The organism is Mucilaginibacter sp. OK283, from assembly GCF_900110415.1.
Lineage (GTDB): Bacteria > Bacteroidota > Bacteroidia > Sphingobacteriales > Sphingobacteriaceae > Mucilaginibacter.
In genome coordinates, this window is record NZ_FODR01000006.1 from 115,344 (window position 1) to 173,014 (window position 57,671).

Below are 57,671 nucleotides of genomic sequence, written 5' to 3' on the forward strand. Positions count from 1 at the left end.
CATACTGGAAGAGTGCATCCAGATTCGTAACCGACAGGGCGGCTGCAAAACCGGCGAGGCGGTAATTACTACAGGTGGTAATCTTCCCGCTAAATACGTGATCCACACGGTTGGACCGGTTTATAATAATGGAGGCAAGGGCGAGGATGGATTACTGGCTTCCGCCTATTTAAACAGCCTTAAACTGGCTGCTGAAAACCATGTGGAAACCATTGCTTTCCCTAATATCAGTACGGGTATTTACCATTTCCCTAAAAAGAAAGCGGCAACCATCGCCATAAAAACAGTACAGGATTTTCTGGCAGAGAACGACGGTATTAAAGAGGTAGTTTTTGTTTGCTTTGATGACGAAAACTGTGGTATTTACAAAGGTTTGTTGTAGCAATGTGGAATATTGTTTTAAGGTGATAAGGGATTACGCTTAAATATTTATTATGTTAGCTACATGCACCCGGTTTTAAAACAATACTTTTCTGGTAAGATTGATCTTTCTGCCGGGCACGAGGCATTGATTGACCGTTGCTTTAAGCTGAAACATGCTAAGCGGAACGAAATATTGGTACCAAAAGGCAGTGTAGCTAAAAATATTTACTTTGTGATCAAAGGCTGTCTCCGGGTTTTCCTGGTTGACGACAGCGGGAATGAGTCTACCAGGTTTTTGATATTTGAAAACAATATGGGCACCGCTTTCCCAAGTTTTATCAACGGCACGCCGTCCCTGGCTGCAATTCAAAGCCTGGAGGCATCAGAATTGCTGGTGCTAAGCCGCCACGACAGGGATCTCCTGCTAAAGGTGGTTCCCGGTTGGGAAACCATGTACCGCATAGGGCTTGAGCAGGATTATATCGCATCCATCCAACGGATAGAAAGCCTGATTACCATGGATTCAAAAACCCGTTACCAGGTGCTGATGGACACCCGGCCAGACATTATCAGGCGATTGCCTAACAAAATAGTGGCCGATTACCTGGGCATCTCGCAGGAAACGCTTAGCCGGCTGAAGGCCCACCGGCCCACTAAAGCCTAAGCTCCCGCGAGCTTCCAGCTCGTGGGTCGCATAGTTTCAGCTTTCAGCTGAACTTAAGCCAAAGGCTTAAACCAGATTACCCCACGAGTTACACTAACGCTACCCTCACATGAGTTTGGCACACTTAACCAAACCAATGACTAATGACCACTGACCAATTTGATTTATTGACAATTGTCAATCTTTTTGACAACGATAAGCACTTGATTTGTACTATTAAACCATCCATATTATGTACAAGCAAATTATAACCGCCTTTATATTTTTACTATCGGGAAATATCGTTTTAGCACAAACTAATATTGGCCAGCGTACTTTTCAGTTTAAAGACGATAAGCGTAACCGCCCGGTAACAACTGAGGTTTGGTATCCCACTACAGATTCGGTAAAACAGGCCGATAAATACTTTTCGCCGTTTACCCGTGTGCAAACCGTGCGTAACGGAAAACTGCCTGCGGGCAAGTTGCCGGTTATTATGCTATCGCACGGTACAGGGGGCGGCCGGTTAACGCTGGAATGGCTGGCAGCAGCATTGGCACAAAACGGCTTTATTGTGGTCGCGGTTGACCATTGGGGCAATACTTATGATAACAAGATAAAGCTGGAGTTTTTAAAGGCCTGGGAGCGTCCGCAGGACATTAGTTTTGCATTAACCTCGCTATTGAACGACCGGGATTTTAAAGAGGTTATAGATGCTGACAAGATAGGAGCGGCCGGCTTTTCACTTGGCGGATTTACGGTAATAGCGCTTGCCGGCGGCGAAGTTGATTTTGAAGTACTACGCAATTATTATAAAACCGCTGGCCGTAAAGAAATCGAGATCCCCGAATATCCCGGCCTTTTAAAATCGCTGGATGACAGTGCCCTGTTGGCCGCATCAAAACATTATCCTCCGTTGAAAGATAAACGGATAAAAGCATTCCTCTCTATCTCGCCGGCCATGGGCCCGGGTTTTGTAAATAAGCAACAGGTAAAAAATATCAGCAGTCCCGTTTATATCGTGGGTTCGCAAAGCGACAGTATAGCGCCGGTAAAAACCAATGCCATTCATTACCACCAATTGATAAATGGATCGCAGCTGTACATTAACCCCGGCAAAACCGGGCATTATGTAATGCTGTCGGAGGCTATCGACCCTGTAAAAAAAGAAGCCCCCATGTTATTTACCGATGACCCATCGGTTAACAGGCATGCTGTACACCTGAAGGTGGATAGTTTGGCTGTAGCGTTTTTTAGGAAGGCACTGTAGTAGCCTTAAAGGGCGGATGCGTAATAGTTAAATAATAGAGAAATTATTTAAGCTGAATTTCTGGCGTTGGGTAAACAGCAAGATTATGTACCTGTTCATCTTTGTATTTTTTTAATGATCTTAAGAAAGGTGTAATATTGTCGCCATATGCCCTATGACTAATACCAACGAGCAGTATACCTTTGTGACCCGCTTTATCGGTATAGGGTTTATAATCGTAGGCACTCCATTCAACAAGACTTAATGTATCATTGTTGCCTTCGCTCATAATAAAATTAAGAATGTATTCATTACCATCCTGGCTTTTAACAACCTCGAAATTACAAACTGCATCTGTCTTTTTTCGCTCGTAGATGGTGTTTATCTGTGCGCGCGCCGCATCCTTGGCGGGTAAATCGGTTACAATGAAATCTATCAGCAACATATCGTTAAATCTATCAGCAACATCACCTTTGGGTAAATATTCCTGCTTGTAATAAGTGTCATTGGGATGCGAACTCCATGATAATGTGAAGTCTGTTTTGTAGAAAGAGATGGCTGTGGGAATGCCATAATAATTTACAACGTCGTCGTGAACTACACTTTTAAAGCCTGTAAGTATAACGAATAGCGTTATTAAAGGAACTGCAAACTTGGGAGACATATGAGTGGTTTAGCAATGCTAATTTACAAATTTTAATGGTAAATACAACACGCGGTCTTATCCATGTTTCGGCTTTTTTTGCCACTTGAGACCATTGTTCTCAGCTAATTGTAACAGCTTGGTGATATATTCCCGGCATTACTATATTCTCCTATATTTGAAGTACAAACCGCAATTCATCTACATGAGAAAAAAGTATTACCTGCCGCGCATTTGCGTGGTAACGGCAATGGCTGCCGGGCTTACCTTATCAGCATCAGCACAACAAAAAAATATTTATCATAAAGGCTGGATAGACTTTAACAAAAATGGTAAAATGGATGTGTTTGAAGACCCATCTCAAACCATTGATAAGCGCGTTGCCGATTTACTAAGCCAGATGACCGTTGACGAAAAAACATGCCAGATGGCTACCTTATACGGTTATAAACGGGTACTCAAAGACGAAATGCCTGTCGCCAACTGGAAAAACGAGATCTGGAAGGATGGCATAGCCAATATAGATGAAGAACTAAATAACCTTACATCGCATACGGATGATGCGCCTACGCAATATTCGTTTCCCTTTAGCAAACATGCTTCGGCAATTAATACCGTGCAAAAATGGTTTGTGGAAGAAACCCGAATGGGTATCCCGGTTGATTTTACCAACGAAGGGATCCATGGCCTGAATCATGACCGCGCCACACCTTTACCGGCGCCTATCAGCATTGGCAGTACTTTCGACAAACAACTGGTACGCCAGGCAGGCCAAACCGTAGGCCGCGAAGCCAAAGCTTTGGGCTATACCAACGTATATGCCCCCATACTTGACCCCGCCCGCGACCAGCGCTGGGGCCGCGTGGTTGAGTGTTATGGTGAAGACCCCTTTCATATTGCCGAAATGGGCAAACAAATGGTTTTGGGTATACAGGAGGAAGGTGTTGCCTCAACCCTTAAACACTTCGCGGTATACAGTGTACCCAAAGGTGGCCGCGATGGTGCAGCGCGTACCGATCCGCATGTGGCACCAAGGGAAATGCACCAGGTTTATTTATACCCTTTTCGCCGGGTTATCCAGGAAGCGCACCCTATGGGGGTAATGAGTAGTTACAATGATTGGGATGGCGTGCCTGTAACCGGTAGTTACTACTTTTTAACACAATTACTGCGCCAGCAATTTGGCTTTAATGGTTATGTAGTGAGTGATAGCGAAGCTGTTGAATACCTTTATTCCAAGCACCATGTAGCAGCCGATTATAAAGAAGCCGTAAGGCAGGCGGTTGAGGCAGGCCTTAACGTGCGCACCAATTTTACCATGCCGCAAACCTTTATTTTGCCGCTGCGCGAGCTGATTAAAGAAAACAAGATTTCGATGAAGGTGATAGATTCGCGGGTGGGGGATGTATTGCGGGTAAAATTCCGCCTGGGTTTGTTTGATAGCCCTTACGTTAAAGATCCAAAAGCTGCCGATAAAATTGTACATACGGCCGATGATGCCGCCATGTCGCTCAAAATGAACCGCGAATCGATGGTGTTGTTAAAAAATGAAGGCGGCTTGCTGCCTTTGGATAAAAAGAGATATCCCCGGATATTAGTTACCGGCCCATTGGCTAAAGAAACCAATTATGCCATCAGCCGTTACGGCCCCTCGCATAACCCGGTTACCAGTGTGTACGACGGCTTGGTCAATTATATGGGCAACGATGGTGTAATTGTATATGCCAAAGGATGCGATATGATAGATGCCACCTGGCCCGAGAGCGAGATTATTGAAACGCCGCTTACTCACCAGGAGCAAATAGAAATCGATAACGCTGTAAACCAGGCCAAAAACGTGGATGTGGTTATAGCCGTTGTGGGCGAAGATGTAGATAGGGTAGGCGAAAGCTTATCGCGCACAGGCTTAAACCTTCCTGGCAGGCAATTAAAGCTGATACAGGCTTTACAGGCTACCGGTAAGCCCGTGGTTATGGTGATGATAAACGGGCAACCGCTTACCATCAACTGGGAAAATAAATATGTGCCGGCTATTTTAGAGGCCTGGTTCCCGAGTGTGCAAAGCGGGCAGGTAATAACCGAAACGTTGTTTGGCGATAATAATCCGGGTGGTAAGCTGCCTATCACTTTCCCCAAAACAACAGGGCAAATTGAGTTTAACTTTCCCTTTAAGCCTAATTCGCAGGCAAGCCAAAAAGGACAAAACAGTTGGGGCAAAACCAGTGTAAACGGCGCCTTGTATCCATTTGGTTATGGCTTAAGCTATACCAAATTTGAATATAGCAACCTGGTGGTATCGCCTGAGCAGGAGAATTCAGAGGGCGACGTGCAGGTAAGCGTTGATGTAGCCAATACAGGCGCCCGCGCAGGCGATGATGTGGTACAACTATACCTGAAAGATGAAGTCAGCAGTGTAACCACTTACGAGTATGATCTGCGCGGTTTTGAACGTGTAAATCTTAAACCCGGCGAAAAAAAGACGGTCCGGTTTACTCTGCACCCCGATGACCTGGCCCTGCTGGATAAAAATATGAACTGGACGGTTGAACCCGGTAAATTTATGGTGATGATAGGTAGCTCATCGGAAGATATTAAGCTGAAAAAGGAGTTTGACGTAAAATGATATAGATACTAAAATAAACCGGCTTAAAAATAAAATGAAAGGTTTGCGAAGTTTAATAATCGCAAACCTTTTTTGTAATATTGATATATGATTGAAGATTTGTATTTAGGCGACTCATGGATCTCGCTCGAGTTTTCGACAGATGAAGGATTGCCGGTTTTTGTGAAATTCAGGCCTTATCTGCAAAATTTCATCGATACCGGTTTTTACAACCAGCGGATGGATGTGATATGGTCATATAATTCGCCCAACGAAACTTTGCTGCCGCATGAAACAGACCTTGACCTTATGGAACAGGTTGAGGAAGCGCTTGCGGATATTTTGGAAGAGGATAACCAAACCGTCCTGGCGTTTTCATTTACCGGCGGAAATGAGCGATGGTGGGCATGGTATACTACTGATGTTGATATAGCAGGCGAACGCCTGAACGCGGCATTGGCAGGCTTTGATGAACTACCCATCAGTATTACCGCCAATACCGACCCGGACTGGGACGAGTATAACGGTGTTCTGGAAGATTTTGCCGAATAGTTTTTAAATAACGTTTCACATGAAGATACCTACCATTACCGGCATTATAGACAGGCGTATATTGGTTAACTTTGCCGTTGATCCTGACGTTGCTAAACTAATAGTTCCGGCACCGTTTAGTCCCAAAATTGTTAATGGCAAAGCCATCGTGGGTATTTGTCTTATCCGGCTAAAAGATGTAAGGCCTAAAGGAATGCCTGCTTTTATTGGGATGGGTTCTGAAAACGGCGCGCACCGCATTGCTGTTGAATGGCAGGAAGATGGTGAAATTAAAGAAGGTGTTTACATTCCCCGAAGAGATACTTCATCCCGTTTCAACACCATTGTTGGCGGCAGGATATTTCCTGGCAGGCATTACCATGCCAGGTTTGATGTTAATGAGCATAATAGCAATTATCACGTAGCTTTTGAAAGCTCTGATGGTACTACCATTAGCATAGATGCTAAAATTACCGATACTTTTAACGTGGATTCTGTTTTTAAGGATTTAGATATTGCATCTGATTTTTTTAAGGCGGGCGCTACAGGTTATTCGCCCAATGGCAACAAATATGAAGGTTTGTTATTGCATACAGAAAACTGGAAGGTAGAAGCCCTGGAAGTAAGCAAAGTATCATCAAGCTTTTTTGAAGACGAAGCTATTTTCCCAAAAGGAACTATTATGTTTGATAATGCGTTGTTGATGACTAATATACAGCACGATTGGTATTCAAAGCCCGATAAGGCGGTTGTAAATAACTGACCATGCCTGTAAGCATTTTCCGTAAGATAAAATTTGATGCACTGGTTATTATTACATCTCTGCAGATAGCGGCATGTATATTTTAGATCGGGTAGTGCTGTTTTTTTAAGGGTCTATTTACGGAGCCATTATGATTCGCACTTTATGGTCAAAAATAATTCGCCCGATGAAACTTTGCTGCCGCACAAAATAGATCTTGACCTTATGGAACAGGTTGAGGAAGCACTTGCAGATATTTTGGAAGACGATAGCCAAACCATCCTGGCGTTTTCATTTACCGGCGAAAATGAGCGATGGTGGGCATGGTATACTACTGATGTTGATATAGCAGGCGAACGCCTGAACGCGGCATTGGCAGGCTTTGATGAATTACCCATCAGTATTACCGCCAATACCGACCCGGATTGGGACGAGTATAACGGTGTTCTGGAAGATTTTGCCGAAGGCACGTAAAACCATATGCGACTATGGTAGACCATCGCCGCTTTATATTTAAATGGCCACTAAAGCTTTAATAAATGTAGATTTCAAAATTATAAATAAAAACGGTGCTAAAAAGTTTGTGTTAAACCTATTGGATTATAAGGTTCATAGCCAATTACAAATCCCCCGGTAGTTGGGTCGGTTATAAATAGGTTTCCTGTTAATATCGTTAATGTATTACGTTGTAATTGTATGCCATGTATCGTTTTTTTTGCCACCACGGCCGCGGCTTTAGTAGCCGTAATTGTTACGTCAGTAGTGTGGTTTGTTGCAAGAATGTTTCTTAGCGGCCCGATTGTGAAATTGGTGGTGCCTATTTTGTTAGCTGGAACTGTGGCTAGCCATGTATAGCGTTCAGGATTTGACGACGTGTCGGCAAAATAATTATATTGAGTATCTACAGATCCGATAACCACCGAAATCTGCGTCACTCCGGCAGGAATAGCGTCTTTAATAACCACTTTCAATTGTGAATCTAAACGTTGTAAAACAACATCTTGTTGTAGGTATGAAGCCCCGACTGTAAAGCTTATTTTTTTGTAAAATGTTTCTGAAAGTGGGGTCGAAAATGTGGTTGCAGTTTCATGAAATTCAATTGTATCCGTCAATCCTACAAATACCGCTGTATAACTACCGGTAGCAAGGCTATCTTTAATTGTCCCAAAATTAGGCTGCCCTTTTTTTATTACCACCGTTTTTTTTAACGTATTGGCGGCGTTATATATTTTATATATTATTTCCAAAATATTAGAGGCTTCAGGAGTTACCGCATTTGTTTTAAGTTTAAGGTTTTGATCAATAGGAGTATTCTCCTGCGTAAAATTGGTTACATTAAAGGCAATTGGGTATAATTTCCCCTGTGGGCCAGTTTTGCTATGATCGTCTTTTTTGCATGATAACCATACTGTGCTTAGCAGTACGAAGCAAAAAACTAAATTTTTTTTCATGTTGATTGTGTTGAGATATTAAAAACCTACATTTACAGTATTCCAATCCTGATTAACTGTTATATCAAACTCGTTGTTGCCAGGCGTAAATAAATTACCGCTTAGCGTTGTTTTCGTATTTGTTTTACACAGTACATTCTTTACTATTTTTGTACCTAAAGGGCCGGCCGGATTGGCGCCGTAATAGCTAATAGTTACATCAAACAACTGAGTATCATTAACCGTATTCGCTGTAATGGTATAGTTTGTTGTGCCAATATCTGCCGCGTTAATGGTTTTAGTAGTGACGTTGGTAGTTACGAAGGCTGCGTTTCCATATTGCGATAAAGCTTCAATTTGCGAAGTATCCCTAAAACTTACGGTTATTTTTGTGGTACCGGCAGGGATGGCGTCTTTTAATATCACGTCCAACCGGGCAGTACGTCTTTTCATAGTTACTGGCTGGTTAATACCGCTTGCTGTAACAGTTATAGGAACTTTTGTTAAGAAAGTATCATCCCAGTAAGTTGTAAAGAAACCCGAGCCGGACGCATATCCAAAATAATTATAGGCATAGATATTTAAGGCCGCAGAACCGCCTATAAATACAGCGGTGTAATCGCCCGGGGCGACATTATCTGTAAAGGTACCGAATCCAGCAGCCCCCTTTTCAATACGTTGTTGACTGATTAAGGTTAAAGCAGGTTGAATTTTAAATAACATATAAACCAAAGACTGAACCGGCACTGTATCCGCAGCCTGCGTAGTTAAAGAGGTAGTTTTTGCCTTGCCTATGGGCACTTGAGTTTGCGTAAACCCGGATAGGTTAAAGCTTATTGGATACAATTTAGTAGTTGGTGTAACTTTTTTGTCTTTTTTACATGAAAAAAACAAGAAAGCGCAAATACAGCAGAGTAGGATTTTGGGCTTCATCGGCTTAAGTTTTGTTGTGTAAATATAGTGTATATATATTTGAACTACAAAACTTTATTAATTAATAATTTATTTTTGATATGGAAACTGGTATTGGATGAAATAGATATTTAGCAGCCGGCTGACGAAACCTTTCAATTTCTTTTAATGTTATCCGGAGCCTCTGCATGTTGTTATTATATTTAGGTTTTTATCAAGCTGCATAACCGTGAATAAAATAAGTTTTAAAGCTTCGGTCATTATCGTATCGCTATTGATAAGCGGCACTTATGTTTTGGATAGGGTAGTTCAGCTTATTTTAAGGTCGTATTTACTAAACCATTATGATTCGCACTTCATGACCAAAAATAAATCGCAGGTTGATGCTGCCGGAATTGCTTATTGGGCATTATTTTTAGAAAGCTACTACCTTATTGTGTTCCATTTATTGGTACTAACAGCTGTATTGCTGGTTTTTTTTCAGAAACAGTTAAAATTGTATAAACGCGAACTGCTGTGGGCTTATATTATAATTGTAGTTTGCTATATTGGGTATTTTGCCATTGCAAGATTATTTGTTAAACATTAAACAGCGCTTTATGAGTACATCAAACCAACAAATTATACCTATGCTGGCCTACGAGGATGGCATAGCCGCAATGGAATGGCTTTGCAAGGTTTTTGGTTTTACCGAGATAACCCGCATGACTGATGAGCAAGGCCGCCTGGGCCATGGCGAAATAGCCATGGGCGAAAGCCTGGTTATGTTGGCCGAGCCCACGCCAGATTACCAAAGCCCAAAGCATCATGCGCAAAATTGTACTATAGTTGCTAAAGCTTACGAGGTGCCCTACGTTATTAACGGGGTTTTGGTTTATGTGGATGACGTAACCCGGCATTATGAACACGCTAAAAGCAACGGCGCTACCATATTATCTGTGCCGGAAGAAGGCCACCCAGGCACCCGTTACCGCGCTGCCGATTTGGAAGGGCAGCGTTGGATGTTTATGCAGAAGGAAATTTGAAAATGAAAGAAATTTATGACCTGGAATATTGGCAATTAAACAAAACCGTTGCAAACACAAAACGTTTTGCAACAGTTAAAATCAATTTCGTTTATCCTTAAAGTAAATTAGCAACCCCACAATGTAGATATGCTGGATGTGGAAGCTGAATACCAAAAATAATTTGCTATATAAATAGAGTATATCGGTCAAATAGTCCAATTAAGCTCTATTATGTAATTTACTTTGTAATTAAAAGTACTTTTAATATTATTGCATAAATATTCAATTGTTATGGCAGCAGCAGGTCACTTTATTTTCGAGTTATTTAAAATAGCTATCCTGAGTTTTATTTACAGCGTTTTGCTGGGGATATTGCACTTGATTTTTTTGACTGCAAAAGGAATTAACCCCGTGTTTGGTAAACAAACATTTAACCGGCTGTTTAAGATTGTTTATGCATCGCTGTTTGTGTTTTCATTTACCTATTATGGCAATCACGGCCTTGGCGATGCGGATAATATTCCGCTTGGATATGGCGAAACTATGGAGGCGGGCGATTTGCTGCCCTATTTTTGCCCGAAGGGAAAAAATCAGGTGGCTGTGAAAAATTATCTGGTGAGGGGTGACAAATTGTGCGCCACCACCTATTATGGCGTAATGGTGTACAACCTTAACACCAAACAGCTAAAAGATTTTAACAGCGATGAGCAATACAATGCATATGCAGAAAACCATGATTTACCGCCAACTGGCCAAATGCTCGGATTCGAGCAACAATACAACGAGTACTGGAGCGGATGGCGTTTTTGGGTATTGCCTTAAGCCTGTGATTCCCACAAATCATAAGAATTAATTTATTTATTATCAATTCATTACTTTTACCCAATTAAGCAGGCTGCTAAAAACCGTAATAAATACAGTTGCTATATTGTACTTTATTTATAATTTTATAAACTTTAATTACTTAGGCATAGCCTTTTAAAAACTTTAACTCTTATATTGTTGAATGGAACTCGAAAATAAAGGTGTGAAGGGCAGTCAGCTCAAAAATATGATCATCAAAAGGCTTTATTTTAATAAAGCGATGTCATGTGCCGGACTGAGCGACTTGTTTGATAAAAGCATTCCGTCAATAGCCAAGGCCATCAATGAACTGATGCATGAAGGCTTCGTGGTTGAGCATGGGTACGCCCCTTCAAGCGGTGGCCGCCGCCCGCTCATGTATTCTGTTAAGGCCAATGCCATGTATATACTGGCCGTGGCCCTCGATCAGCTTACTGCACGTATCCAGTTGTTCGATTTGCAAAACAGCCCTGTGGCCGATATGCTTACGTTTGAGCTTAAATTACTCAATAACCCCAACGCGCTAACTATACTTACCAACCAGATTAATAGCTACATCAAAACATCGGGTGTAGCCAAAGGCAAAATTGCGGGCATCGGTATAGGTATGCCCGGCTTTATCAATGTAACCCAGGGCATTAATTATACTTACCTTGACGCCAATGGCAGCCTTACCGCTTACCTTACCGAGCATACCGGTATTACCACCTATATTGATAACGATTCGAGCCTGATAGCGCTTGCCGAGCAAAAGTTTGGTATCGCAAAGGCGCAAACCGAAGTAATGGTAATTAACCTGGGCTGGGGTATTGGTTTAGGGATGATTGTGAACGGGAAATTGTTCCGCGGCCATACTGGTTTTGCAGGGGAGTTAAGCCATATCCCGCTATCGGAAGATGGCTCATTATGCGAGTGCGGTAAACGCGGTTGCCTGGAGGCCGAAGCATCAATGCTGGTAGTAGCTCGTAAAGCCATCGAAGGTATTCAGCAAGGCCGTATAACCAGTTTAAAACACAATACCAACGATCACTCCAAACTTATGGGCGATGCCCTGCTGGATGCCGCCAATAACGGCGACCAGTTTGCTATAGAATTGCTATCAGATGCCGGTTACAAAATAGGGAAGGCCCTGGCTATCCTTATCCATATCATGAATCCGGCTATTATCGTATTGAGTGGCCGTGGAGCAAAAGTTGCCAAAATATTGATGGCACCCATACAACAGGCCTTGCACAAATACTGTATCCCCCGTTTATCTGCCGGTACCGAATTACTGGTATCCGAACTCGGCTTTGATGCCGAACTGATTGGCGCCGCAGTATTGGTGATGGAAAACTTTGATAAAACCGTGAAGGCAAAAGTGGCGAAGGCTGTTGCCTGATGTGCAGATTTCAGATTTCAAATGTGCAGATGTTAGATTTGTATATCGGAAAATACTAAATGTTCTTGCGATTCGGAAATTAAGCGTTAGGGGTAGCAGCGGATACAGGCCTGCGCCTAAGGCCATGTGCACGTATGAGCGGATGACCCGGGCCGCAGGCAACGCCCAACATCTAAAATCATCGCTTTTTCATCTGCACACCTGCACATCTGAAATCTGCACATCTACAAGAACACCCTCCCCGAATATTCCATTGCTTCCCGGAATTTGCCCATATTAAGCCCCGTGGGCTCTTTTTCGCTTTCAAGGTATCCAATTAGGTTTTCGGTAGCAATGTTGCCTGTAAGGTCATCTGCAGCCATGGGGCAGCCGCCGTAGCCTTTAATGGCAGTATCAAACCTTTTGCAGCCACTTTGGTACGCGGCTTCTATTTTGGGTTGCCAGGTATCGGGCGTACTGTGCAGGTGAATACCGAATTCGGTATTTGGAAATGCCAGGCAGAGTTCGGGATAAATGCTGCTGATCTGGTCAGCTTCCGAAATGCCGATAGTATCGGCCAGGGCTATGTTATTAATTCCTTCTTTTACCAGTTTGTCTGTCCATTCATGAATAATGCCGGCGTTCCATTCGTCGCCATACGGATTACCAAAACCCATAGATAAGTAAACGAGTAGTTTTTTGTTACTTGTCGCGGATAATTCCTGCATCCGTTTTACATTGTCGAAAGCCTGGGATAGGGTAGTATTGGTATTGCGTAGCTGAAATGTTTCTGAAATTGAAAACGGATACCCCAGGTAAGTTATTTCCGGGTGCTTTGTAGCTTCCTCGGCACCACGGTAATTGGCAATAATGGCCAGTAGTTTTGACTGTGTATTGCTTAAATTTAATTTACTCAACACCTCGGCAGTGTCCTGTAATTGCGGAATGGCTTTTGCCGACACAAAACTTCCGAAATCAATAGTATCAAAGCCCACCTGCAAAAGCAGGTTGATATAAGCTGCCTTTACATCGGTAGGGATAAAATGCACTATCCCCTGCATAGCATCGCGGGGGCACTCAGTTATTTTTATAGTCATTGATTGGTGAGTTGTGAATGGTGAGCAGTGAGTAGTTAATTGATTGTTAAATTTGCCCTTTTATATGCAAGCTTAAAACTTTTATTAATAATTATCAACTCGCCCATTCACCACTCACAATTCACCACTCACTAATCTACCGTCTCCGGTAAATGCTCGTCCTCGGTTAGTCCTTCACGTTCAAACTTGCGGATAATGAGCCTGGTACCGCCGTTGTAGTTAATATAGCTGGATACCCAGTTGATGAAAACAATTACCTTGTTACGGCCGCCCAAAAGCGATATCAGGTGCACAAACATCCAAACCAGCCAGGCAAAAAATCCCTGGAACCTGATCTTGCCTAAATCAGCAACGGCTTTGTTGCGGCCAATAGTGGCTAACGATCCTTTGTCGAAATATTTAAACGGAGTGGTGGGCTCATGGTTAATGAGTTGCATAATGGTTTTACCCACGTGCGCACCCATTTGTATAGCTACCTGTGCTACGCCGGGGTGTCCTTTAGGGGTTTCGTCGGTTATCATCGCTGCCACATCGCCAATGGCGAAGATGTTATCGCTACCCGCCATGCGACAAATGCTGTCAACCTTTATCCTGTTACCACGTTCAATATTGCCTTTTTCGATGCCTTCGGGTACCACGCCCATAACCCCGGCGCTCCAGATCACGTTTTTGGTGCGGATGGTTTTGCCACCCTCAAACTTTATCTCCTTACCGTCGTAGCTTTCTACCTTTACACCTAATAATACTTCTACGCCCATTTTGGTAAGGAAATCTTTAGCGGCGTTTGATGCCTGGTCGGAGAACGGCCCCAGTACCTTTGGCAAAAAATCTACCAGGTAAACCTTCATATCCTCTTTTTTAAGTTCGGGATAATCTTTGGTCAGTACGTGGTTACGCAGTTCGGCTAATGAGCCCGAAAGCTCAACGCCGGTAGGGCCCGCACCTACCAACACAAAGGTAAGCAGCGCTTCGCGCTCATCTTTGGACGTTTTAAGCAGGGCTTCTTCAATATTCTGAAGTACCGAGTACCGTAAGTTTAATGCCTCCGGGATTGATTTCATCGGCATCGAAAACTTTTCGATATCATGATTGCCAAAAAAGTTGGTGGTTGATCCGGTGGCAATCACCAGGTAATCATAGGCTATCGGGCCAATGGTGGTGTCAATGGTATTGTTTTCGGCATTTACCTTTAACACCTCGGCTATTCTGAAACGGAAATTTTTTTGACCCGAAAAGTTTTTACGCAGGGAGAAGGCGATCGATTCGGATTCCAGGCCTCCCATGGCTACCTGGTATAACAATGGTTGAAAAGTGTGGTAATTATGCTTATCAAGCATCAGCACGTCAACAGGCTTATCTGCCAGTTTTTTGGCTACCTGCAAGCCGCCAAAGCCACCACCAACTATTACTACTAAAGGGAATTTTGAACTATCTGATGTGTTCATGTGAGGGGTTATTTGTGTTCCTGTTTTAAAGTGCAAGTTTTACACTTCTGTCTGTTTTGGCAGACGCGAAGGGGCGTCTGTCTATTTTATAGCCAACAGCACAATACCCATGCCGATGGCAATGTTTGTTATTGTTTTATGATGCAATTATACTTCATTGTAACCAATCTGCAACCCCGTCCATCGGCCTTTTTTGGTTGGGGTAGGGCTAAAAAAAAGGCCCCAAATGTTCTTTGGAGCCTTTTAAATAATGTCAGATTATTTTATTATTTCAGGTCTTTTTTTCCAAAGTCAACTATCACAGGTGTTGCCACGCAGATAGACGAGTATGTACCGAAAATAACCCCGATTAATAATGCGAACGAGAAGCCTTTGATAACATCACCACCAAATATGAACAACACAATCAGTACGAAGATTACCGTTAATGCGGTAATAATGGTACGGCTTAATGTACTGTTGATAGCGCGGTTAATAACATCTTCCGTTTGTTCATCTTTCGATTTATGGTCAAGGAACTCGCGGATCCTGTCGAACACCACTACGGTATCGTTAATAGAGTAACCGATTACCGTTAAGATAGCGGCGATGAACGCCTGGTCGATATCCAGCGAGAATGGTAATATGCCATTGAATAACGAGAAGAAGGATAATACCAGCAAGGCATCATGCGCGGTTGCAACCATCGCACCCAAGCTAAACTGCCATTTACGGAAACGAATAAAGATGTATGCCGAGATCACGAGGATGGCTATCAATACCGTGTAAACAGCCGATGTTTTTAATTCCTCGGCAATGGTAGCACTCACTTTTGATTGCCCCTGGATATCGCTATCGCTTATTTTAGTTTCTGGTTTGGTTGCCAGTGCTTCAATCAACGTTTTTCTTACCTGTACATCAACCGCAGGTGTATTTTGCTGGATAAGATAATTTGTAGTGATGCTGATTTTATCGGCATTTACAGTTTTAACCTCGGTACCGCGACCTAATAAAGATGGATCAACAACGCTGTGAATTTGTTCGGTTGTTATGTTTTTATTAGGGAAAGTAATTATAAAGTTACGGCCGCCCTCAAAATCAACACCATAGCTAAAGCCACGTACGAATATTGAAATAATACCGGCGATAATAAATGTACCTGAGAAAATGTAGAATTTGAAACGGTTTTTAACAAACGCGTAATTAGCATTTTTAAAGGTATGTGAACTCCATGGGTTGCTGAATTTAATATCCCAACCTTTTTCAAGCATCCACTCAAATATAACCCTTGAGATTAACAGCGAACAAAACAGTGAAGTGACAATACCAATCATCAAGGTAGTTGCAAAACCCTGGATAGGGCCCGAGCCGAAGATGAACAGGATTAAACCGGTAAGGAACGTACTGATCTGTGAATCAAGAATAGACGGCAGCGCGTGTTTGAAACCATCGGCTATAGCTATTTTTAATGATTTACCCAAAGCAAGCTCTTCACGTACACGCTCGTACACCAACACGTTGGCATCTACCGCTATACCTAAGGTAAGTACGATACCCGCTACACCAGGTACGGTTAACACCGCACCCAAGCTGGTTAAAACACCCATCAGGAAAAATATGTTGATGATAACCGCAACCACCGCAACAGTACCTGCACGGTTATAGTAAGCAATCATGAAAACAAGTACTACTACCAAACCCAGTACGCATGATAGCAAACTGGCGGCGATAGCTTGTTTACCTAACGATGGACCTACAACATCTTCGGATACGATGTGTGCAGGAGCAGGTAAACGACCGGCCTTTAACACGTTGGCCAAATCCCTCGTATCTTCCTGTGTAAAGCTACCTTCAATGGACGATACACCACCCGAAATTTCGTTTTGAACGTTAGGGGCCGAGTATACGTTATCATCCAGTACAATGGCAATAGCGCGCTTGTTAGTTGCAGCTGCCGCCTCGGCAGTAACGGCACGCCATTTTTGGGCACCTTCCGAGTTCATGATCATTACAACCTCAGGGCTGCCTTTTTGGTTAACATCGGCCCTTGCATCGGTAATTACAGCACCAGAAAGTACCGGACCGTTTTCAGCACCGCTTAATTTAATGGCGTATAATGCAAAAGCTTTTTGTTTAGCATCCTTCATCGGCTTTACATCCCAAAGGAATTTCATATTGCGTGGGATAGCTGATTGGGCAAGTTTGCTATGCAGATAGCTATTAACCTTGGCGGTATCTTTTAACAAAGCATAACCAACAACAGGACCGATACCTAATTGCTGCTGACCGTTTTGACCTGGATATAGGTTTAACGACATTACAGACAATAACGGATGTTGCGCAGCTAATTGCGATTTGCCGGCCAAAGCATTTGCCGAAGTATCTTTTTCAGCACTTTTTTGAACCTTGCTTAACAACGATCCTGCTTTTTTAGCAGTATCGGTTTTAGCGGCGGCGGTTGCTGTAGCTGGTGTTTTTGTAGAATCGGCTTTAGCGGCAGTTTTGTTTTTGGCACCAAGCAGGTTATCAACGGCTATAATGGTTTGGTAAGCTTCACTATTATCAAATGTTTGATAAAATTCCAGCTTTGCAGTTCCTGATAACAGTTTACGAACGCGATCTGGTTCTTTAACACCAGGCAGCTCAATCAGGATGCGGTTTGAACTTGCCTCTAACTGAATGTTAGGCTGGGTTACGCCAAACTGGTTGATACGGGTATTTAAAACCGTGAACGATTGTTTTACGGCGGTGCTGGCCAAATCTCTCAGATAAGCTTCAACTTCGCTGTTGGTGGCGTTGAACTTTAAGTGGTCCTGGTTATCTTTTGTTGAAAAGATAGCGGCCAGTTTACCATCCGGATTCAGTTTCTCATACTCGCTTACAAACAGCGCGATATAATCTTTCTGGCTGGTTTTAGCGTCAGCCTGCAGTTTATCGGCGTTTGCCAAAGCCTGGTTGAATGTTGCATCGGGGTTGTCGTTCGCAATCTTGCGTACCAGCTCATCAAGCTGTATCTGCATCGTAACGTTCATACCACCTTTAAGGTCCAAACCTAATGCAAGTTCCCTTTGCAATACAAAAGCGTAAGTGTGTTTGAATATCGGATATACCGGTTGTGTAGACATTGAGTCCAGGTAAGCCTTCTCTTTTTCAGCATTCCCCTTTGCGTATGCCTTGGCATCACTCTCAACTTTTTGGGCCACCCATGTAAAAGACAGCTGGTAGATACACACAACTGCCAGCAGAATGGCGAAAAATTTAATAACCCCTTTACCTTGCATCGAATTTGTAATATGTAATTAATTAGTTTATAAGCTATTTTTAATAAGACGGCAAATCTAATAAAATTTCGCAAGCAGAAAATTTTAAATTAAAACAAATTGATGACAAAAAATGTTAGCGACGTTGCAGTGTGATAAACGAATAGCTATACTTGTTTTTGTCATCAGGCTCAAAATTTTCCCTTTGCGTTTCCTGCCAGTCCTCTGTGTTTAACTCAGGGAAAAAGGTGTCTCCTTCAAATTCCTGGTCAATTATGGTGAGATATATGCGGCCTGTCAGCGGGATGGCCTGCCTGTAAACTTCGGCACCACCTACAATAAATACTTCATCCTCCCCGGCACAAAGCGCTAATGCCGCTTCAATTGATTTTACAACTTCGCACCCTTCAATGCTGATATCCTGGCGGGTAATTACAATGTTGCGCCGTTTTGGTAGCGGTTTACCCACCGAATCGAATGTTTTGCGGCCCATGATAACGGTATGCCCGGTGGTAACCTCTTTAAAATGCTTCAGGTCGTTTGGTAAATACCAAAGTAATTTATTGTCTTTGCCTATTGCACGGTTTTTGGCGATAGCCACTATGATAGATGTAATCATTAGTTCATTTGTTCACCGGTTCATCAGATGAACCAGATAATTATAAAATCGTCATTGCGAGGTACGAAGCAATCCTCGATACGTTAAGTCCCACATAGTTCGGGGTTGCTTCGTACCTCGCAATGACGGTAGTTTAGGAAATTTATTTATATTTCGTTGCACGCGTCATACAGGTCAGCAAATTCTGAGAATTATTTAAATTTTGAAAATCCTGATTCAGACATTATCATTTGGCTAAGCGCTCCAATAAACCTTTATCCTCGCTCATGATCTTTTTTAAATTATTATCGAGGGTTGATTGATCAAACGGATGTGTTTGAAATTGCTTCAAAAAATTTAAAACATCGGCTAATGCCGTTTCTGGCATATCATTCAATGCTTTTTGTATTTCTTCTTTTATCTGAACCGCAGTCATAGTCAAATCTACAAATTTTTAATTTCCTAATCCATCCCAAACAATTCCACGTCTCAAAAATTCTCACCAATGACCAATGACCAATGACCAATGACTATACCGCCACCACACCCTTAATATGCGGATGCGGGTCATAATTTTCCAACGTGAAGTCTTCAAATTTAAAGCCGAAAATATCCTTCACATCCGGGTTAATCTTCATAGTTGGCAGCGGGCGGGGCTCGCGGCTCAATTGCAGGTTAACCTGCTCCAGGTGATTGTTGTACAGGTGGGCATCGCCAAGGGTATGGATAAAATCGCCATAATCCAGGTCGCATACCTGGGCCACCATCATCGTGAGCAGGGCGTATGATGCGATGTTGAAAGGCACACCTAAAAATATATCGGCACTGCGTTGATACAACTGGCACGACAGCTTGCCTTTTAATTCCCCCTTCAGGGGGTTAGGGGGCTCCACATAAAACTGGAACAGGCTATGGCAAGGTGGCAAAGCCATCTGGTTTACTTCTGCTACGTTCCAGGCAGAAACAATCATGCGGCGCGAATCCGGGTTGTTTTTAATTTGGTTAACTACCCGGGCTATTTGGTCAATATGGCCGCCATCAGGTGTTGGCCAGCTTCGCCATTGCACACCGTATACAGGGCCAAGGTTGCCGTCGGCATCCGCCCATTCGTCCCAAATGCGTACGCCGTTTTCTTTCAGGTAACGAATATTGCTGTCGCCGCTTAAAAACCATATCAACTCATGGATGATTGATTTAAGGTGCAGCTTTTTAGTGGTCACCATCGGGAAACCATCTTTAAGGTTGAAACGCATCTGGTAGCCAAACACACTTACTGTACCGGTACCCGTCCTGTCGTGCTTTTGCGCGCCGGTTTCCAATACATGCTTCATCAAATCGAGATACTGTTTCATTTTTTAGTTCATTAGTTCAGTGGTTCATTAGTTCATTGGTCTTGTCTGGTGGTTTGCTGTGGCGTTCGTTTGGTATAATCGGGTTAAAAAAATGGCTATTTAAAAATCAACCATGCAAATTAAACGCTGTGCTACCAATGAACTAATGAACCAGTAAACCAATGAACCAACCACAAAGAAAAATAATCTGTGTTAACTATCCTAAATATGTGTAAAAATACACGTTTGTTAATCATTCCGAATCAATAGGAAGATGATAACTTTGCTGCGGTTGGTTGATTAGGTGAGTGGTTGATTAAGTTAGATGAGGGGTAAAAAAATCTTTGAAAACTACAAAACAAGATCGGGGTTAATTGTCTTAATCAACTTAATCAACCATTCATCTAAATTATGCTATCAGTTTAGTGTTAATCATGGTAAAATATAAAATATTGATTATTAGATACTTATAGATATTTTATCTGAAATGTGTTAAGTTATGTTAACCCAATTAGATCCGTTTGCCTTACTTAATCAACCACTCACCTAAAAAATAACCACTCACCAAAACGCATGATCCTTTTTCCCAACGCAAAAATTAACATAGGCCTTAATATTACCGAACGCCGCCCGGATGGTTATCATAACCTGGAAACTATTTTTTATCCTATTGCCATAAAAGATGCGCTGGAAGTGGTTGTAAGTGATGAGCTTACTTTTTCCTCATCGGGGCTTGATATTCCGGGGAGGGTGGAGGATAATCTTTGCTTAAAAGGCTATCACATGCTTAAAAAAGACTTTGATTTACCGCCGGTTAGCATTCATCTGCATAAAAACATTCCGATAGGGGCCGGGTTGGGCGGAGGATCGGCTGACGCGGCTTTTTTTATCAGGCTGATGAATGAGCAGTTTAACCTTTGCCTTTCGGTAGATGAAATGACTGGCTATGCCCGGCGCCTGGGGGCCGATTGCGCCTTTTTTATCGAAAATAAACCCGTGTTTGCGTTTGAGCGGGGAGACGAATTTGAAACAATAAAACTCGACTTATCGGCTTACAAAATTGTACTGGTAATGCCCGATATTCATATTTCTACTTCAGAGGCCTTCAGCGGTATTAAACCAACGCCTGTTAAAGATTCCCTGCTGGAACTGATTAGCGAACCCATAACCGAATGGAAAAAACATATCAAAAACGATTTTGAAACCTCCATTTTTAAAAATCATATCGAGATTCGCGGCGTTAAAGCGGCCCTTTATGAGGCTGGTGCAATTTATGCCAGCATGAGTGGGAGCGGGGCCTCTGTATTCGGAATATTTGACCACACACCCGATCTGGGGTTTTTAGAGGCGGATAATGAAGTGTTTTATTTATGATTTAAATAGATAGGAATCAAGAGTTTTTTCTGACTCTTGATTCCTATCTATACCTTTTAAAGTACTATCCGCCTGCCTTCTTTTATCGATCTTTTGGCTGCATCCAATATCTGCATCACTATCATATTATATCTTAATGACGACCGGTCGTTATGCGATTTAATGGGGTTTTTAAGGGCGGCCGTAAAATAGGGCACAGGCGCATCGGCGGGTGCGGGCAAAGCCGGCGCCTTAAAGCTGCGCACACTGTTGTTAACTCTTACTTCAACGCTATCTTTATCAAAGGTGTGGATATAGCCTTTGGCGCCAAATATCTCCATGTCTTTGATGCCGTATGGCCAGTTCCATGATGCTTCTATCATGCCGGTGGCGTTAGGGTATTCAACAATAATGGTGGCATCGTCTTCAACCTTAGGGTATACCGATGGTTTGTAATGCCTGGCCACCGCAGTAACTGCTATTGGCCTTTGCCCCTGCATCAGCCAGGTCATCATATTGGCGCCATAGCAGCCAAAATCGTTTAGCGCACCGGCGCCGTTAAGTATGGGATCTGTTAGCCAGGCCAAAAAATCTTCGCTGCAACCAATCTCGCGCGGACCCTGGTGGCCATCATGAAACACCATTTTACGGATCATTCCCACACTATCTGCCCGTACAGTATTATAAGCATCTTGTACCGATGGGTACCAGGTAGTTTCATAATTGGTAAGCAGGTTGATGTAATATTTAAGCGCCAGGAACTCCATACGCCGGGCTTGTTCAAGCGTGGCGGCCAAAGGCTTCTCAACCATTACCGAAATGTGCAACGGTGCGCAGGTTTCTACCACATCTATATGTTTGCCAACCGCATTGTAACCTAAAACTATTACTGGTTTGCGGGCCAGGCACATGGTTTTTAAATCTTCAAAAAACAACGAATCGGGTACGCCATACATTTTGCCATATTTGGCCCACAGTTTTTTATCGGGTTCGGCAATGCCAACAATATTAACGTTGCCGTTGCGGTATTCGTTTAGGATCAGGTGTATATGGTCGTGGTTTAGGCCGGCTATGCCCACTTTTGGCCCGGTGGCTATTTTTTTCACCGGCACGGTGTCCTTTTTTATTAATGTGGTATCCTTTCCAAGCTTTTTTGCTGTATCTGGAGGCAAGGCTTCGGGCTTATTGGGCACCATAGGTGTAGTAGGAGTGGGAATGGTTGTTTGCGCCAGGGTAATACCTGCGCAACTAACAAAAAGCAGGGTTAAAAATAATTTAGCCCCGTGTTTAAAATATGTTTTCATAGTAGTAGATAGAAAATTGTTCACAAACTTATTAAAGCCCCCTCTAAATCTCCCCCGGAAGGGGAGACTTTAGCTTCACCTCCAATCAAACTCCGAAGGTGAAGATCTGAAATTAAAATAACGATGGGTTGCCCCCAAGTTTTATTTTGCCCAAGTGTTTATAAGCGCTCTCGGTGCACTCGCGGCCGCGGGCTGTGCGCATTAAAAAGCCTTCCTGTATTAAAAATGGTTCGTAAACTTCTTCAATGGTACCCTCATCTTCACCAACGGCAGTCGCTATGGTTTTTAACCCAACGGGGCCGCCTTTAAATTTATCAATAATGGTGCTTAATATTTTATTGTCCATTTCATCCAGGCCATGCTCATCAACATTAAGGGCATTAAGGGCATATTTGGCTATGGAGGTATCAATATTACCGTCGCCCTTTATCTGAGCAAAATCGCGCGTGCGGCGCAATAACGCATTGGCTATACGGGGCGTACCACGGCTGCGGCGGGCAATTTCATAAGCGCCTTCATCGGTAATAGGTGTTTTAAGTATGGATGACGACCGAAGTACAATGGTAGTAAGCAGTTTGGCGTCATAATACTCCAGCCGGGCATTAATACCAAACCGGGCCCTTAAAGGCGCGGTAAGCAGGCCCGAACGGGTGGTGGCCCCTACCAGGGTGAATGGGTTAAGTGATATTTGTACCGAGCGGGCGTTAGGGCCGCTTTCCAGCATAATATCTATCTTAAAGTCTTCCATTGCCGAGTATAAATACTCTTCAACCAGGGGGCTTAAACGGTGTATCTCGTCAATAAAAAGAATATCGCCTGTTTCCAGGTTGGTAAGCAGGCCCGCAAGATCGCCGGGTTTATCCAACACGGGGCCCGATGTTATCTTGATGCCTACGCTCATTTCGTTGGCGATGATGTGCGATAGCGTGGTTTTGCCCAGTCCCGGAGGGCCGTGCAGCAACACGTGATCAAGCGCCTCGCCACGCTGGCGGGCTGCCTGTACAAATATTTTTAAGTTAGCTAATATTTTATGCTGACCGGTAAAATCCTCAAACTGTTGCGGGCGTAAAACTTTTTCGATATCACGCTCGGTATTGCTGAGGCGTTCCGGTGCCGGATCAAGGTGCTCGTTCATTACCAACGAAATTAGTTTTTTTATTTCGGATTTCGGAATTGGGATTTCGGATTTGTCATTCGGGGAATTTAAAATTGGGGAGTTGAAATCCAAAAATCTTCAAATAAATAAATCCGAAATCGAACATCCCCAAGAAATATCGGATTTCGGAATTGGGATTTCGGATTTGGAACGGCAGGTGGAATAGAAATCTAAAATTAAAATAAATCCGAAATCGAACATCCCAAATCCGAAATCAAGATCATCCTTCCGGGTATTTCCTGAAAATGCTGTTGAGTTTCATTTTTATTACGCCAAAAATAGCTTCGCCAAATATGCCCGACGACATTTTGGATGTGCCAAGGGTGCGGTTGATGAATATAATGGGTACTTCTACCAGTTTAAAGCCGTGTTTAACTGTGGTGTATTTCATCTCGATCTGGAAGGCGTAGCCCACAAATTTTATCTTATCAAGCTCGATGGTCTCCAGTACTTTGCGTTTGTAACACATGAATCCGGCTGTCGAATCGGCAACGTCTATCCCGGTAATAAAACGAACGTATACCGATGCAAAATAACTCATCAGTACGCGGCTCATAGGCCAGTTTACCACGTTTACCCCTGTGCTGTAGCGCGAGCCGATAGCCGCATCGGCACCATCAATACAGGCTTGCCGCAGTTTCAGCAAATCGTCGGGATTGTGCGAAAAATCCGCATCCATTTCAAAAATATAGTCGTAATGGCGCTCAATAGCCCATTTAAAACCGTGGATATAGGCGGTGCCTAAGCCCTGTTTTCCCGCCCGCTCTACTATAAAAAGCTGCTCGGGATATACGTTCATTAAATTTTTTACAATGGTGGAAGTGCCATCCGGCGATCCGTCATCGATGATAAGCAAATGAAAATCATGCGGAAGGGAAAATATTTTGCGGATCATCCGCTCGATATTCTCCTTCTCGTTATAAGTAGGTATAATTATAATACTATCTGGCACGCGCTATTTCTGATGTTTGATGAAATAAAACACAAAACAACGGATTTTATTATACAATTGGGTTATCAGGATGAATTGGAGTTACTTTATCGTCATGAATATCCAATCCTTTAGCCAGCACTTCATCTACCAGGTAAGCTTTTTCCTTTAATCGTGGGCTTACAAAAAGAAATATCACAAAAAAGGCAAGGCAGATGCCCGTGAAAAGCCAAAAGAAAGAGGCGCCGGTAAAACGGGCGAAATAACCATGGTTTGCGATGCTGTTATTAACAATGGTATTGAAGAATGAACCTACCGAATAAGTAAAATACCAGATAGCGGTCATGGTGCTCTTCATAGATACAGGCGATTGGGTGTACGCGTACTCCAGCCCAACTAATGAAACCAATACTTCGCCTGCTGATAATATCGCGTAAGCGAAAATCTGCCACCAAACGGAAGGATGTAAGCCTTTATCAACCTTTTCCTGTAGTAAGGCGATGATTAAAAAGCTACCTGCGGTAACCAACAAACCAAAGCCTATTTTACGAAGCGGAGTTAGCTTTAAGCCCAGTTTTGTGGCCAGCGGATACAAAAAGAAATTAAAAAGGGGAATCATCGCCAACAGGAAAACTGCGTTTACTGTTTGTATTTGAGATGGAAGAATTTTCCATCCGAAAACACCTAAATTTAAATCGAGGTGAACAGATTGTAACACCCATTCGGCACTGTTCATATCCCATAACGACCAAAAAACCGGTATAAAAGCAAATACAGCCATGATACGCCAAACGGCTTTAATGCCATCAACTTTATCATATCCGTATTTGGCTTCTGCTTGTTCCCAGGCAGTTCCGGGTGCTTTTGGGCTCAATTTACACAAAAGTGTATAAAAGCTTACCGATACAAAATTATCTTTATTAATGCCTTTTGCGGGTAGCTTTACATAACTTTTACTACCCGAGAAGAATATCAGGGTAGCCAGAGCCATTAATATCCCCGGTACGCCAAACGCCCAGGCAGCGCCAAATTTATCATAAATTAAAGGGATCAGGAACAAACTAACCATAGATCCTGCATTGATACTGAAGTAAAACCAGCTGTAAATGGTACTCATGAGGTGCTGGTTGCTATGGTCAAACTGGTCGCCAACATTGGCAGATACGCACGATTTAATGGCACCTGCCGAAAATGCTATAATAATTAAGCCGGTTTGGAAGCCGGCCAGGTTGGTATCAAACATCGATAAAAGGAAGTGCCCGATGGTATAAATAAGCGACCCAATGAGGATAACGCGGTACTTACCAAAAAACCAGTCGGCAAGGATAGCACCAAGCAGAGGGGTAGCATAAACCAGGGTAGAAAACATGTGGTTGATACTGTTGGAGTGGGCATTGGCTTCAACCGGGTTTTCATGACTGAAAAACTGGTGAACTAAAAAAACAGCCAGGATACTCCGCATTCCGTAAAAACTGAAACGCTCTGCAAATTCATTGCCTATAATAAATGGTACTGCCCTTGGAATTTTACCTATCGATCGTGATTGTGCTGCTGTTTTTTCCTGCATTTATTTGTCAACTTAAAGTTTTGCTAAAGTAGTATAAATCTTTTAAATCAAAATTTTATACCGAAAGTGTTACAAGCTATCTGTGGATTGTTTTGATTATTAGCCGGTAAGGTGGCTATAATTCTAAAATTAATGTGATGTTGGAACAAGTTTTTTATCGCGTAGCGCTTGTTTTTTGGGGTCGATATACTGAGGATCGACGGTATTGCTGGTATTATCAGGCACGTTGCGCATATCCAGCTGTTCAACATACACCCAACGGCCATTCTTTAATTTATAGCCATCGTAAGTTAGGTCGGGTCCAAAGGTTTCGGGTTTGTTTTTTTCTTTGGCATCAGGCGGGGCGAGGTGGTCAAACACAATAAGGTTTTGTTCGGGTACATACCTTAGCAGCATAGAGGCCTGGCGGGCATACTCAAATACTACACGTTTGCGGGTTTTGCCGTTGCCATCAAATACCGGCATGCCAAATACCGGCCCGGCATCATTAAATGAAAGCACGTCAATTACTTTCTTGGTCGATTTTACCGTGTTGCCCTTCCAGCCTAACAAAATGTAGTAGGTTTTGGCGGCGTAAACAGGTACAATTTTATAATACTGCGCGCCCAGCCATTTGCGGTTATTTACCACGGAATCCTCGGGGTTTTTTAAAAAGGGAGAGTAATCTTCTAAAGGGTACATTTTTAAAAAACCGCCGGTATTCATTTGTATGGTGCCGTAAAAACGGTAGCTGCCATCCTCGTTCATAATAGGCCATGTAAAAATACGGAACCGGTTATCGGGCGAGTTGATGATGCTGATGGTTTTAACAGAATCAAAATGATACAGGAACGAGTTGGGTGTTTTTAAGGCGCTCACCATCGTTTTAATAAATTTATAGTTGGCGTTTTTGCGTGCCAGGTCGTTTTCGTCGTTAATGAAGGTTTTACCTAAGTTTTTTAGGGTGTCTTCGTAAAGTTTTAACTGTTTAATATGCGCGTTCTCGTCAGAGTGCTGGGCATAGGTATGAATACAAAGCAGGATGGATGCGAGGGATGTAAGAAGCTTTTTAATCACGGTATTAATATGATTTTGTTCTAAATATAACTATATATTTCTAAAATTGGTTATCGCGGGTATAAGATGTTCATAATGCGGGGGGCTGTTGATTCTGAGCTTGCCGCACGATGTGCGTATGCAAATTGCCTGTCATCCTGAGACACGAAGGATCTATCAGCTATGCATGACCGATAGAAAAGTTCGCGAATCCGCCGTGCCTACCTGTGACATCCAATTTCCTGTCATCCTGAGGTACGAAGGATCTATCAGCTATGCATGACCGCTAAAAAGTTGGCGAATAGCTTCGTTCCTCAGCATGACAGTCTTTTATTTTTGAATGTCATCTTCCCTTCAATATTTCGCAAAATTTCATCACCTGCTATACACTGGTATTTAAACCTACTAACGTAAATTTTCGATAACCATTGCGCTGCCGCCGCCGCCGCCGTTACAAATTCCGGCGGCCCCCAATTTGCCCTGGTTTTGTTGTAATACGTTAATTAAGGTAACAATGATTCGCGCACCCGATGCACCCAGCGGGTGGCCTAATGAAACCGCACCGCCATTTACGTTAACTTTTGCGGGGTCGAGCTTCAACAATTGATTGTTAGCGATGGCTACAACAGAGAAGGCCTCGTTTATCTCGAAAAAATCGATTTGATCTGATGACAAACCAGCTTTGTGTAATGCTAATGGGATGGCCTTTGATGGGGCGGTGGTAAACCATTCCGGCGCCTGCTGTGCATCGGCATATGCTAAAATACGGGCCAGCGGTTTAATGCCCAGTTCATCAGCCTTTTCACGGCTCATTAATACTAAAGCCGCCGCGCCATCATTTAGTGTTGATGCATTGGCAGCCGTTACAGTGCCATCTTTTTTAAATACGGGCTTTAATGAAGGGATTTTGTCAAACTTAACGGCTTTAGGTTCCTCGTCATCTGTAAACATCGTGACATCGCCTTTTTTATCTTTTAGTTCAACAGGGCTTATTTCATCCTTGAACTTGCCAGCTGCCTGGGATTTTTGTGCGCGATTGTATGATTCAATGGCAAATGCATCCTGGTCTTCGCGGCTGATGTTGCAATCAACGGCGCAAAGTTCGGCTGCCGAGCCCATGTGGTAATCATTATATACATCCCAAAGGCCATCTTTTACCAGGCCATCAATAATTTGCCCGTTGCCTAAGCGATAGCCGTTGCGGGCTTTATCTAAGTAATAAGGTACGTTGCTCATGCTTTCCATTCCCCCGGCAACCACAATGTCGTTTTGGCCAAGGGCGATGCTTTGCGCAGCAAGCATAATAGCTTTCATGCCCGAAGCGCAAACTTTATTAACCGTAGTGGCAGGTAAATAGGGTAGGCCGGCAAATATAGCTGCCTGGGTAGCCGGCGCCTGGCCTAAATTGGCCGACATTACATTACCCATATAAACTTCTTGTATCTGATCTGGTTTTAACCCGGCCTTTTCAACTGCCGATTTGATAACCTGCGCCCCAAGTTGCGTGGCGCCTACAGTGGCTAAGCTGCCACCGAAACTGCCAATAGGCGTACGGGTGGCGGCTACTATAACTACTTCTTTCATGTGTCCCTCATTAAAATTGGTAGCGCAAATTTAGTTATTTTGAGGAGAGTTAAAAGCTATGCATGCATAATAATTGGTTCATGGCGTATTGTTCATGGTTCATGGATAATAGTTCATTGCCGGGTTACTTATATTTATTAAAATGCCGGCCGTGCGCCATTAATTTACCCCTTTCGGCCATGAACCATGAACTAAATCAATCGCCCTTTTTCTTCTTCGCCCCTTTTTTACGTGTAAGCAGTGCCTGTTGCATCAGGTATTCTATTTGCCCGTTGGTGCTTCTGAATTCTTCGGCAGCCCAGGCTTCCAGTTCCTTTAATACATCGGGATTAATGCGTAATACAAATGCCTTTTTCTCAGCCATATCAACTCCCCGCCGCGGCAGCGGCCTGCGCTTGTTTTATCAAAATTAAATTTACCCCCAAAAGTACAAGCAACGGCATATCAGGAATGCTTTTCAGCTTATCCAGGTCTATCGATACTTCAAATGGCTTTTTAAAGCCCCACACAGCGGTTTTTACACTTAAAATGTCGCCATATTGATCGTTTGTTAAGCTAAACGTGCGGGTAAAAAGCTTCTTGTAGGCATACACAGCTTCAAAGCCATTGTTCATGCTCAGTTTTACCTTACGGGATAATATCTCGGGGGTTATAGCACCCAATTCTATTTCGTTAGCATCTTTTATCAATAAAGTGCGGCTAAAAATGGCCTTGCGTTTTATAATCCATGTTTTTTGTGCCGACTCCAATATCATCGTGGTTTTCCAGATGTTGCCATAGCTTAGTTTGCCATAGCTAAACTGCCCGTCACTAAGTTCAAACGATGGCCTGAAAAAGCCATTTCTGATGATGACAAGCTGGTTGGTGCGCAGCTGGTCAAAACTTCTGAATAGGTCCATGTTATTAATGATATAAAGTGCCTGTGTTTACAACGGGGTTAACGCTTCTGTCGCCGCATAATACAACCAGCAGGTTGCTTACCATGGCCGCCTTTTTTTCTTCGTCAAGCTCTACAATGTTTTTTTCTGACAGCTTGTTCAGCGCCATCTCCACCATGCCTACAGCGCCTTCAACAATAAGCCTGCGGGCGGCAATAATAGCCGATGCCTGTTGTACCTGTAACATAGAGTGCGCAATCTCGGGTGCGTAGGCCAGGTGCGAGATCCTTGCTTCCAATACTTCAATGCCGGCGCGATCGAGCCTTTCATTTAATTCTTTTTCCAGCAAAAGGCTTACCTGCTCGGCACCTCCGCGTAACGTAATGGTGGCGGTTTCGTCCTCCAGGTTATCATAAGGGAACGAATTGGCCAGGTGCCTTACGGCAGCTTCGCTTTGTATGTTTACATACTGGATATAATTTTCGACCGCGAATACGGCGCTGGCAGTGTCCTTTATCTGCCACACAATAACAGCAGCAATTTCAATAGGGTTGCCAATGCTGTCGTTTACTTTTAATTGCTGCCCGTTAAGGTTAAATGCCCTTAACGAAACTTTTCTTTTTACGGTAAAAGGGTTTACCCAAAAAAAGCCGTCTTTTTTTACGGTACCCACATATTTACCAAAAAGGGTAAGCACTTTTGATTCGTTGGGGTTTACTATAACCAGCCCGGGCAGTATGAAAATAAAACCCAGTATACCTAATATGGAACCTATTGGCTCTTCGCCAATAAATAAGCAAACGGCAGCTACGGCCAATACAACAAGCAGTAAGGCAAAAGCCGCAAAGCCAGATGGTGGATTGATGGTTTTTTCGGAGTCCATGGTGATTTATTTTGATTTTAAAATGATATCACAAAGATATCATAATTAAAATCAAAAAATCAAAAAAAACAGGCAAATAATTAACAGTCCGAGGATTAACGACGGAATATCAATTTAACAAAGCTGTATCGAGCTCGGTTAACGATGAAAATTAATGTAACAACAAATAAGTGAAGTATCTTGATTATAGCTTCCTGGCTCTTTTTTTAATTGCCTGTTTTAAACAATCGTCCCCAAAGCCTGCCAAAGAAACCTTTTTCGCCCATAGGGATGTAGCTTGAATTCATGGGGTGCTCAATTACGGCACCAAATTTCAACGAAAAACCCAGAAATATATCCATACCCGAGTAGGTGCCAATATGATCTATTTGTGTTTGGTTGCCCAGCGCGGCAAAAGCAAGCCTGCCCGTGTTAATAAGCCTCTCGGAGCCTCCGTAAACTTCAAAATTGGGGGTTTTATACATCAGTTGGGCGCCTAAGTTAAATAACTTCATATCATCGTAACTGGCAGTAATTGTGGCGGTATAATTTTGATACTGCACATGGTTAACCAATGCAGCAGTAAACCCGGTAAACCAAAACTCTTTGGAGCCAATTAGGGTTGGCGTGTATTTAAAATTATTGTCGTAGTCTATCCAATATGTTTTTGATGCGCTCAATTCGCCCCTGGCATTTGTTTTTGTGGTAAATGAGCCAATTTTTGACATCGCTTCGGTGCTTCGGAACAGCTTAATTACTGCGTTGTAAATGCTGTCTTCCCGCCGGCCTGACCCTAATCCGGTGATGGTTGTAGTGTTATCAAAATCAGCGGCAAGCGAACGGCTGCTCCAATGGATAAAACCTAAATCTTTAATATTGGCCTGTATGGTTATTTTATCGTCGGTTATATACGATGTTCCAATGGTTATAGAGGCACCCGGGTTTCGAAAGGTAGGCAGGTAATCATGTGCAGATGGCTGGCCTGGTATGTAGCTTGAATAATAGCGGCCGCGCATGCTTAGGGTTGCTGCGTTGTTAACCGAATCAAACACTGCGTGCGAACCTGTAATATCAAATTTTGAGTATTTTATACCTAACAGCGCACTCAGTTTAAAACCAAAGGCAAACTGCTTATTAATCCGTTCGCGGTACGAATAGCTGATCTGGTTATAAGTTTGCATTTGAAAATGATCGTTAAAAATATCGTCGTAAGGATTGTCTTTAAAATTACGTACATCGTCAAACAAAGCAATCGTTTCATCAGATACAAGGCCGCGGCTTTCTGCTTTTAATTGGTATGAGAAGCCCATTTCCACATCGCCGTTAAGGCTGGTGAATGATTTAAGCATAATGCCATAAGCATTTACATTAGCATTAAAGTGGTTGTACTTGCTTTTACCGATTTGAAGTGCGTTTGCTTTGTACTTGGGATCGGAAGCAAATAAACGGTTTTTAAGTGCCTGCTGTACATCTCCCGTTACGTAAGCATTGGCATTAAAGTTGGGTATGAAAAAATTAAATGCATATTGCCTGCTTGAGTCGGGTATAAATGATCTTACCGATGGGTTTTCGAACGAATCATAAAGCGTGCCAGTGTTATACTGAGAAAATTGCTGGGCCGAGGCCGAGAAAGAAATGAGCAAAAAGAAAAAAACGATGTAAATTTTATTCATATTATATCTCGCGAGCCTTAGTCCGTTTTGATTTTTTAAAGATAAAATTCAAAACTGGTTATCTGTAAAAAAGGGTAAAATAATCAAGCTTTTTAACGCATTTTGGCATAAATTGGTTGTGAACCCGCCAAATTAATTTTTTTTAGTAAACGCCGCGGTGTCAATATTGTTTATTTTCATGCAAAAATTAGTGTAAAAGTTCTTGTCAGACGCTGTAAATTGATAAGCCGCCCCGTAAAAATCTTTCCAGCCGGGGTGGTTGTTTTCAAAGGCGTCATAAAATGGGTTTTTAAGGTCGCGCTTTAATATCGGCTGTGCGTTTTTAAAGTTGATAAAAAAAGCAACATTGCTTCGCTCGGCCAGCAAATTGTCAAACTCGTTATACTGCCCGGTTTTGCTGATGAATTTACGGTTGATATAGGTATCGGTATAGCTGCTTAGTTCTGATGGCGACGCAGCCAGCACCAGGTAGTTATCTATGACCATGAAATAAGGTTTTCTGAAAATGCTAAAAGCATCGCCCAGTAAAAAAAAAGGTATTTTTTCGTAATTAAACTGCCCTATACCATCGCTTACCATGGTGCTGATATTAGTCATCAAAGGCAATAGCTTTGATCCATCTTTAACCGAAATAATGGCAAACTTTTCCTGGTACCGGGTTGTCACCACCGCAAATTCATTACTTAATAAGGGCTCAAATTCGTTTTTTAACAACAGGCCGGTTTCCTGTTTAATTTTACCGAAAAGCTTATCCTTTTCGGCGTTTACGCCTGCCTTAAAGTGCCATTGGGACAAATCGGCTTCAAATTTTTGCGGGTCGGATACGGCAAAGCAAATGCTATAGGCCGTAGTTGCGGGGAACATATCTTTCAAGCGATTGTCAACAGGCTGCTGCTTGGTAAACAGGTTTAAATAGCTATAGTTGTGATTGTTTAAACTGGTTATCCCGTTAAACATTAAAGCGTCGTTTTTATAATTTATGCTCAGGGCGGCAACGGCCGGCAATAAACGGAAGCTTTTGAAAATATCGGTATTATTGTTTTTAAAAACCTCATCAAACAGGGGCGACAACTGGCCGTAATTGATGTATAAGTTGGCCAGCGAGTTGGCGTTTTGCTGATCGGGCAGAGGGACAAATATGGTTTTGCTTTTGTCGCTTTTGTATAATGCGCTTAAATCTATCAACGCTTTTGAAAAACTGCCTACAAAAATATTATCTTCTTTTTTAATGATATAAAAATGCTTGTTGATACCTTTTATCAAAATATCGTATTCGGGCCCGATAGCATTGTGGTTAATAGTAATTGAAAGCGCACCTTTTGATTGCCCCGTTATCTGGTTAAATGAGTTTGGATCAAAACCAACAGATGCCGTTGTGGTTATCAATAATCCTATATCGCCGGTATCTGACGGATGAACGGAGATAAATACATTTTGGCCCGAAAAAAACTGATCAGACAGCGGGGACAACATAAGCAACCTGCGTATGGTATCCAAATCGCTTAATTTTTGTTTGCCAACAGTTGCGGCTAACAGCTGGTTGCCATTAAAAATATCATAAAAGCCTTTTTCGTTGTTAAATTCAAACACTGCAACCGCGTTATCTGGAATGCTTTGCATTACCTGGTTATTGCGTACCCCTGGCGGGTTTAAATTTTTAAAATATACAACCGTTATAAATACAGTGGCAGCCAGTAAAATTATGGTGGTTACTATCAGTCGTCTCATAGCAGTTTGCTTTACAAAGATAGAATTTTACCCTGCGGCATTAAAGTAATACTTTCAATTGGTTAACTTAGCTTTTTATATCTGCATGAACAAAAAAATAATCGTCACCGCTTCGCTTTTAGGAATGCTCGCTGTAATAACCGGTGCTTTTGGGGCGCATGGGCTTAAAGCAGTTTTGCAACCCAGCCAGTTAGAGGTTTGGCACACTGCCGTACAATATAATTTTTACCACGTATTTGCCCTGCTTTTTCTATCTACCTTTAAAGAGTCAAAGGGGAAGCTGATTAAAGCCGCTTATTACCTGTTTACCTTCGGGATAATATTTTTTTCGGGGTCATTATACCTGTTAAGCTGCCGCAGTATCATAGGCTGGAGCTGGTTGATATACATGGGCCCGGTAACACCATTGGGCGGCTTGCTGTTTATTTTAGGCTGGCTGATGATGGCGATAGCTGCCTTGGGCGATAGGGAAATTAAATAAGAATCAAGAGTTAAGAATCAAGAGTCAAGACGGAAAATTGGTAACCATTTTTGAATTCTAACTCTCGATCAATTTTAACATGCAAAATTTAAAAGTTCACCATCAGGGATTTAGACGGGAAATAGACCAGCGTTGTCTTAATTCTTGACTCTTAATTCTTGACTCTGCTAAAAACAAATGTTAGAGTTTACCGAATTTGAGCACACTGATCGTAAAACGCTTTTTGTAGAGGTGATTTTGCCGCTGTCTATCTCAAAAAATTACACTTACCGCGTACCTTTTGAACTGAACGATGCTATTGCCATTGGCAAAAGGGTAGTGGTGCAGTTTGGTAAAAGCAAGCTTTATACTGCAGTTGTTAAACACATCAGCGAACTGGCGCCTGAAAAATACGAGGCCAAGTATATTATTGACATATTGGATAACCTGCCGGTGGTTACGCCCCACCAATTGCATTTTTGGCAATGGGTGGCCGATTATTATATGTGCAACGTAGGCGAGGTAATGAATGCTGCACTGCCCGCGGCCTTGAAACTGGCCAGCGAAACCAAAATAGAACTTAATAAGGAATTTGATATAGACCGGAGCGCGCTGCACGACAAGGAGTTTTTGATTGTGGAGGCGCTGGATATTCAGCCTGAATTAACCATCAGCGACATTGCTAAACTGTTAGGTCAAAAAACGGTTATGCCTATTTTGAAGCTGATGTTTGAGAAAAACCTCATCCACATCAGCGAAGAAGTAAGTGAGCGTTACAAGCCCCGTAAACGTACTTTTATTACCCTAAATCCGGTTTATAACAATCCCGATAACCTTCGCGAACTATTTCCGATACTGGAAAAACGCGCGCCTAAACAAGCTGATGCCTTGCTGGCATACATCAAACTATCGCGTACCCAAAAGGCTGTCACCAAAAATGAACTGATTGAGGAGAGCGGGGCTGGAGAATCGAGCATAAAATCGCTTATAGAAAAAGAAATTTTATTCGCGGTTGAAAAAAATGTAAGCCGGCTTCATTTTGAGGAAGATTTGGATGCCATTACCAACTTTGACTTAAGCGGGCAACAAACGGAAGTGCTGGAAAGCATAGGGCGGCAATTCCTCGAAAAAGATGTTACGCTGCTTCACGGAGTAACTTCGTCTGGTAAAACGCAGCTTTATATCAGGCTGATAGAGGAGATGATGCGCAACGACAGGCAGGTGCTTTACCTGTTGCCCGAGATTGCGCTTACCACCCACATCATAGAACGGCTGCGCATCTATTTTGGCGCCGACATTGGTGTGTACCACTCCCGTTTTAATGATAATGAGCGGGTAGAGGTTTGGCAAAAAGTACTCAACAACGATTATAAGGTGATATTGGGTGCCCGGTCATCCCTGTTTTTGCCCTTTAATAATCTTGGGTTGATTATTGTTGACGAAGAGCACGAAACATCGTACAAACAGTTTGATCCTGCTCCCCGTTACAACGCCCGTGATGCTGCCATATTTTTAGCCAACATGCATCATGGCAAAGTTTTGTTAGGTTCGGCTACGCCATCATTTGAAAGTTATCATAATGCGAAAACCGGAAAATATGGTTTTGCAGAACTTACCGAGCGTTTTGGAGGGGTAGAGTTGCCTGATGTGGAAGTTGTGAGCATCGCTACGGAAACGAAGCAAAAGACAATTCAATCGCATTTTACCAGCGTGTTGATGGCCGGTATAACCGAAGCATTGGCTAATAAAGAGCAGGTTATCCTGTTTCAGAACCGGCGTGGCTATGCCCCGGTGCTCATGTGCAAAATTTGCGCCTTTACGCCCAAATGTATCAATTGCGATGTAAGCCTTACTTATCATAAAAGCAGCGGCAAGCTGCATTGCCATTACTGCGGTTATAAGGAAGATTCGCCATCTATTTGCCCGGCCTGCGGATCAACACACCTGGAATACAAGGGTTTTGGTACCGAAAAAATTGAGGATGAATTAAGCCTGCTGTTGCCCGATGCCCGTATTGCCCGTATGGACCTGGATACCACGCGTGCACGCAATTCGCTGCAAACCATATTGAATGACCTGGAGGAAAAAAAGATAGATATACTGGTAGGTACCCAAATGGTAGCCAAGGGGCTCGATTTTAGCGACGTTACCTTAATCGGGATCATCAATGCCGATAGCCTGCTCAAGTTTCCGGATTACCGCGCCAATGAGCGCAGTTTCCAGATGCTTGCCCAGGTAAGCGGCAGGGCAGGCCGCAGGGGCAAGCAGGGAAAGGTGGTGATACAAACTTATGATCCGTTCCATCGCGTTATTAAACAGGTAATTGCTAATGATTACAGCGATTTGTACTACACAGAAATGGCCGAGCGTAAAAGCTTCAAATACCCGCCGTTCTACCGTATTATTAATTTAGATATCAAGCATAAAAACCCCGAAATACTGTATAACCAGTCGGTTTACCTGGCTAATGAGCTACGTAAACATTTCGGCGAAAGAGTAATTGGTCCCGAGTCGCCGTTGATTAGCCGCATTCGTAATTTTTATATCAAATCCATCATGTTAAAGTTTGAGAAGGATGGGATTTCGATTGTAAAGGCAAAGGCGATACTAAAGGATGTGATTGTGCAGTTTCAAACCACTAAGCTGAGTAAAGGGAGTATTGTACAGCCGGATGTTGATCCCTACTAAATAATGTTTCCATTTTGTCATTCTGAGCGGTAAAATCCACGGATTCTGAAGGGAAGATAACACTAAAAAATAAAAGACTGTCATCCTGAGGTACGAAGGATCTATTCACGAACTTTTCTATCAGTCATGCACGACTGATAGATCCTTCGTACCTCAGGATGACAAACGGGAAATTTACTGGTTAACACATAAGTGTTTACGATTTGCTGTTCAATCCCTCTCCCAAAATCACCAAAATCCTGCTAACTTTACTGTGTAATGGCTCAAAAGTACATCGATAATTATCGCGAAAAAGGTGCCCGTAAGCGGCTGGTTGATTTGTTGGAGAAAAAGGGCATCCAGGACAAGGAAGTGTTAAAAGCAATTGGTACCGTACCCCGCCACTATTTTTTTGCCGAAACTTTCTGGAACCAGGCCTACAAAGATATCGCATTCCCGATAGGCGAGGGGCAAACCATTTCACAACCTTATACCGTAGCCTATCAAACAGAGTTATTGCACATCCGCAAGGGCGATAAGGTGCTGGAAATTGGAACAGGATCGGGTTATCAAACCTGTGTTTTGTTAGAGATGGGCGCTACCGTTTACACCATCGAACGGCAGGAAAAACTCTACGAAAAAACAAAATATGTATTACCCGAAAAGATGGGTTATAAAGCCAACTTTTTTTGCGGCGATGGCTCTATCGGCATAGCGAAATATGCCCCTTACGATAAAATTATTGTAACCGCCGGCGCACCCACAGTACCCGATGTGTTATTAAAACAATTGAAAATTGGTGGTATTTTGGTAATCCCCGTAGGCGACGAAGACACCCAAAAAATGGTAACCATCCTAAAAGTGGCTGAGCATGACTATGAAAAAATTGTGCTGGATACCTTCAGGTTTGTGCCGCTGGTAGGGGATAAGGCCTGGTAATAAAAATTTCGGAATTGGGATGTTCGATTTCGGATTTTTAAATTGAGATTTGATTTAAATTTAGAATAATACATTTTCTAAATCCGAAATCGAACATCTGAAATCCCAAATCCCAAATCAAGTTACCTTTTCATCGCCCTGTCCATTTCAATTTTGGTATCACGCTCTTTCATAGTATCCCGCTTATCAAAGGTTTTTTTACCTTGTGCTAAACCGATTTCCAGCTTGGCAAAACCGCGTTCGCTGATGAATAACGCAAGGGGGATAATGGTTAATCCTTTTTCTTCACCGCGAGTGAGCAGTTTTTTGAGCTCCTTTTTGTTTAGTAGCAGCACGCGGTCGCGTTTGGCTTCATGGTTGTAGAACGAGCCGTACGAGTATTCGGATATGTGCAGGTTACGCACATATAGCTGCCCGTTAATGAAAGTACAAAATGCATCATTAATATTGGCCTTGCCTTCGCGAATGGATTTAATTTCGGTACCCAGCAATTTTATGCCGGCCGTGTATTTATCCAGTACGTGGTATTCAAAGTAAGCTTTTTTGTTTTTGATGTATATTTTATCCTCGGCCATTGTATCCTGATGTAAAGCTTGCAAACTTACAAAAAAATAACCCGCTCTCTATCTTACTTAAATAGCGAAAGCTTTTGCTGGTTTTTATTAAATCCTCCTCTGAAGGGGAGGATTATTCGCAATTTTATTTTTAATAGGCGCTCATGAAAGCTCCGCTATTTAGGTTGGGTTACCCTTTTTGTGGCTTCACAATCAACACCGGCACATTAACCTTATGCCGTACTGAATTTACTGTTGTTCCAAATATCAGGTCTTTTAAAGCTTTGTGGCCGTGCGAGCCCATCACAATAAAATCTATCCCGTTTTTGTTCACAATATCGGCAATGGCATCTGCCGGGTTACCAAAGCCAATCTCACCTTCGGCCTTGTAGCCTAAATTTTTCATAACCTGCACGTATTTATCCAGGTTGTCAAAATCGCTTTGGGTTTCGTTGTCCATTACCTGGCCGCCGTAATAACGGGCCCCGGCGGTTTCTACTACGTGTATAAGGGTATAGGTAGCGTGTATGCCTCCCTGCATAATGGCATGGCGCATACAATCATTATCGTTTTTCGAAAAATCGATGGTGATGGCCAGGTGTTTATATATAACAGCGTCCAGCTCGTTAATGGAATTTGCAATACCATGCGGCACGTAGATAGGTTTATCGGTATGTTTATAAAGCATCGGTCTTAAAAATACATAAACCAGCAACAATGCTATCCCGATAACTATTGGTATAACAAAAATATAAATGTATAAATCAGCTTGTGGGTTGCCTTTCAGCCAATCGCCAATTTGGTCATAAACCAGTTTGGCATTAAGGCCAACTATAAGTATTGCGCTTGCCCAGGCTAATATTTTTACTTTAAGGCTGATGGCGAAATTTCCCATCCGCTTTTTATCGGATGTGAAGTGGATTAACGGAATTACCGCGAAACCAAGCTGAAGGCTTAATACCACCTGGCTTAAAATAATCAGGCTGCCCAAAGCATCTTCTCCGAAGTATATGATGGTGAATACTGCCGGTACTATAGCTAATACCCGCGTAAGCAATCGCCGAAGCCATGGTTCAATACGCAGGTTAATATGGCCCTCCATAATGATTTGGCCAGCAAGGGTACCAGTAATGGTTGAACTTTGCCCCGATGCAATAAGGGCGATAGCAAACAATACGGGCGCTATACGGCCAAATATGTGTTCCAGCAGTTTGTAGGCATCCTGTATTTCGGCAACTTGAAAATAACCGTTTTTAAAAAAAGCGGTAGCCGCCAGGATCAATATGGCTGCGTTTACAAAAAAAGCAAGGTTTAGCGCGATGACGGTATCAAACAGGTTGAATTTTATGGCCGATTTAAAGCCCTCTTCGGTACGGGTAATTTTTCGGGTTTGTACCAGCGACGAGTGCAAGTAAAGGTTATGTGGCATTACCGTAGCACCTATAATGCCAATAGCGATGTATAACATCTGTTGGCTCACCGCATCATTTTTAAACAGATTGCTGGGGATAAACCCCTTTGCAACATCCAGTACCTGCGGCCCAACAATAAACATCTCTACCAGGAACGAAACGCCGATGATGAAGATCATTGATATAATAAAACCTTCCAGCTTGCGCATGCCTTTGTTCATCAAATAAAGCATCAGCACAGTATCAGTTATAGTAAGCGATACACCCCAGATGAGTGGCAAATGAAATAATAACTTTAGGCCAATGGCCATACCGATGATTTCGGCCAGATCGCAGGCTATAATGGCAACCTGGGCCAATATATACAGGCAAAAATTTACAAAACGAGGGTAGGCATTCTTAGAGGCCTGTGCCAGGTCCAGCCCACGCACTATGCCCAGCCGGGCGGCCAGCGATTGTAGTAACAAAGCAATGAGATTTGAAGCAAACAAAACCCAGATGAGTTTATAACCAAAGGCGCTGCCTCCGGCAATATCGGTTGCCCAGTTGCCGGGATCCATGTAGCCCACGCTAACCAGGTAGGCCGGGCCTAAAAAGGCCATAATTTTACGCCACCCGGTTAAACTCTCGGGGTTAACCGAACTGTGTACGTTACCTAAAGAATGATTATCATTTGTATTGTTTTTGCTCATAGGGCTATCAGTAAATTATTGGCAACCTCGCGGCTGATGTGTACTTCTTTATCTGTATCGAGCTTTAATGCCACCGAATGATCATATTCGATGATATCGGTAATGGTTATTTTTTTGCCAATGGTAAGCTGCTGCTTTTCCAGGTATTGTAAGAATGGCGATGTATGATCACGTACTCCCGAAATAACCCCGCAATCGTTAATTGTTAATGCCGAAACCGGCTTAAGCTCGGCCGATTTAAATTTGCCGTTGCAATCTGGTATCGGGTCGCCATGCGGGTCGTGCTTTGGATGGCCCATAAATTCGTCGAGCCGGTCAATTAATTCTTCCGAAGAGATGTGTTCCATTTCTTCGGCCATATCATGTACCTGGTCCCATTTAAAGTTCAACTTCTCAACCAAAAAATACTCCCACAGCCTATGCTTACGAATAATGCCAATGGCTATCCTCTCGCCTGCAGCCGTAAGACTTACGCCCTGGTAACGGGTATAGTTAATCAGGGCTTTATCTGCCAGCTTTTTCAGCATATCTGTTACCGATGAAGCCTTGGTATTTAATGATGCTGCAATTTGATTGGTGCTGGCCATTCCGGCGCCTGTTGCCAGGTGGTAAATGCATTTTAAATAGTTTTCCTCGGCTAACGTGTTCATTTATACAAATCTAATAAAAAATTTAGACTAATCTAAAATATGAAGAGTAGAGAAATATATTTTTGTTTTACTCGTTTTAATTAAAATTTAATTTCGTGAAATGCGGAATATATTATATTTGCAACACTATGGGCGCTGAATTAGATAAAATAGACTTACAGATACTAAAGATATTACAGGAAAATGGAAGGATAACCAACCTTCAATTGTCCAACGAAATTGGCCTTTCGCCGGCACCAACGCTTGAGCGTGTGCGTAAGCTGGAAAATGCCGAATACATTAAAAGTTATCATGCGCTGGTTGATGAAGAAAAACTGGGCCTGGGTATTAAAACTTTTATCCAGATTTCGTTGGATTTTCATCAAAAAAACACCATCCAAACTTTTTTAGATGAGATAAAAAACATCAAAGAAGTAACCGAGTGCCATCACGTAACCGGCCAGTGCGATTTTTTACTGAAGTGCTACGTGCGCGACATTAAATCATACGAGCAATTAATCATGGAAAAAATAAGCCGCATTACGGTTGTAAAAACTTTCCAAACCATGATGATCATGTCGACCAGTAAAAAGGAGCCGATAGTGCCGCTGGAATACTAATTAATTTGAGAATTTGAAGATTTGAGAATTTGAAAATTATTTAACGCCGACCATTTTCAAATCTTCAAATTCTCAAATCTTCAAATTACCTGATTTGCCAATCAATCTCTTTCTTACCTTCTTTCCTCAATATCTCATTTGTTTTTGAGAATGGCTTGCTGCCAAAAAAGCCCCTGTCGGCCGAGAAGGGGGATGGGTGGGCGCTTTTGATGATGAAGTGCTTTTTGTCATCAATAAGTGCTGCCTTTGATTGGGCGAAGGCTCCCCAGAGTATAAATACGATACCTTGTTTTTTATCGGATATGGTTTTGATAACCTCGTCGGTAAATTCTTCCCAGCCCTGTTTTTGGTGCGAGCCTGGTGTGCTTGCCCTAACGGTTAACGTGGCGTTCAATAGCAATACGCCTTGCTTGGCCCATTCTTCCAGGTTGCCGTGTGTTGGGATGGTAAAGCCCGGGATATCGGTTTTTAATTCCTTGTAAATATTGGATAACGACCGCGGGATAGCAATCCCTTTTTGTACCGAAAATGATAGCCCGTGTGCCTGGTGTGCGCCGTGGTAAGGATCCTGGCCCAGGATAACCACTTTAACATCATCAAAATGAGTGGTATTAAAGGCGTTAAAAATGTCGGCGTTTTTGGGGTAAACTATTTGTCCCGATTCTTTTTCCTTTAGCAGAAATTGTTTCAGTTTTACCATGTAAGGTTTGTCAAATTCGGGTTGTAAAACTGCCTGCCATGATGGGTCTAATGAATTAGCCATAAATATTTTTATAGATGTTGATTTAGCGTACAAATAAACAGATATTTGCGCTTAATATATAGTAAAGCAAATTATGTCAAATATCGTTCGGTTAGTAGTAGCGTGTGTATTCTTTGGCGCAGCCGTTGCGCTTTGTGCTTTTAGCTTTTGGGGCTGGGGGATTTTAGTATTGTTATTTGGTGGCATTGTACTGTTAAGTTTCTTTTTTAACGAAAACATGATCCTGGCGCAATATTTTTTGCGCAAAGAGAATTCTGAAAAAGCTGAGACCTGGTTATTGAAAATTACCGACTATGAAAAGCAATTACATAAGAATCAGCACGGTTATTATAACTTGCTGATCGGTTTGATCGAATCGCGCAAAGCGCCGATGAAATCTGAAAAATATTTTAAGAAATCATTGCAACTGGGCATGAAAATGTCGCACAATATTGCATTGGCTAAATTGAGCCTGGCAGGTATCTCGATGGCAAAACGCAACAAACGCGAAGCGCAGATGTATTTATCTGAAGCATCAAAAGACGATAAGAATAAATTACTTACCGAACAGATAAAAATGATGAAAGGCCAGTTGGCCCAAATGGATAAACAGGTAGTAAGAGGCGGATATCGCCAGTTTTAATCCGGATTATAAATAGATGCAATAAAATCAAAGGAAAAAAGATAAAAAATAAAAGAGACCCAAAACCGGGTCTCTTTTATTTTTCGTCAATAGCGCTAAAATAGTCGGCTGTGGCGGAGTGGTTTTGATAAGGGTGGATTATACGGTCGCTATAAGAAAACTCGCTTTCGTCGCTTGGGTTGGCCACTTCAACCATCTTTAATAAACTCCTGATGAACGACAGGTTGAAATTGCTCCTGTTTAGCTTTATCAGGTATTCGTTTTCGGTGATTTCAAGAATTGAATTGGTCATGGTGTTTTGTATATTATTGTTTATTACAATTATAATGAAATAATATTAAGTTACAAGTTGTATTTGCTTTAAGCTTTCATTAACAAATTGTTATGGGTATCACTTTTTTTATTTGGTGGACTTAAGCTTTATCATATATTTATAAAAGTGTTTTTATCTTTATAAGTAAATGACCAAATCTGAACTAATCAAGCAAATAGCCAATATTATTGGCAAGCCCAAAGTGCTTGAGCTAAGCCGGATATTGAAGGCGCAGCAATTTGCATTGCATGATTTGATCGATATTACTTTTCACCCCGATAAAGCTATCGCCTTTAGGGCCGTGTGGATCCTGGAAAACGTTTTTTTAACCGAACCGGAAAGTTATCTTAACGATCTGCACTATATGATCTCGCGGTTCGGTGAAGTGAGACATCCTGGATGCCAGCGTCATTATGCAAAAATAATAATGCACATTACTGATGCAAACACCCCGGAGTCGTTACAATTAAAGCTTCAGGAAATCAATTTTGAACCAGTGGTTGAGCAACTGTTTGACTGGATGATAAACCCCAGGGCAAAGGTTGCTGTGAAAATATTTGCAGCTTATGCCTTATTCAATTTAAAGGATTCATTCCCCTGGGTTAAAGAAGAACTTACCGCTCAAATGGAATTTTTAATGCGTAACGGCAGCGCAGCCATACAAGCAGGCGGGAAAAAAATATTGAAGAGCTTGTAGATGTGCAGATTTCAGATGTGCAAATTTCAGATTTCAGATGTGCAGATGATTGAGCTGCGGATGTGCAGGTATGCCACGGATTCCAGATGATGAGCTTTAGGATGTACAGATGTGCAGATGATTATCAGAAGACTTCATTTGCACATTTGAAATCTGCACATCTGAAATTTGCACATCCGCATATCTAATTACGCATGCGGTCTGTCCTCTCCGTGCAAATTATGGCTTACCTGGCCGTGACGTAGCTTAGCATGTATGGCAGATGAACTATCGTCGGCATAGGTGCCATAGGCATTCACCAATACGCCTTTTAGCTTATATTTTGGTGATGACACCGCATATACTATAGACATATCATCGGGATTGCTGGCGCCTTCAAAACGGTAAAACTCGTCAATTATAAAATCGTCGGCACCCATATGAATTGCCTGGGCTTTATCATCTATGGTGTCGCCTTCGAGGCTAAGGTTAGCTGTATATCCCCGTTTGAAAAGATCATTGGTGGCATCAAGTAAGCTTTCGTAATTTTTCATGATGGTGATGTTTTGTTTAAGTAATAGCAATTGACAATGCGTGTATTTGTGTAACCAATGAACTATTGATGTTGTTTTGATTTAATGAATAATAAGAGTCCTTTGAGCACTATACAAAACAAAATGTCTCATTACATTTAAGTAACAAGACATTTTGTTTATTTAAGGTACTTCCTTTTTGAAGAGGTTTAGGTGAGGCTAATTACTGCGCCTTAGCCAGCCACAGCGAAGCGTTTAAATGCAAAGCAGGGTGCGAAGTATACCCCGATGGCGCATCGCCCGACCAGCCGTTAAATAAGCTGTCGTTAGTATCGCCTGTGCCGTCATCGGCAGGTGAGCTATCACCAATAAATACAATCCTGCCGCTGCCGTATGTTGCTAAAAGCGCCATTGCATTGGCAGTACCGCCATTAGTATCACTGTTGCGCCAGAATAAGCCCTGTACGCTTGAATTATTTGCAGGGTACAAGGTAGCGGTTGAACCGTTATAGAAAGCCAGTTTTGAAGCCGTACCGGCCGCGCCGTTTAATACTATCTGCGCATTGGTATTGGTGCCTGTATAAACGTTGGTTGAAGGCCCTTCGCTGATATCAACATAATTGATATTGAAACCAAAAGGATTGTTGTTATTGATGCCGTTGTTGGTCATCAAATCGTTCCAGACACGGGGCGAATCGTAACCATCGCCATCCCTGTCAGACGGGTTGTAGCCATTGGCATCGGTACCGGCAGTTGTAGCCGCGGTGTGGTCGGCTATCATAAATAAGCCGCCACCGTTGGCAACAAAGTTCATTAAAGCGGTTTTTTCTGCAGCAGTGAATAAACGGTTAGGCTCAACAACCACAAATACATCATAATTGCTCAAATCCTGCGCGTTTGCTGTACCATAGGTAATGGTCGATCCGCTTGGCAATGATTCTACCAACTCGCCGCGTTTCACCAGTTCAACAGCCCATGACGAAATAGCGCCTTTCCAATAGGTTTCCGCAGTACTTGATGTTATGCCTGTATAAGATGGGGTAGGGATACTTTGGGCTTTTGTTTCTACAGTGGTACCACCGGTGTAAATTGGTACACTTTCAGTGCCATCGGCATCAATCTGCCAATCGGCGCTGCCTGCATTTTCCAAATGACTTGCATCAAACAGGAATTTTTTGCCTGTAAGTACAGTGCCGCCACCACCGGTGCCTCCATTATCGTTTATGGTAATGTCATCAATATCTATACGGTTTGTACTACCGCTTAGTTTGCGGATTTCTATACGCGCCGTGCCGGTTACACCGGTGATTGTAAAAGTTGATAAGGTTAAGGTTGTAGTACTGGTAATGGTTGATCCGGCCTGTGTCCAGCTGCTACCGCCGTTTACAGAGTAAAACAGTCCCCATGTGCTTGCGCCATCGGTGCCGTAAGTACCGCTTTTTACGGTAACGGTGCTAATGCCGGTAGTAACATCAAACAACATGGTAATTTTACCGGTATTACGGATGCGTGCTGCCCACGAGCCCGCTTTTAAATCGCCCGATAAGTTGCCAATTAAGGCATCATACAAATTCCATGAGTTGCCCGATAGTGTAACGTTGTCGCCGCTGCTTGAGCCTGTAGGCGATACATCATAAGCCGTTTTAGGGCTGGTTGCTCCTACTTCGAAGCCCTGGGTAAGTGATACCGCCTGGATTTTAAGTTTTGTTACCGATGCTGTTTGGTTGTCGGCAGCATTTTGAACCGGTTGGTTTGCATTTTTTTGACAGCCTGAAGCCAACGCTCCGGCCAAAGCTAAGGCAGCAAAAAGCAGCCTCGGATTTGTAAATTTTAGCATAGTGTGTTTTTTAGGTGATTAATGTATAAGTATATGTTTATTAACTGCGTGTCAAACTTGGTGATTATTATGTAATTAACTATTGCTAATATATTAACTTATTGTTAAATATGGTTGATTGGGTTGGATTGATTGGGTGAGTGGTTGATTAGGTTGATTGAGTTAGGTTAGGTTGTTTATCTTGAATTTCGCCAGATATTACAACCTGCCTGTTTTTAGTTGGCCCGACGCGCATTTAAGTTATCATTTACTATATTTATCCATGCTTAACCACGAAATCTTAATCAGCATAAAAAACAAGGCCAGGCATGGGTTGCTGGCGTTTACTTTGTTGTTGAGCTTTTTTGCAATTTCGGGTTATATAAACAATAACCGATTGGCAACAGGGCCAGTGAATAACGAAGCCCTGGCGGTTAGAGAAACTGCAGGCCGGATGGGGATAACCTACAAAAGGGCTGCCCTGGCTTTTTGTAGCAGAACCGCTGTTCATTTAACTGTAAAAAAAAACCGGCCACCCGGATTTCTGTTTATAATAAAATCATTGCCGGTAGATATGTGCATTTAAAGCATCTTTTTTTAGTGCATAAAAGCATTGCCAATTTTCAATTTATCCTGCTTTGGTATCCTGTCGATCAGGAATATCCCGCTATCGCTTAGTGCCTTCCTGTTTATCCATTTAATGGAATAAGTAAAAATTTCTTACCCGCCTAACACGTCTCGGCGTTTGTTGAGCATATTGCTATATGCATGAAAAAGCTAAAAAAGCTCCTCAGGCTTGTTTGCTTGAGCCTGTTTTTATTATTGGCTGTAACTGGCATCTCTATTGCTGGCGCAGCCCCCATACTTGCCAAAAACGAAGAACGTTTTAATAATAACGAAACCCTTGTTGAAATGGTTGATGAAAAGAAGGAGGATGAGGAGAAGTTGTGAGTTTCGGATTTCGAGTTTCGGGTTTCGGGTTTCGGGTTTCGGGTTTCGAGTTTCGAGTTTCGAGTTTCGAGTTTCGAGTAAATTGGCGAACAAGGTAGGCAATTCTGAAAATTCTTGAATTCTGTAAATTCTGATTCTGACAAATTTGCGTTGGATTAGCGTGGATACCGGCCAACGAGCGTAATGTCTGCAGGAGTATGAACAAAAATCCCGGGCCGCAGGCAACACCAGGGAAAAGAATCAAGAAAACTTTGTCTTGGCAAGCGATCAGACTCCAAACAAAAATAGCCACCCTGAAAGCCGGGCGGCTATTTTTAATGTCTTAGTTATTACCGACTACTTCCTATTTACCAGTTATCTTAAAGCTGGCACTTAGCTTTTCGTCGGCCGAGTTACTGCCCATAATCAGCTTATAATCCCCCGGATAAAGCTTCCAGCCGTGCTTTTGCAAATCCCATTTTTGTAACTCCTTAACCGGTACTTTTATGGTTACCAGTTGCTCGTTTCCTTTGCCAACACTTACTCTTTTAAAGCCTTTCAGCTCTTTAACCGGCATCCTGTCTAAATTTGGATATTTAATATAAGCTTGTACAACTTCATCGGCGTCCATATTGCCCGTGTTTTTAACTTTAATAGTTATACTAATGGTATCTTTGGCCGCATATTGCTTGGCCGGTGCGGAAGCGGCCTCGTAACTAAACGAAGTATAGCTTAAGCCAAACCCGAATGGATATTGTACAGCGCCACCAAAGTAGCGGTAGGTACGGCCTTTCATGCTATAGCTGGTATATTCCGGTAAATCCTTAACCGAATTATAAAACGTAAGCGGCAGGTGGCCCGACGGGCTTATCTTTCCAAAAACAACGTCTGCCAAAGCGTTTCCGCCTTGTTCGCCGGGGTACCACGCGTAAATAATGGCATCGGCATATGGCGCTATCGCGGCCACATCTACATCGCTGCCGGCAGTTATTACAGCAATGATAGGTTTCTTTACACCCTTACGCAATTCTCTCATAAAGGCTATTTCGCTTGCAGGCAGGCTCAGCGTCTTTTTGTCGCCGCCAGATTCAGCCAGAAAAGCATCCCCGGCTTCGCCTTCCAATACGGGCGATAAGCCTATTACGGCGATGGTTACATCGGCATTGCCTGCACCCCAGATACCGCCAAAATGGGTAGTGTCGCGATAATCGCAGCCCAGGTCATATTCTACACGGGTACCCTTATCTACATTGGCGGTAATGCCCTCTACAAAGTTTACTACTTTGCTGCTCACACCATGGTAACTGCCAACCATCGCATCTAAAGCGGCCGCATTAGGGCCTAATACCATAAAGCTGGTGTATTGGCCTTGTTTAAACGGGAGTATATTGTTATCGTTTTTTAGCAATACCATACTTTGTTGCGCAACCTTACGGGCAAGCGCAATATGAGCATCGTTGTGGATGCTATCGGCACCGTAATTTTTAAATGGAGCCGCACCGCCATCGTCAAAAAAGCCTAATTTGAACTGGGTTTTTAAGATACGGGATAGTGCTACATCAACTTCTTTTTCTGTTAACAGCTTTTGCTGTACAGCCTTCACCAGGTCGCCCTGGAAAACCGACGAACAATCCAGGTCGATACCGGCCTTGATGCCCGCGGCCGCCGTTTCAACAGCTGTCGGGATGGTTTTGTGAGCTAAAAAAACATCGTCAAGTGCACCGCAATCTGTAACTACATGCCCTTTAAAGCCCCATTCGTTCCTTAAAATATCTGTTACCAGGTTTTTATTTACAGAGTTTGGTACGCCGTTGATACTGTTATAAGCTGTCATCACAGATTCTACACCAGAGTTTACCAATGCGCGGAATGCATACAGGTACGTTTCGCGCATGTCTTTTTCATCAACAATAGCATCAAAGGAATCGCGGGTAGCTTCGGGGCCGCTATGCGCTGCAAAATGTTTGGCGGTAGCAGCCGCCTTCAGGTAACGGCTGTCTTTGCCCTGCATCCCGTGTACAAATGCCGATCCTATGTGCGCGGTCAAAAACGGGTCTTCGCCATAGGTTTCCTGCCCGCGTCCCCATCGTGGATCGCGAAAGATGTTGATGTTGGGTGTCCAAAAGGTGAGGCCCATATACTGCAAACGGCGCCCTAATGATGTGGATAAGTTGTATTTGGCCCTTGCCTCGGTCGAGATCGCATCGGCCACGGAATCAACCAGTTTTTCATTAAACGTTGCCGCCATACCAATGGCCTGCGGAAATATGGTGGCATCGCCGGCGCGTGCCACGCCGTGTAGACCTTCGTTCCACCAGTTGTAAGCAGGTATATCTAAACGTGGTACTGCCTTGCTCCTGTAGCCCAATAAGGATACCTTTTCTTCTAATGTTAATTTAGCTATCAAATCCTTTATTCTTGTATCAATCGATTGCGAAGCATCTTTATAAATAGGCGTATTTTGCGCCAAGGTAGGTAACGACGATAGTATTAACGCGCAGCCCGCTAAATAGGCAGCACTTTTTTTCATGATGGTATGTGTAATATATTTCATTAGAAGGCAGATATTTATGAAGATAGATGAGTCTTATTTAACAAGTGGCAATATACCAGCTTTTTTTATTTTGGTGATAATGGCGTTTCCAACTTTTTTCCCTTGTGCGTTGCCATTTTCTATGCTTTGCATATAATGGATGCCGCCATAAAAGCGCGACATAGATGCTTCTGCTGCTGCCTGGCGGAATGACTTGAAATCGCGCTGGCCGCTGCCAAAAGGAATCTCGGTATTGTCGGTATAGGCAAAATTATCGCCCAGTAAATAGGTTAGCATTTCGGCCGATGCGTTCGAGATAACGGCGTGCCCGCTGGTGTACTCCGGGAAAGGAGGGGTTTGTAAAACAGGCTGCCATTTCACATCCATGTACCGGTTAATAAAAGTTTCCGGCCGGATTCGGTTACTGGTAAATTTTTCTTCCCAACAGCTGATGAAGGCATCCATTAGCGTAACACCCACTAAGGTTGTTACCTCGATAGAATGGTCAAAATCAAGCCCTGCCTGGCGGGTTACCAAACCAGTTACATGCATCCAATGACCACCCGGGCTAATCTTTTTATAGCCGATTGCCATATGGCCGGATGTGGTGATGGCAAATGGGTTACAGTCCCAAAACAAGGCAATGTTGATCTGCTCCGTCGAAAGGTGTTTTGATACATCGTAAACCGCCTTTACCTGTTTATAAAATGCCGATGAGGTATCTTTACTAAATGGGATTAATGGGGCTGGCTTGTATTGATTGGCCGAATCTATCACCATTGTGCGGATGGTTTTCCAGTTGGGCTCCAGGGCTTCAAAATATCCCGGCGGGGTAGGGTACCATTTACTTTCGTCTTTTATAGGGGTATATCTCTTTAGTGCACTCAGCTGGCTGTAATGGTCGGTCTTTGAAAACGCGACAGAGGCGGCGGAGGCCAACTTTGCTACTTTAATTGAGTTTTGAATGATGGTTGAATCTACATTTGTTTTTTTTAGTAGCTGCACAAAGGCATCCTGATCATCAGTCATCATAAATCCGGATGGCAGCAGTAGTTTGGCAGTTTCCAGGATGCTGTAAAAAGCTGCAATTTTATAGTCGTATTTTATGTGGATGGTATCCAGGGTACTGTTGGCCTTGTAGTCTTTGATGAACTTTTGCAGTTCGGGGATGTTTTTATTGTTGGCGGCTACAATATTATAGGCACCCAGCATTACATAAGCGTAATAACGTGCGGCAACAGGAGGGCCAACCACATCATGCAACATCACCATGGTTACCGCGTTTACTGCATGATCTGGCTGCAAATAATCAGGGTAATTATTATTAGTATTTTGAGCGTAGCATTGTTGTGTTATAAACGCGCAAAATATCAGGAGCGATTTTTTTAAGTAATTCATTATTCTTTATAAAATTGAAGCGGCCCGTCGCTTACGCCTATCAGTAAATATAATGTATTGTTGATGTTGACCTCCACTGCCGATTTTACATCGCCTATAACCGACAGGCCCGATGTCGGCTGATCTACATATGTAAAACCGCCTTTGCCATCGCCTTTTAGCAAGCAGCCATAATTTGCATCAATGCTGCCAATTTTCAGGCGATTATCCGAGTGATTACCTAACAAAAGAATATCGGTATGCCCATCGTGATCAAAATCGCCTGTCAGAATCTGGTTGGCAGGGGCAAACTGGGCTTCTGTTGGTAAGGATATTGCAGCGAATTTGCCATCAATATTGAGGTACACCGTTGTCTGCATATTATTAATGCTCAATTTGTCGGCTTTGGCCATGTTATCGGTACTAAAAATTTCATTAATAGTAGCATCCGCATACATTTTGTACGAATTAAATTTGCGGCGCATAGGGTAAATCTGCTCGTTTAACTCATCGCGGCTCACAAATGGATAGCTTTTACCCTGGATATAAAAATTGAAAAACGGGTCGATAGAACCGTTGCCGTCCACATCGGTAAAATACATTTCGGCAGGCTCTTTATCTGTGGCTTTAATTTGAGTGTTTAGGCCAAGGTTACCTGCAATCAGATCTGGTTTGCCGTCGCCGTTTACATCGGCAAAGGCAATTTTGTTCCAGAATCCTTTTTGCGGGGTATTAAAATAATCTGCGGTTTTATCGGTAAAACCTTCTTTAGTATTGATGAAAATGGTTATCGGCATAAACTCGCCGCATAAAACCAGGTCTTTGCGGCCATCATTATTCAGATCAATCCATTGGGCATCTGTTACCATGCCAATTTTATTAAATGGTACAGCGGCGGTGGTAAACTTACCTTTGCCGTCGTTAACCAATAGATAGCTTTGCGGTGCCAGAGGGTATTGGCCCGGTATTATACGGCCACCTATAAACAAGTCAAAATCGCCATCACCATCAAAATCGCACGCTTTTACTACCGATTTGCTGTTGGCATTCATTACCGGCAGGGCAGTAGGCGATAGCACAAACCGGCCATTACCTTCGTTTATATAAAGTTCGTCCTGTAAATCGGCAGTGTTGGGTTCATACAACGAATAACCGCCTTTTGCAACATACAAATCGGCTTTGCCATCGCCGTTGGCATCAAAAAAAGCGGCTGCCGCTGTTGTACCGATGTTATCTATGCCGCCCCGAATTATGTCTTTAGCCAGGTACTTGCCGCCGGCCTGTTGCAGGTATATTTTGCCAGGGCTGTCCTTTTCGCCGCTTATAAATAAATCTTCCAGCCCATCACCGTTTACATCGGCTTTGGTAATAACCGGCGCGGTTTTGGAGTACATGAACAGCATCAATAACTGGCGTTTAAAATCGTTCAGTGTAATTTCTTCAGGTTTAAATTCAATAACGGGCTCGGCGCGTTTAAATATGGTTTTCTTAATTTCGGTAGTTTGCCCGGAAAATTTTCCGCTTGGATCATATTTAACGGTGAGCAACTGATTGGCATTTACATCCTTTAGTAACTGGGTGGAGTTATCTGGCCAGGTAACCCGGATAGAATCAACTTTCTTCAGATCTCCCAAGCCAAAATTCAGCGTGGTTGATACACTTGACAAATAACCCCTGTTTGGGTTTACCTCCTGGTATTGGATATTTTTACCGTTATACACGCTTACTTTAGCACCTATGGCATTAGTGTTTTTGCCTGTACCTTTCAATTTTACCGCAATGTACGAAGTGTTGTTAGCCTCGCGGCTGGTGTTTTGGTAGATGGATGCCGGCTGGTTGATATTGTTTACTACAAGATCCAGGTCGCCATCGTTATCCAGGTCGGCGTATACGGCACCGCTTGATATATTTTGCTGATTGAGGCCCCATTCAACCTGTTTATTGGTAAAGGTAAGGTCATGGTTGTTTTTGAAAATATAATCGGGTACGGCGGTTGAAGGCATGGCCATCACCAGGTCCATCAGGCGGAATGGCTCGCCGGCCATTGCTTTTTTTATCTTATAATCGCCCCAGTAACGTAAAAAATCTTTATTGGTGTAGTCCCTTAAATATCCATTGGTGATAAAGATGTCTTTGTATCCATCGTTGTCAAAATCGGCAATAAGGGGGCACCAGCTCCAGTCGGTATTTGATACGCCGGCCAGCTGTGCTATTTCGCTAAATGTGCCGTCGCCGTTATTTAGCTGCAGCATATTACGCATATATTGTTTGTAAAGTCCCTGGTTTTGCATCAGTGCAAAAGACTCGTAGTTTTCTTCCAGTTGAAGTGATTTTTGCCTATGGTTATCCTCGGGCAGCATATCAAGGGTCATAATGTCGGGCAGGCCGTCATTATTAAAATCAGCAATATCAACACCCATCGAAAAGTGCGACATGTGCCTTAACATTTCTTTTGATTTTTCGGCAAAAGTACCGTTGTGGTTATTAATGTATATATAATCCGGTTCGTTGTAATCGTTGGTTACATAAATATCGGGCCATCCATCCTTGTTTATATCGGCAATGGCTACGCCCAGCCCAAAGGTGAGCGGATTTTGTACTATCCCGGCTGCTTTTGATACATCGGTAAAATGCCCGTTATCATTGCGGAATAGTTTGTTGCTGGCCAGATCATCTGTTTGATCTTTATAGCGGGCCAGTTCCATGTTGTCAATCTTTTTAATATTGTGGTTCAGCAGGAACATGTCCAGGTCGCCATCATTATCATAGTCAAAAAACACAGCCTGGGTACTGTATCCCGGGTCGGCTAAGCCGTATTCTTTCGCTTGCTCTTTAAATTTGTTATCACCCTGGTTTATAAATAGCTGGTTGCTCCGGGTGGCGTTATCAGTTTTGCCCGAGTAGCATACATAAATATCCAGTAATCCGTCGCCATTAACATCGGCCATGGTAACACCGGTTTTCCAGGAATCGGGCCGGCCGCCCAAATCAGGGCTCGCACTATCGGTTATGTCCTTAAACTTCATGTGGCCCTGGTTAAGGTAAAGCTTGTTCGGCTTCATATTCCCGGTAAACATCAGGTCGGGCAGGCCATCATTGTTGATATCACCAACCGCTACGCCACCACCATTGTAAAAATATTCGTATGACAGCACGTTAAGCGACTCGGTCTCGTTGATATCGTTGCTGAATTTTATATTGGTTTCCTTACTGTTCAATAAATTGAATAAAGGCTGCTGGGCATAGGAGGGAAGCACCGAAAAACTAAACGCAACAGTTGCTAAAGCGGGTAAACCTACAAACCGTTTTAAGAAATATGAATTAAACAGGAACATAAATACTTTAATTAAAACTCATGTTTTGGGTACACAGTTCTAAAAAGATTGTTAAACAATGTAGCGGTAGTAAAAACAAACAGGGAGGCAATATTGCCTCCCTGTTTGTTAGAAAATTAAATTTTATTTATCCCACCATACTTTAGCAGAGAAAGTATCTCCGCCAGTTAATCTTGCAACGGCAGCAGCATAATTTGCTGCGTTGGTTGCCGGCAAAGTAATCGGGTACGGCATTCTTCTCGGAATTGTACCTGAAGTGAACTGGTTTGGATAAGTAACTGCTGTTAAAACAGGATATCCTGATCTTCTCCAGTTAGCCCAGGTTTCATTGAAGTTAAAAGTTGAAGATGTTTCAACAAAATACTCCATATTGATTTGCTGAAGGGCCGTAGCTGTTACCAATGGGTGAGCGGCTACATATGTAGCGATTGCAGCGGCATCAACAGTAGCACCAAACTGGCCTAAAGTTTGCATACCTGCAGCAATGGCGTTTGCAAAGTGAGTGGCAGCAACGCCGGTAGACCATCCATATGAAGCAGCTTCGGCCAGCAATAACTCAGTTTCACCATAAGTTAGAATGAAGTTATAACGATTTTTTTGGTCGTAAACTGCGAAGCGTGGACGAGAATACTTGCCGTCGGGAGCTGGTGAATCAGATGAAGAAGCAGCCGGAGATGCGCCAGGATAATTCGGAGCTTTTGAAATATCAGTTGCCCCGCCTTTCAAGTCATAACCGTTTGGCATACCAAACTGCGAACTCGCGGTATTAATGCCTGCTGCTAATGTTTCGTTGGCTGCCTTTCCCGTTCCAGCTGATATCTCGGCAATAGCACTGATGCGTGGATCATTATTTGCCTTCATATAACTGATCAAAGTGTTTGACCAACGTACTTCTCTAAAATCATCTTTTACCAACAAAGCGTTGGCATCGCTGTTGCTGTTGCCACTGGCATCTTCTGCATATACACGGGCGTTGTCAACAATTGAAGTCATGGTACCACCTGTGTATGCCATTTCAGCATATTTTTTTGCTGTAGCGGCATCTACCTTGGTTAATCGCATAGCTACTCTTAGCATTAAAGAATAACCCAATTTTTTCCACTCAGTGATATTACCATTGTAGAAAAGATCGCTTGTTGGTATAGCCTTGCTTGCGTCAAGAGCAGGAATTGCAGTAGCAAGCTGGCTTAGCATAGAAGTGTAAATAGCTTGTTGAGTATCAAAAACAGGGGTAGTAACGCCTGTTTTTGCTTGCCCTTCCTGCGAATACGGAATATCGCCGTATGCATCGGTAACACGCTCCAACATCATAATACGTAAAATAGTGCCGCAATTATCAAGATTGCTTAATGCAGCTTTACCGGCAACCAGATTTTTCATCTCATCAATAAGGGTTACCGCACCATAGCTGGTATTCCATGTACGTGATTTGTAACTATCATTACTGCCCGAGGCTACGTACTTATCGCCATTGCTATAATAGTCATAAGTTGAGGCCAACGATTGTGACCACATGCTTTGATATAATAACTGATCATAACCTGTGTTTGCAAACTTCATTTGTGCTTGTGACATCAAAAAGTTAGGATCGAAAAGAGTGCCGTTTACTTTTGTAGGATTGGTGTTTATTGCATCAAAGTTTTTAGTACAACCCGCTATAAAGGTGGCACCTACAATTAGGCAACTATATATAAGTCGTTTTTTCATCTTTGTTATTTTTTAAGTTTAAAGTTTAGGTTGAAACCATAAGTCCTCACAGCTGGCACACTTGTACCTTCAATACCGGCATAGTTAATACCCGGAGCGAAATTTGATTCAGGATCAATATTGTCGCTGCGTTTCATGATGGTCCATAAGTTTCGGCCAACCAATGAAAGTGTTATTGAATTGAAAGGTGTGTTAGCTATCATTGTTTTTGGTATAGAATAACCTAATGATACCTGACGTAATTTAATAAAACTGCCATCCAAAACGTTTACAGAAGAAACGGTTGCTAAAGCCTGGTAGTAAGCTTGTGCAGTTGCAGTTTTGGTGTTTGCAGCACCGGTTGTTGCGTCAACACCCGCTCCAACAATACCACCTTCGCGGCCATTTAGGGTCATTTTATTTAAACCACGGTAAATGCTGTAATAGCTTGTTGCAGACAATATTTTGTTACCATAACGATAATCGATCAGGAACGAAAGATTAAAGTTTTTGTAACTGAAATCATTATTAAAACCACCGTAAAATTTAGGTACAACACTACCAAAAGGCTTATATGCACCTTGTTGCGGAACACCATCTTTGTATATAATAGCGCCCGAAGCATCACGTTTGTAATCGTATGCCAAAATTTGCGGGCCATCCATACCTACTACGAATGCAGTAGATGCGTTTAACGGACGGTATGTACCTAAGCCTAAGTTCTGGCCGGTTGCGTCTGTAGATAATACTTTGTTTTTTACATAAGTAAAGTTGAAAGATGAATTCCAGCTAAAGTCGTTCATCTTAATTGGAGTACCATGTAATTCAACCTCGATACCTCTGTTACGGTTTGAGCCAGTCGCGATATAGGCATGCGCGTAGCCGGTTGAAACGTCTATAGTGCTGTTAATGATTTCGTTCTTCGTCTTTTTATTAAAGTATGCTACATCTAATCCAAAACGGTCATTGAAGAATTTCATCTCTGTACCAACCTCAAATTCGGTTAAG

The 57,671-nt window shown here is 42.7% G+C and carries 52 protein-coding genes (2 of these 52 cut by a window edge); 20 read left to right on the forward strand and 32 right to left on the reverse strand.

Going from position 1 to position 57,671, the window contains the following annotated elements:
* The 3 genes from BMX56_RS15545 to BMX56_RS15555 all read left to right on the forward strand — a co-directional run.
* A protein-coding gene (locus BMX56_RS15545) for an O-acetyl-ADP-ribose deacetylase (RefSeq protein ID WP_090649823.1) crosses the window boundary here: on the forward strand, window positions 1-382 show its 3' portion. The gene continues 137 nt to the left of window position 1, outside the view; the window shows 382 of its 519 coding nt (coding positions 138-519); the start codon falls outside the window, past its left edge; the stop codon is at window positions 380-382.
* Window positions 383-445: 63 nt separating this feature from the next.
* On the forward strand, window positions 446-1,027 hold the full coding sequence (locus tag BMX56_RS15550; RefSeq protein ID WP_090649825.1) for a Crp/Fnr family transcriptional regulator: 582 nt from the start codon (window positions 446-448) through the stop codon (window positions 1,025-1,027).
* A 232-nt stretch (window positions 1,028-1,259) separates the two neighbouring features.
* Window positions 1,260-2,276 carry an alpha/beta hydrolase family protein gene (locus tag BMX56_RS15555; RefSeq protein WP_090649828.1) on the forward strand — a complete coding sequence of 339 codons (1,017 nt, stop codon included), beginning with the start codon at window positions 1,260-1,262 and terminating at the stop codon, window positions 2,274-2,276.
* Between the two features lie 43 nt (window positions 2,277-2,319).
* Here BMX56_RS15555 and BMX56_RS15560 read toward each other — a convergent pair whose 3' ends face one another.
* Window positions 2,320-2,919: a hypothetical protein gene (locus tag BMX56_RS15560; RefSeq protein WP_090649830.1), complete on the reverse strand. Its 600-nt coding sequence runs from the start codon at window positions 2,917-2,919 to the stop codon at window positions 2,320-2,322.
* Between the two features lie 184 nt (window positions 2,920-3,103).
* Between BMX56_RS15560 and BMX56_RS15565 the strand changes: the two genes are divergently transcribed.
* The 4 genes from BMX56_RS15565 to BMX56_RS15580 all read left to right on the forward strand — a co-directional run bounded on the left by BMX56_RS15565 (window position 3,104) and on the right by BMX56_RS15580 (window position 7,247).
* On the forward strand, window positions 3,104-5,521 hold the full coding sequence (locus tag BMX56_RS15565; RefSeq protein WP_090649832.1) for a glycoside hydrolase family 3 N-terminal domain-containing protein: 2,418 nt from the start codon (window positions 3,104-3,106) through the stop codon (window positions 5,519-5,521).
* 87 nt (window positions 5,522-5,608) lie between these two features.
* Window positions 5,609-6,052, forward strand: coding sequence for a DUF695 domain-containing protein (locus BMX56_RS15570; RefSeq protein ID WP_090649835.1), 444 nt, complete (start codon window positions 5,609-5,611; stop codon window positions 6,050-6,052).
* 19 nt (window positions 6,053-6,071) lie between these two features.
* Window positions 6,072-6,794 (forward strand): DUF2071 domain-containing protein, encoded by a 723-nt coding sequence (locus BMX56_RS15575; protein ID WP_090649838.1) that lies wholly within the window; start codon window positions 6,072-6,074, stop codon window positions 6,792-6,794.
* Window positions 6,795-6,938: 144 nt separating this feature from the next.
* Window positions 6,939-7,247, forward strand: coding sequence for a DUF695 domain-containing protein (locus tag BMX56_RS15580; protein WP_090649840.1), 309 nt, complete (start codon window positions 6,939-6,941; stop codon window positions 7,245-7,247).
* A gap of 98 nt (window positions 7,248-7,345) precedes the next feature.
* Here BMX56_RS15580 and BMX56_RS15585 read toward each other — a convergent pair whose 3' ends face one another.
* Window positions 7,346-8,224: a hypothetical protein gene (locus tag BMX56_RS15585; protein ID WP_090649843.1), complete on the reverse strand. Its 879-nt coding sequence runs from the start codon at window positions 8,222-8,224 to the stop codon at window positions 7,346-7,348.
* An 18-nt stretch (window positions 8,225-8,242) separates the two neighbouring features.
* The gene (locus BMX56_RS15590; protein WP_090649845.1) at window positions 8,243-9,136 is read right to left on the reverse strand and encodes a hypothetical protein; all 894 of its coding nucleotides are present in this window, start codon (window positions 9,134-9,136) and stop codon (window positions 8,243-8,245) included.
* Between the two features lie 208 nt (window positions 9,137-9,344).
* Here BMX56_RS15590 and BMX56_RS15595 point away from each other — a divergent pair, with 208 nt between their 5' ends.
* The 4 genes from BMX56_RS15595 to BMX56_RS15610 all read left to right on the forward strand — a co-directional run bounded on the left by BMX56_RS15595 (window position 9,345) and on the right by BMX56_RS15610 (window position 12,346).
* On the forward strand, window positions 9,345-9,704 hold the full coding sequence (locus BMX56_RS15595; RefSeq protein ID WP_090649847.1) for a hypothetical protein: 360 nt from the start codon (window positions 9,345-9,347) through the stop codon (window positions 9,702-9,704).
* A gap of 10 nt (window positions 9,705-9,714) precedes the next feature.
* Window positions 9,715-10,140, forward strand: a complete 426-nt coding sequence (locus BMX56_RS15600) for a VOC family protein (RefSeq protein ID WP_143065457.1) — start codon at window positions 9,715-9,717, stop codon at window positions 10,138-10,140.
* A gap of 273 nt (window positions 10,141-10,413) precedes the next feature.
* Window positions 10,414-10,944 (forward strand): hypothetical protein, encoded by a 531-nt coding sequence (locus BMX56_RS15605; protein WP_090649852.1) that lies wholly within the window; start codon window positions 10,414-10,416, stop codon window positions 10,942-10,944.
* A gap of 184 nt (window positions 10,945-11,128) precedes the next feature.
* Window positions 11,129-12,346: an ROK family protein gene (locus BMX56_RS15610; RefSeq protein ID WP_090649855.1), complete on the forward strand. Its 1,218-nt coding sequence runs from the start codon at window positions 11,129-11,131 to the stop codon at window positions 12,344-12,346.
* A gap of 224 nt (window positions 12,347-12,570) precedes the next feature.
* Here the strand turns inward: BMX56_RS15610 and BMX56_RS15615 are convergent, their stop codons facing one another.
* The 6 genes from BMX56_RS15615 to BMX56_RS15640 all read right to left on the reverse strand — a co-directional run bounded on the left by BMX56_RS15615 (window position 12,571) and on the right by BMX56_RS15640 (window position 20,056).
* Window positions 12,571-13,422 (reverse strand): beta/alpha barrel domain-containing protein, encoded by an 852-nt coding sequence (locus BMX56_RS15615; protein WP_090649857.1) that lies wholly within the window; start codon window positions 13,420-13,422, stop codon window positions 12,571-12,573.
* A gap of 131 nt (window positions 13,423-13,553) precedes the next feature.
* Window positions 13,554-14,867 carry an NAD(P)/FAD-dependent oxidoreductase gene (locus BMX56_RS15620; protein ID WP_090649859.1) on the reverse strand — a complete coding sequence of 438 codons (1,314 nt, stop codon included), beginning with the start codon at window positions 14,865-14,867 and terminating at the stop codon, window positions 13,554-13,556.
* A gap of 266 nt (window positions 14,868-15,133) precedes the next feature.
* On the reverse strand, window positions 15,134-18,127 hold the full coding sequence (gene secDF, locus BMX56_RS15625) for a protein translocase subunit SecDF (RefSeq protein WP_090649861.1): 2,994 nt from the start codon (window positions 18,125-18,127) through the stop codon (window positions 15,134-15,136).
* Between the two features lie 115 nt (window positions 18,128-18,242).
* Entirely contained in the window at window positions 18,243-18,725 is a 483-nt protein-coding gene (locus tag BMX56_RS15630; protein WP_090649863.1) for a dihydrofolate reductase, read from the reverse strand.
* Between the two features lie 226 nt (window positions 18,726-18,951).
* A complete protein-coding gene (locus BMX56_RS15635; protein ID WP_090649865.1) occupies window positions 18,952-19,140 on the reverse strand; it encodes a hypothetical protein in 189 nt (62 codons plus the stop codon).
* A gap of 94 nt (window positions 19,141-19,234) precedes the next feature.
* Window positions 19,235-20,056, reverse strand: coding sequence for a thymidylate synthase (locus BMX56_RS15640; RefSeq protein ID WP_090649868.1), 822 nt, complete (start codon window positions 20,054-20,056; stop codon window positions 19,235-19,237).
* A 552-nt stretch (window positions 20,057-20,608) separates the two neighbouring features.
* Here BMX56_RS15640 and ispE point away from each other — a divergent pair.
* Complete coding sequence (ispE, locus tag BMX56_RS15645) at window positions 20,609-21,409, forward strand: 4-(cytidine 5'-diphospho)-2-C-methyl-D-erythritol kinase (protein ID WP_090649871.1); 801 nt, start codon at window positions 20,609-20,611, stop codon at window positions 21,407-21,409.
* 56 nt (window positions 21,410-21,465) lie between these two features.
* On the opposite strand, the gene BMX56_RS15650 is transcribed toward ispE, so the two are convergent.
* From BMX56_RS15650 to BMX56_RS15700, 11 genes are all read right to left on the reverse strand, one after another.
* Window positions 21,466-22,692, reverse strand: coding sequence for a Gfo/Idh/MocA family protein (locus BMX56_RS15650; protein WP_218152431.1), 1,227 nt, complete (start codon window positions 22,690-22,692; stop codon window positions 21,466-21,468).
* 112 nt (window positions 22,693-22,804) lie between these two features.
* Complete coding sequence (gene ruvB, locus BMX56_RS15655; RefSeq protein WP_090650437.1) at window positions 22,805-23,827, reverse strand: Holliday junction branch migration DNA helicase RuvB; 1,023 nt, start codon at window positions 23,825-23,827, stop codon at window positions 22,805-22,807.
* Window positions 23,828-24,068: 241 nt separating this feature from the next.
* Window positions 24,069-24,800, reverse strand: a complete 732-nt coding sequence (locus tag BMX56_RS15660) for a polyprenol monophosphomannose synthase (protein WP_090649874.1) — start codon at window positions 24,798-24,800, stop codon at window positions 24,069-24,071.
* A gap of 49 nt (window positions 24,801-24,849) precedes the next feature.
* Window positions 24,850-26,346 (reverse strand): POT-type proton-dependent oligopeptide transporter, encoded by a 1,497-nt coding sequence (locus tag BMX56_RS15665; protein ID WP_090649876.1) that lies wholly within the window; start codon window positions 26,344-26,346, stop codon window positions 24,850-24,852.
* Between the two features lie 129 nt (window positions 26,347-26,475).
* Window positions 26,476-27,402 (reverse strand): hypothetical protein, encoded by a 927-nt coding sequence (locus BMX56_RS15670; RefSeq protein WP_090649880.1) that lies wholly within the window; start codon window positions 27,400-27,402, stop codon window positions 26,476-26,478.
* A 384-nt stretch (window positions 27,403-27,786) separates the two neighbouring features.
* Entirely contained in the window at window positions 27,787-28,965 is a 1,179-nt protein-coding gene (locus BMX56_RS15675; protein ID WP_090649881.1) for an acetyl-CoA C-acyltransferase, read from the reverse strand.
* A gap of 196 nt (window positions 28,966-29,161) precedes the next feature.
* A complete protein-coding gene (locus tag BMX56_RS15680; RefSeq protein ID WP_090649884.1) occupies window positions 29,162-29,329 on the reverse strand; it encodes a type II toxin-antitoxin system antitoxin in 168 nt (55 codons plus the stop codon).
* 1 nt (window position 29,330) lies between these two features.
* Window positions 29,331-29,864, reverse strand: a complete 534-nt coding sequence (locus BMX56_RS15685) for a hypothetical protein (RefSeq protein ID WP_090649887.1) — start codon at window positions 29,862-29,864, stop codon at window positions 29,331-29,333.
* 4 nt (window positions 29,865-29,868) lie between these two features.
* Window positions 29,869-30,726 carry an SPFH domain-containing protein gene (locus tag BMX56_RS15690; protein ID WP_090649890.1) on the reverse strand — a complete coding sequence of 286 codons (858 nt, stop codon included), beginning with the start codon at window positions 30,724-30,726 and terminating at the stop codon, window positions 29,869-29,871.
* 206 nt (window positions 30,727-30,932) lie between these two features.
* Window positions 30,933-32,378 carry a DUF5723 family protein gene (locus tag BMX56_RS15695; RefSeq protein WP_090649893.1) on the reverse strand — a complete coding sequence of 482 codons (1,446 nt, stop codon included), beginning with the start codon at window positions 32,376-32,378 and terminating at the stop codon, window positions 30,933-30,935.
* Between the two features lie 132 nt (window positions 32,379-32,510).
* Entirely contained in the window at window positions 32,511-34,106 is a 1,596-nt protein-coding gene (locus tag BMX56_RS15700; RefSeq protein ID WP_090649895.1) for a hypothetical protein, read from the reverse strand.
* 85 nt (window positions 34,107-34,191) lie between these two features.
* Here BMX56_RS15700 and BMX56_RS15705 point away from each other — a divergent pair, with 85 nt between their 5' ends.
* From BMX56_RS15705 to BMX56_RS15715, 3 genes are all read left to right on the forward strand, one after another.
* A complete protein-coding gene (locus BMX56_RS15705) occupies window positions 34,192-34,587 on the forward strand; it encodes a DUF423 domain-containing protein (RefSeq protein ID WP_090649898.1) in 396 nt (131 codons plus the stop codon).
* Between the two features lie 177 nt (window positions 34,588-34,764).
* On the forward strand, window positions 34,765-37,254 hold the full coding sequence (gene priA, locus BMX56_RS15710) for a replication restart helicase PriA (protein WP_090649902.1): 2,490 nt from the start codon (window positions 34,765-34,767) through the stop codon (window positions 37,252-37,254).
* Window positions 37,255-37,512: 258 nt separating this feature from the next.
* Window positions 37,513-38,172 (forward strand): protein-L-isoaspartate(D-aspartate) O-methyltransferase, encoded by a 660-nt coding sequence (locus BMX56_RS15715; RefSeq protein ID WP_090649907.1) that lies wholly within the window; start codon window positions 37,513-37,515, stop codon window positions 38,170-38,172.
* 122 nt (window positions 38,173-38,294) lie between these two features.
* Here BMX56_RS15715 and smpB read toward each other — a convergent pair whose 3' ends face one another.
* The 3 genes from smpB to BMX56_RS15730 form a co-directional block, all read right to left on the reverse strand.
* Complete coding sequence (gene smpB, locus BMX56_RS15720) at window positions 38,295-38,747, reverse strand: SsrA-binding protein SmpB (protein ID WP_090649909.1); 453 nt, start codon at window positions 38,745-38,747, stop codon at window positions 38,295-38,297.
* 169 nt (window positions 38,748-38,916) lie between these two features.
* Window positions 38,917-40,830: an Nramp family divalent metal transporter gene (locus tag BMX56_RS15725; protein WP_090649911.1), complete on the reverse strand. Its 1,914-nt coding sequence runs from the start codon at window positions 40,828-40,830 to the stop codon at window positions 38,917-38,919.
* Entirely contained in the window at window positions 40,827-41,480 is a 654-nt protein-coding gene (locus BMX56_RS15730; RefSeq protein WP_090649913.1) for a metal-dependent transcriptional regulator, read from the reverse strand. The genes BMX56_RS15725 and BMX56_RS15730 overlap by 4 nt, the downstream gene beginning before the upstream one ends.
* A gap of 128 nt (window positions 41,481-41,608) precedes the next feature.
* Here BMX56_RS15730 and BMX56_RS15735 point away from each other — a divergent pair, with 128 nt between their 5' ends.
* A complete protein-coding gene (locus BMX56_RS15735) occupies window positions 41,609-42,079 on the forward strand; it encodes an Lrp/AsnC family transcriptional regulator (protein WP_090649916.1) in 471 nt (156 codons plus the stop codon).
* Between the two features lie 85 nt (window positions 42,080-42,164).
* Here the strand turns inward: BMX56_RS15735 and ung are convergent, their stop codons facing one another.
* On the reverse strand, window positions 42,165-42,842 hold the full coding sequence (ung, locus tag BMX56_RS15740; RefSeq protein ID WP_090649919.1) for a uracil-DNA glycosylase: 678 nt from the start codon (window positions 42,840-42,842) through the stop codon (window positions 42,165-42,167).
* Window positions 42,843-42,915: 73 nt separating this feature from the next.
* Between ung and BMX56_RS15745 the strand changes: the two genes are divergently transcribed.
* The gene (locus tag BMX56_RS15745) at window positions 42,916-43,464 is read left to right on the forward strand and encodes a hypothetical protein (protein ID WP_090649920.1); all 549 of its coding nucleotides are present in this window, start codon (window positions 42,916-42,918) and stop codon (window positions 43,462-43,464) included.
* A gap of 76 nt (window positions 43,465-43,540) precedes the next feature.
* Here BMX56_RS15745 and BMX56_RS15750 read toward each other — a convergent pair whose 3' ends face one another.
* Complete coding sequence (locus tag BMX56_RS15750) at window positions 43,541-43,756, reverse strand: hypothetical protein (protein WP_090649923.1); 216 nt, start codon at window positions 43,754-43,756, stop codon at window positions 43,541-43,543.
* 169 nt (window positions 43,757-43,925) lie between these two features.
* On the opposite strand from BMX56_RS15750, the gene BMX56_RS15755 reads away from it, so the two are divergent.
* Window positions 43,926-44,474 carry a hypothetical protein gene (locus BMX56_RS15755; RefSeq protein WP_090649925.1) on the forward strand — a complete coding sequence of 183 codons (549 nt, stop codon included), beginning with the start codon at window positions 43,926-43,928 and terminating at the stop codon, window positions 44,472-44,474.
* A gap of 188 nt (window positions 44,475-44,662) precedes the next feature.
* Here BMX56_RS15755 and BMX56_RS15760 read toward each other — a convergent pair whose 3' ends face one another.
* On the reverse strand, window positions 44,663-45,007 hold the full coding sequence (locus BMX56_RS15760; RefSeq protein ID WP_090649927.1) for a phosphoribosylpyrophosphate synthetase: 345 nt from the start codon (window positions 45,005-45,007) through the stop codon (window positions 44,663-44,665).
* A gap of 202 nt (window positions 45,008-45,209) precedes the next feature.
* The gene (locus BMX56_RS15765) at window positions 45,210-46,823 is read right to left on the reverse strand and encodes a hydrolase (RefSeq protein ID WP_090649930.1); all 1,614 of its coding nucleotides are present in this window, start codon (window positions 46,821-46,823) and stop codon (window positions 45,210-45,212) included.
* 262 nt (window positions 46,824-47,085) lie between these two features.
* Here BMX56_RS15765 and BMX56_RS15770 point away from each other — a divergent pair, with 262 nt between their 5' ends.
* Both BMX56_RS15770 and BMX56_RS30220 read left to right on the forward strand, forming a co-directional pair.
* A complete protein-coding gene (locus BMX56_RS15770; RefSeq protein WP_090649934.1) occupies window positions 47,086-47,388 on the forward strand; it encodes a hypothetical protein in 303 nt (100 codons plus the stop codon).
* Window positions 47,389-47,570: 182 nt separating this feature from the next.
* Window positions 47,571-47,753 carry a hypothetical protein gene (locus tag BMX56_RS30220; protein ID WP_090649936.1) on the forward strand — a complete coding sequence of 61 codons (183 nt, stop codon included), beginning with the start codon at window positions 47,571-47,573 and terminating at the stop codon, window positions 47,751-47,753.
* Window positions 47,754-48,096: 343 nt separating this feature from the next.
* Here the strand turns inward: BMX56_RS30220 and BMX56_RS15780 are convergent, their stop codons facing one another.
* The 5 genes from BMX56_RS15780 to BMX56_RS15800 all read right to left on the reverse strand — a co-directional run.
* Complete coding sequence (locus BMX56_RS15780; protein ID WP_090650440.1) at window positions 48,097-50,262, reverse strand: glycoside hydrolase family 3 N-terminal domain-containing protein; 2,166 nt, start codon at window positions 50,260-50,262, stop codon at window positions 48,097-48,099.
* Window positions 50,263-50,319: 57 nt separating this feature from the next.
* Window positions 50,320-51,663, reverse strand: a complete 1,344-nt coding sequence (locus BMX56_RS15785) for a vanadium-dependent haloperoxidase (protein WP_090649939.1) — start codon at window positions 51,661-51,663, stop codon at window positions 50,320-50,322.
* On the reverse strand, window positions 51,663-54,977 hold the full coding sequence (locus tag BMX56_RS15790) for a VCBS repeat-containing protein (RefSeq protein WP_090649942.1): 3,315 nt from the start codon (window positions 54,975-54,977) through the stop codon (window positions 51,663-51,665). The genes BMX56_RS15785 and BMX56_RS15790 overlap by 1 nt, the downstream gene beginning before the upstream one ends.
* A gap of 123 nt (window positions 54,978-55,100) precedes the next feature.
* Window positions 55,101-56,684, reverse strand: a complete 1,584-nt coding sequence (locus BMX56_RS15795) for a SusD/RagB family nutrient-binding outer membrane lipoprotein (RefSeq protein WP_090649944.1) — start codon at window positions 56,682-56,684, stop codon at window positions 55,101-55,103.
* Window positions 56,685-56,689: 5 nt separating this feature from the next.
* Window positions 56,690-57,671: the end of a SusC/RagA family TonB-linked outer membrane protein gene (locus BMX56_RS15800; protein WP_177183834.1), read on the reverse strand. Its footprint extends 2,375 nt past the window's final position; only the last 982 of its 3,357 coding nucleotides appear in the window; its start codon lies beyond the right edge, outside the window — the gene reads right to left on this strand; the stop codon is at window positions 56,690-56,692.

What these genes read in the sequence shown, in the direction of transcription:
- BMX56_RS15550 (WP_090649825.1), top strand. Translation starts at nt 446, where the DNA reads ATGCACCCGGTTTTAAAACAATACTTTTCTGGTAAGATTGATCTTTCT.
- BMX56_RS15555 (WP_090649828.1), top strand. Translation starts at nt 1,260, where the DNA reads ATGTACAAGCAAATTATAACCGCCTTTATATTTTTACTATCGGGAAAT.
- BMX56_RS15560 (WP_090649830.1), bottom strand. Translation starts at nt 2,919, where the DNA reads ATGTCTCCCAAGTTTGCAGTTCCTTTAATAACGCTATTCGTTATACTT.
- BMX56_RS15565 (WP_090649832.1), top strand. Translation starts at nt 3,104, where the DNA reads ATGAGAAAAAAGTATTACCTGCCGCGCATTTGCGTGGTAACGGCAATG.
- BMX56_RS15570 (WP_090649835.1), top strand. Translation starts at nt 5,609, where the DNA reads ATGATTGAAGATTTGTATTTAGGCGACTCATGGATCTCGCTCGAGTTT.
- BMX56_RS15575 (WP_090649838.1), top strand. Translation starts at nt 6,072, where the DNA reads ATGAAGATACCTACCATTACCGGCATTATAGACAGGCGTATATTGGTT.
- BMX56_RS15580 (WP_090649840.1), top strand. Translation starts at nt 6,939, where the DNA reads ATGGTCAAAAATAATTCGCCCGATGAAACTTTGCTGCCGCACAAAATA.
- BMX56_RS15585 (WP_090649843.1), bottom strand. Translation starts at nt 8,224, where the DNA reads ATGAAAAAAAATTTAGTTTTTTGCTTCGTACTGCTAAGCACAGTATGG.
- BMX56_RS15590 (WP_090649845.1), bottom strand. Translation starts at nt 9,136, where the DNA reads ATGAAGCCCAAAATCCTACTCTGCTGTATTTGCGCTTTCTTGTTTTTT.
- BMX56_RS15600 (WP_143065457.1), top strand. Translation starts at nt 9,715, where the DNA reads ATGAGTACATCAAACCAACAAATTATACCTATGCTGGCCTACGAGGAT.
- BMX56_RS15605 (WP_090649852.1), top strand. Translation starts at nt 10,414, where the DNA reads ATGGCAGCAGCAGGTCACTTTATTTTCGAGTTATTTAAAATAGCTATC.
- BMX56_RS15610 (WP_090649855.1), top strand. Translation starts at nt 11,129, where the DNA reads ATGGAACTCGAAAATAAAGGTGTGAAGGGCAGTCAGCTCAAAAATATG.
- BMX56_RS15615 (WP_090649857.1), bottom strand. Translation starts at nt 13,422, where the DNA reads ATGACTATAAAAATAACTGAGTGCCCCCGCGATGCTATGCAGGGGATA.
- BMX56_RS15620 (WP_090649859.1), bottom strand. Translation starts at nt 14,867, where the DNA reads ATGAACACATCAGATAGTTCAAAATTCCCTTTAGTAGTAATAGTTGGT.
- secDF (WP_090649861.1), bottom strand. Translation starts at nt 18,127, where the DNA reads ATGCAAGGTAAAGGGGTTATTAAATTTTTCGCCATTCTGCTGGCAGTT.
- BMX56_RS15630 (WP_090649863.1), bottom strand. Translation starts at nt 18,725, where the DNA reads ATGATTACATCTATCATAGTGGCTATCGCCAAAAACCGTGCAATAGGC.
- BMX56_RS15635 (WP_090649865.1), bottom strand. Translation starts at nt 19,140, where the DNA reads ATGACTGCGGTTCAGATAAAAGAAGAAATACAAAAAGCATTGAATGAT.
- BMX56_RS15640 (WP_090649868.1), bottom strand. Translation starts at nt 20,056, where the DNA reads ATGAAACAGTATCTCGATTTGATGAAGCATGTATTGGAAACCGGCGCG.
- ispE (WP_090649871.1), top strand. Translation starts at nt 20,609, where the DNA reads ATGATCCTTTTTCCCAACGCAAAAATTAACATAGGCCTTAATATTACC.
- BMX56_RS15650 (WP_218152431.1), bottom strand. Translation starts at nt 22,692, where the DNA reads ATGAAAACATATTTTAAACACGGGGCTAAATTATTTTTAACCCTGCTT.
- ruvB (WP_090650437.1), bottom strand. Translation starts at nt 23,827, where the DNA reads ATGAACGAGCACCTTGATCCGGCACCGGAACGCCTCAGCAATACCGAG.
- BMX56_RS15665 (WP_090649876.1), bottom strand. Translation starts at nt 26,346, where the DNA reads ATGCAGGAAAAAACAGCAGCACAATCACGATCGATAGGTAAAATTCCA.
- BMX56_RS15675 (WP_090649881.1), bottom strand. Translation starts at nt 28,965, where the DNA reads ATGAAAGAAGTAGTTATAGTAGCCGCCACCCGTACGCCTATTGGCAGT.
- BMX56_RS15680 (WP_090649884.1), bottom strand. Translation starts at nt 29,329, where the DNA reads ATGGCTGAGAAAAAGGCATTTGTATTACGCATTAATCCCGATGTATTA.
- BMX56_RS15685 (WP_090649887.1), bottom strand. Translation starts at nt 29,864, where the DNA reads ATGGACCTATTCAGAAGTTTTGACCAGCTGCGCACCAACCAGCTTGTC.
- BMX56_RS15690 (WP_090649890.1), bottom strand. Translation starts at nt 30,726, where the DNA reads ATGGACTCCGAAAAAACCATCAATCCACCATCTGGCTTTGCGGCTTTT.
- BMX56_RS15695 (WP_090649893.1), bottom strand. Translation starts at nt 32,378, where the DNA reads ATGAATAAAATTTACATCGTTTTTTTCTTTTTGCTCATTTCTTTCTCG.
- BMX56_RS15700 (WP_090649895.1), bottom strand. Translation starts at nt 34,106, where the DNA reads ATGAGACGACTGATAGTAACCACCATAATTTTACTGGCTGCCACTGTA.
- BMX56_RS15705 (WP_090649898.1), top strand. Translation starts at nt 34,192, where the DNA reads ATGAACAAAAAAATAATCGTCACCGCTTCGCTTTTAGGAATGCTCGCT.
- priA (WP_090649902.1), top strand. Translation starts at nt 34,765, where the DNA reads ATGTTAGAGTTTACCGAATTTGAGCACACTGATCGTAAAACGCTTTTT.
- BMX56_RS15715 (WP_090649907.1), top strand. Translation starts at nt 37,513, where the DNA reads ATGGCTCAAAAGTACATCGATAATTATCGCGAAAAAGGTGCCCGTAAG.
- smpB (WP_090649909.1), bottom strand. Translation starts at nt 38,747, where the DNA reads ATGGCCGAGGATAAAATATACATCAAAAACAAAAAAGCTTACTTTGAA.
- BMX56_RS15725 (WP_090649911.1), bottom strand. Translation starts at nt 40,830, where the DNA reads ATGAGCAAAAACAATACAAATGATAATCATTCTTTAGGTAACGTACAC.
- BMX56_RS15730 (WP_090649913.1), bottom strand. Translation starts at nt 41,480, where the DNA reads ATGAACACGTTAGCCGAGGAAAACTATTTAAAATGCATTTACCACCTG.
- BMX56_RS15735 (WP_090649916.1), top strand. Translation starts at nt 41,609, where the DNA reads ATGGGCGCTGAATTAGATAAAATAGACTTACAGATACTAAAGATATTA.
- ung (WP_090649919.1), bottom strand. Translation starts at nt 42,842, where the DNA reads ATGGCTAATTCATTAGACCCATCATGGCAGGCAGTTTTACAACCCGAA.
- BMX56_RS15745 (WP_090649920.1), top strand. Translation starts at nt 42,916, where the DNA reads ATGTCAAATATCGTTCGGTTAGTAGTAGCGTGTGTATTCTTTGGCGCA.
- BMX56_RS15750 (WP_090649923.1), bottom strand. Translation starts at nt 43,756, where the DNA reads ATGACCAATTCAATTCTTGAAATCACCGAAAACGAATACCTGATAAAG.
- BMX56_RS15755 (WP_090649925.1), top strand. Translation starts at nt 43,926, where the DNA reads ATGACCAAATCTGAACTAATCAAGCAAATAGCCAATATTATTGGCAAG.
- BMX56_RS15760 (WP_090649927.1), bottom strand. Translation starts at nt 45,007, where the DNA reads ATGAAAAATTACGAAAGCTTACTTGATGCCACCAATGATCTTTTCAAA.
- BMX56_RS15765 (WP_090649930.1), bottom strand. Translation starts at nt 46,823, where the DNA reads ATGCTAAAATTTACAAATCCGAGGCTGCTTTTTGCTGCCTTAGCTTTG.
- BMX56_RS15770 (WP_090649934.1), top strand. Translation starts at nt 47,086, where the DNA reads ATGCTTAACCACGAAATCTTAATCAGCATAAAAAACAAGGCCAGGCAT.
- BMX56_RS30220 (WP_090649936.1), top strand. Translation starts at nt 47,571, where the DNA reads ATGAAAAAGCTAAAAAAGCTCCTCAGGCTTGTTTGCTTGAGCCTGTTT.
- BMX56_RS15780 (WP_090650440.1), bottom strand. Translation starts at nt 50,262, where the DNA reads ATGAAAAAAAGTGCTGCCTATTTAGCGGGCTGCGCGTTAATACTATCG.
- BMX56_RS15785 (WP_090649939.1), bottom strand. Translation starts at nt 51,663, where the DNA reads ATGAATTACTTAAAAAAATCGCTCCTGATATTTTGCGCGTTTATAACA.
- BMX56_RS15790 (WP_090649942.1), bottom strand. Translation starts at nt 54,977, where the DNA reads ATGTTCCTGTTTAATTCATATTTCTTAAAACGGTTTGTAGGTTTACCC.
- BMX56_RS15795 (WP_090649944.1), bottom strand. Translation starts at nt 56,684, where the DNA reads ATGAAAAAACGACTTATATATAGTTGCCTAATTGTAGGTGCCACCTTT.